The 57671-nt window shown below is 73.7% G+C and carries 38 protein-coding genes and 1 tRNA gene (1 of these 39 running past the window's edge); 22 read left to right on the top strand and 17 right to left on the bottom strand.

Annotated elements, in window-relative coordinates:
* Positions 1–1323 carry the 3' portion of a protein serine/threonine kinase AfsK gene (gene afsK, locus JT723_RS26530; RefSeq protein WP_205047324.1) on the top strand. 1056 nt of this gene lie to the left of the window's left edge, so only the last 1323 of its 2379 coding nucleotides appear in the window; its start codon lies off the left edge, out of view; the stop codon is at positions 1321–1323.
* A gap of 16 nt (positions 1324–1339) precedes the next feature.
* Here afsK and JT723_RS26525 read toward each other — a convergent pair whose 3' ends face one another.
* The 3 genes from JT723_RS26525 to afsR all read right to left on the bottom strand — a co-directional run bounded on the left by JT723_RS26525 (position 1340) and on the right by afsR (position 5612).
* The gene (locus JT723_RS26525) at positions 1340–1969 is read right to left on the bottom strand and encodes a hypothetical protein (protein WP_205047323.1); all 630 of its coding nucleotides are present in this window, start codon (positions 1967–1969) and stop codon (positions 1340–1342) included.
* A 358-nt stretch (positions 1970–2327) separates the two neighbouring features.
* Positions 2328–2495: a hypothetical protein gene (locus JT723_RS26520; RefSeq protein WP_205047322.1), complete on the bottom strand. Its 168-nt coding sequence runs from the start codon at positions 2493–2495 to the stop codon at positions 2328–2330.
* A gap of 168 nt (positions 2496–2663) precedes the next feature.
* A complete protein-coding gene (gene afsR / locus JT723_RS26515) occupies positions 2664–5612 on the bottom strand; it encodes an SARP-family global regulator AfsR (protein ID WP_205047321.1) in 2949 nt (982 codons plus the stop codon).
* A gap of 367 nt (positions 5613–5979) precedes the next feature.
* On the opposite strand from afsR, the gene JT723_RS26510 reads away from it, so the two are divergent.
* Together JT723_RS26510 and JT723_RS26505 are read left to right on the top strand one after the other, a co-directional pair.
* Positions 5980–7023 (top strand): AMP-binding protein, encoded by a 1044-nt coding sequence (locus JT723_RS26510; RefSeq protein ID WP_251512983.1) that lies wholly within the window; start codon positions 5980–5982, stop codon positions 7021–7023.
* Positions 7024–7195: 172 nt separating this feature from the next.
* Positions 7196–7741 (top strand): GNAT family N-acetyltransferase, encoded by a 546-nt coding sequence (locus JT723_RS26505; protein ID WP_205047320.1) that lies wholly within the window; start codon positions 7196–7198, stop codon positions 7739–7741.
* A 7-nt stretch (positions 7742–7748) separates the two neighbouring features.
* Here JT723_RS26505 and JT723_RS26500 read toward each other — a convergent pair whose 3' ends face one another.
* Both JT723_RS26500 and JT723_RS26495 read right to left on the bottom strand, forming a co-directional pair.
* Positions 7749–8843 carry a BUD32 family EKC/KEOPS complex subunit gene (locus tag JT723_RS26500; RefSeq protein ID WP_240166225.1) on the bottom strand — a complete coding sequence of 365 codons (1095 nt, stop codon included), beginning with the start codon at positions 8841–8843 and terminating at the stop codon, positions 7749–7751.
* A 109-nt stretch (positions 8844–8952) separates the two neighbouring features.
* Positions 8953–10500, bottom strand: coding sequence for a CehA/McbA family metallohydrolase (locus JT723_RS26495; protein ID WP_205047319.1), 1548 nt, complete (start codon positions 10498–10500; stop codon positions 8953–8955).
* Positions 10501–10859: 359 nt separating this feature from the next.
* Between JT723_RS26495 and JT723_RS26490 the strand changes: the two genes are divergently transcribed.
* The 3 genes from JT723_RS26490 (at position 10860) to JT723_RS26480 (ending at position 18104) form a co-directional block, all read left to right on the top strand.
* Positions 10860–13433 (top strand): bifunctional FO biosynthesis protein CofGH, encoded by a 2574-nt coding sequence (locus JT723_RS26490; protein ID WP_205047318.1) that lies wholly within the window; start codon positions 10860–10862, stop codon positions 13431–13433.
* A 44-nt stretch (positions 13434–13477) separates the two neighbouring features.
* The gene (locus JT723_RS26485) at positions 13478–16585 is read left to right on the top strand and encodes an ATP-binding protein (protein ID WP_205047317.1); all 3108 of its coding nucleotides are present in this window, start codon (positions 13478–13480) and stop codon (positions 16583–16585) included.
* 415 nt (positions 16586–17000) lie between these two features.
* Positions 17001–18104 carry an ADP-ribosylglycohydrolase family protein gene (locus tag JT723_RS26480; RefSeq protein WP_205047316.1) on the top strand — a complete coding sequence of 368 codons (1104 nt, stop codon included), beginning with the start codon at positions 17001–17003 and terminating at the stop codon, positions 18102–18104.
* A gap of 64 nt (positions 18105–18168) precedes the next feature.
* Here the strand turns inward: JT723_RS26480 and JT723_RS26475 are convergent, their stop codons facing one another.
* The 5 genes from JT723_RS26475 to JT723_RS26455 all read right to left on the bottom strand — a co-directional run bounded on the left by JT723_RS26475 (position 18169) and on the right by JT723_RS26455 (position 24079).
* Positions 18169–19737, bottom strand: a complete 1569-nt coding sequence (locus JT723_RS26475) for a sodium:solute symporter family protein (protein ID WP_205047315.1) — start codon at positions 19735–19737, stop codon at positions 18169–18171.
* Between the two features lie 402 nt (positions 19738–20139).
* Positions 20140–21375, bottom strand: a complete 1236-nt coding sequence (locus tag JT723_RS26470) for an aminotransferase-like domain-containing protein (protein ID WP_205047314.1) — start codon at positions 21373–21375, stop codon at positions 20140–20142.
* Between the two features lie 205 nt (positions 21376–21580).
* Positions 21581–21790 carry a DUF397 domain-containing protein gene (locus tag JT723_RS26465; protein WP_033173462.1) on the bottom strand — a complete coding sequence of 70 codons (210 nt, stop codon included), beginning with the start codon at positions 21788–21790 and terminating at the stop codon, positions 21581–21583.
* Positions 21791–21999: 209 nt separating this feature from the next.
* Positions 22000–22854, bottom strand: a complete 855-nt coding sequence (locus tag JT723_RS26460) for a helix-turn-helix domain-containing protein (RefSeq protein ID WP_205047313.1) — start codon at positions 22852–22854, stop codon at positions 22000–22002.
* Between the two features lie 523 nt (positions 22855–23377).
* Positions 23378–24079, bottom strand: a complete 702-nt coding sequence (locus JT723_RS26455; RefSeq protein ID WP_205047312.1) for a GOLPH3/VPS74 family protein — start codon at positions 24077–24079, stop codon at positions 23378–23380.
* A gap of 653 nt (positions 24080–24732) precedes the next feature.
* On the opposite strand from JT723_RS26455, the gene JT723_RS36275 reads away from it, so the two are divergent.
* Positions 24733–26649, top strand: coding sequence for a D-alanyl-D-alanine carboxypeptidase (locus JT723_RS36275; protein ID WP_205047311.1), 1917 nt, complete (start codon positions 24733–24735; stop codon positions 26647–26649).
* A 225-nt stretch (positions 26650–26874) separates the two neighbouring features.
* Here the strand turns inward: JT723_RS36275 and JT723_RS26445 are convergent, their stop codons facing one another.
* The 4 genes from JT723_RS26445 to JT723_RS26430 form a co-directional block, all read right to left on the bottom strand.
* Complete coding sequence (locus tag JT723_RS26445) at positions 26875–28041, bottom strand: winged helix DNA-binding domain-containing protein (protein ID WP_205047310.1); 1167 nt, start codon at positions 28039–28041, stop codon at positions 26875–26877.
* Positions 28042–28115: 74 nt separating this feature from the next.
* Positions 28116–30410 carry a heavy metal translocating P-type ATPase gene (locus tag JT723_RS26440; protein WP_240166223.1) on the bottom strand — a complete coding sequence of 765 codons (2295 nt, stop codon included), beginning with the start codon at positions 30408–30410 and terminating at the stop codon, positions 28116–28118.
* Positions 30411–30453: 43 nt separating this feature from the next.
* Complete coding sequence (locus JT723_RS26435) at positions 30454–30666, bottom strand: heavy-metal-associated domain-containing protein (RefSeq protein WP_205047309.1); 213 nt, start codon at positions 30664–30666, stop codon at positions 30454–30456.
* 151 nt (positions 30667–30817) lie between these two features.
* On the bottom strand, positions 30818–31252 hold the full coding sequence (locus JT723_RS26430; RefSeq protein WP_205047308.1) for a MarR family winged helix-turn-helix transcriptional regulator: 435 nt from the start codon (positions 31250–31252) through the stop codon (positions 30818–30820).
* 118 nt (positions 31253–31370) lie between these two features.
* On the opposite strand from JT723_RS26430, the gene JT723_RS26425 reads away from it, so the two are divergent.
* Together JT723_RS26425 and panD are read left to right on the top strand one after the other, a co-directional pair.
* The gene (locus tag JT723_RS26425) at positions 31371–33632 is read left to right on the top strand and encodes an FUSC family protein (protein WP_205047307.1); all 2262 of its coding nucleotides are present in this window, start codon (positions 31371–31373) and stop codon (positions 33630–33632) included.
* Between the two features lie 133 nt (positions 33633–33765).
* Positions 33766–34194 carry an aspartate 1-decarboxylase gene (gene panD, locus JT723_RS26420; RefSeq protein ID WP_205047306.1) on the top strand — a complete coding sequence of 143 codons (429 nt, stop codon included), beginning with the start codon at positions 33766–33768 and terminating at the stop codon, positions 34192–34194.
* Between the two features lie 81 nt (positions 34195–34275).
* Here panD and JT723_RS26415 read toward each other — a convergent pair whose 3' ends face one another.
* Positions 34276–34485 (bottom strand): hypothetical protein, encoded by a 210-nt coding sequence (locus JT723_RS26415; RefSeq protein ID WP_205047305.1) that lies wholly within the window; start codon positions 34483–34485, stop codon positions 34276–34278.
* Positions 34486–34737: 252 nt separating this feature from the next.
* Here JT723_RS26415 and JT723_RS26410 point away from each other — a divergent pair, with 252 nt between their 5' ends.
* Positions 34738–35547 carry a VOC family protein gene (locus tag JT723_RS26410; RefSeq protein WP_205047304.1) on the top strand — a complete coding sequence of 270 codons (810 nt, stop codon included), beginning with the start codon at positions 34738–34740 and terminating at the stop codon, positions 35545–35547.
* A gap of 42 nt (positions 35548–35589) precedes the next feature.
* On the opposite strand, the gene JT723_RS26405 is transcribed toward JT723_RS26410, so the two are convergent.
* Positions 35590–36534: a pseudouridine synthase gene (locus tag JT723_RS26405; protein ID WP_205047303.1), complete on the bottom strand. Its 945-nt coding sequence runs from the start codon at positions 36532–36534 to the stop codon at positions 35590–35592.
* A gap of 140 nt (positions 36535–36674) precedes the next feature.
* Between JT723_RS26405 and JT723_RS26400 the strand changes: the two genes are divergently transcribed.
* A complete protein-coding gene (locus tag JT723_RS26400) occupies positions 36675–36926 on the top strand; it encodes a hypothetical protein (RefSeq protein WP_205047302.1) in 252 nt (83 codons plus the stop codon).
* Positions 36927–37032: 106 nt separating this feature from the next.
* On the opposite strand, the gene JT723_RS26395 is transcribed toward JT723_RS26400, so the two are convergent.
* Positions 37033–37105: transfer RNA gene (locus tag JT723_RS26395), tRNA-Arg, on the bottom strand.
* 395 nt (positions 37106–37500) lie between these two features.
* On the opposite strand from JT723_RS26395, the gene JT723_RS26390 reads away from it, so the two are divergent.
* The 11 genes from JT723_RS26390 to JT723_RS26340 form a co-directional block, all read left to right on the top strand.
* Complete coding sequence (locus JT723_RS26390; RefSeq protein ID WP_205047301.1) at positions 37501–38106, top strand: D-sedoheptulose-7-phosphate isomerase; 606 nt, start codon at positions 37501–37503, stop codon at positions 38104–38106.
* A complete protein-coding gene (locus JT723_RS36270; protein WP_205047300.1) occupies positions 38103–39173 on the top strand; it encodes a putative sugar O-methyltransferase in 1071 nt (356 codons plus the stop codon). Before JT723_RS26390 ends, JT723_RS36270 begins: the two co-directional genes overlap by 4 nt.
* Positions 39170–41038, top strand: coding sequence for a condensation domain-containing protein (locus JT723_RS26380; RefSeq protein ID WP_205047299.1), 1869 nt, complete (start codon positions 39170–39172; stop codon positions 41036–41038). The genes JT723_RS36270 and JT723_RS26380 overlap by 4 nt, the downstream gene beginning before the upstream one ends.
* 11 nt (positions 41039–41049) lie before the next feature.
* Entirely contained in the window at positions 41050–42411 is a 1362-nt protein-coding gene (locus tag JT723_RS36265) for a glycosyltransferase family 2 protein (protein WP_205047298.1), read from the top strand.
* Entirely contained in the window at positions 42408–43220 is an 813-nt protein-coding gene (locus tag JT723_RS36260; protein WP_205047297.1) for an HAD family hydrolase, read from the top strand. Before JT723_RS36265 ends, JT723_RS36260 begins: the two co-directional genes overlap by 4 nt.
* Complete coding sequence (locus tag JT723_RS26365) at positions 43207–46368, top strand: condensation domain-containing protein (protein WP_205047296.1); 3162 nt, start codon at positions 43207–43209, stop codon at positions 46366–46368. Before JT723_RS36260 ends, JT723_RS26365 begins: the two co-directional genes overlap by 14 nt.
* Positions 46365–51986 carry a non-ribosomal peptide synthetase/MFS transporter gene (locus tag JT723_RS26360; RefSeq protein WP_205047295.1) on the top strand — a complete coding sequence of 1874 codons (5622 nt, stop codon included), beginning with the start codon at positions 46365–46367 and terminating at the stop codon, positions 51984–51986. Before JT723_RS26365 ends, JT723_RS26360 begins: the two co-directional genes overlap by 4 nt.
* A gap of 176 nt (positions 51987–52162) precedes the next feature.
* The gene (locus JT723_RS26355) at positions 52163–53764 is read left to right on the top strand and encodes a class I adenylate-forming enzyme family protein (protein WP_251512980.1); all 1602 of its coding nucleotides are present in this window, start codon (positions 52163–52165) and stop codon (positions 53762–53764) included.
* Positions 53749–56928, top strand: coding sequence for a non-ribosomal peptide synthetase (locus tag JT723_RS26350; protein WP_205047294.1), 3180 nt, complete (start codon positions 53749–53751; stop codon positions 56926–56928). The genes JT723_RS26355 and JT723_RS26350 overlap by 16 nt, the downstream gene beginning before the upstream one ends.
* The gene (locus JT723_RS36255; RefSeq protein WP_205047293.1) at positions 56925–57227 is read left to right on the top strand and encodes a phosphopantetheine-binding protein; all 303 of its coding nucleotides are present in this window, start codon (positions 56925–56927) and stop codon (positions 57225–57227) included. Before JT723_RS26350 ends, JT723_RS36255 begins: the two co-directional genes overlap by 4 nt.
* Positions 57224–57671 (top strand): alcohol dehydrogenase catalytic domain-containing protein (locus JT723_RS26340; protein WP_372441382.1); only part of this gene is annotated, 448 nt, incomplete at its 3' end. The genes JT723_RS36255 and JT723_RS26340, both read left to right, overlap by 4 nt.

Here is a 57671-nt window from a genome sequence, read left to right as displayed (position 1 = left end):
GCGGTGCAGCTCGCCGGGTCCGCACCCATCGGTCCCGGGCTGCGGGTCGCGGAGGCCGCCGAGCACAAGGCGGTGAGCGGCGCCGCACCCGGCACCGAGTGGGTGCGCCGCAAGCCGAATTCGCACCGGGCCGGCGACCCGCCGCAGGTGGCGGCGATGCCCGCGCAGGGCACGACCGCGGCGGCCCCCTCGGCGGAGTGGCGGCCGTGGCGTTTCCGGATGTCCAACGACGTGTGGGGCACCCCGGTGGTGGCCGGCGGGCTGCTCTACGTCACGTCCTTCGAGGTGCACGCGCTGGATGTGGCCAGCGGGCGGCGCGAGTTCAAGACCAGGGACGTCGCCTGGACCATGGCGGTCGACGGCGGGCGGATCCACGCCTCGGACGGGCCGAGCCTGTTCGCGCTGGACGCGGCCGACGGCAGCGACCGGTGGCGTACGCCGATCGACGGCTGGGTCTACGCGGTACGCACCGACGCCGGCACCGTCGTCACCGGCACCCGGGGCGGCGGGGTCCAGGCGTGGGACGCGGCCCGCGGGATGCTGCGCTGGGAGCGGGGCGGCGCGCAGACCGACTTCGAGTCGCCGGAGTCAGGTCCGACCGTCGTCGGCCGGGCCGTGTACTACCAGGGCGGCGGGCAGCTGCACGCGGTGGACGCGCTGACCGGCTCCGAGATGTGGTCCTACCCGGTCGGCGAGCCGGGAGCGGCAGGCGCGATGCCGACAAGACCGGTGGTCGCGGACGGCGTCGTCCACCTGACGGCCGGCACCCGGGTGCTCGCGCTCGACGCCCGCAGCGGCGCCGAGCGCTGGCATTTCGACGCGCCCGCGGTGATCTTCGCGCCGCCCGCGTACGTGTCGGCCTCCGGCGGTTCGGCCGGCGCGGTCTACGTCGCCGACCACCTCGGCACGGTCTATGCGCTCGACGCGTCCGGCGGGCGGGAGCGCTGGCGGATCGCCACCGAGCCGCGGCAGTCCGTGGAGCCCGTCGTGGTGGCGGCCGGCGCGGTGCACCTGGGCGCGGGCAGCGCGCTCTACACCCTGGACGCGGCAAACGGCACCCCGCGCTGGCGGTTCGCCGCGCAGGGCGAGATCGTCGGGTCGCCCGCGGTCGCCGACGGCCGGGTGCACTTCGGGTCCAAGGACCACTGCCTGTACACCGTGGACGCGCAGGGCGGGCAGTTGCGCTGGCGGCTGGAGACCGGCGGCGAGATCACCGGCTCGCCGGTCAGCGCGGACGGCGTCGTCTACGCCTGCTCGAAGGACCGCTGCGTATACGCGCTGGACGCCACGAAGGGGACCGGGGCCTCGTCGCGCCGGGCGTAGTCCCTGTGCGCGGGCGTCAGCCCGGGGGCCGGCCGGGCAGCGGTGGCGGGAGCGGCGGCAGCGTGAGGGTGTCGTCGTCATCCGGGCGGTGGCCCGCGTCGGGCGGTGCGAGCGGCTTCTCGCGGAGTGTCGGTTCCGGCTCGTACGTTTCCGGCTCGTACGGTTCCGGGTACGACGCCGGCCCCTCGTATGCCGCTTCGGAAGGCGGCGCCGACGGCTCGCCGTAGCGGCGCATCGCGCGGCCCGGCATCACGGCCGCGCCGAGCAGCAGCAGGGTGCCGCCGCCGACCGCCGCTGCCACGCCGACGTCGAGCCCGTCACCGCCGGCCGTGAGCGAGCCGGCGGACTGGCCCTGCCGGACCATCCACAGCACGGTGACGCCCAGCACCAGCACGCCCGCGGCGCCCACCGCGACCCGGGAGCGCAGCAGCACACCGAGCAGCGCCAGCAGGGCGGCGAAGCCCAGGGGGAGGAAGAGGGAGCCGAGCAGGGCCGCATCCGCGGGGGTGGCGCCGGCCCCCGTGAAGAGGTCGTCCACCCGGATGTCGGACCCCTGGCGCCCGCCGTACCAGATTCGGAAGGGGCTCCAGACGGCGAGCACTGCTCCGACGAGCGCGAGCAGCGGGCCGAAGATGTTGCGGAGCATCCGGCGGCACCGCCTCTTTCGCGTACTCAGCCCCCTCGGGGCCGAGGCTACGCCGGGTGCTCCGCCTTCGCCACGCGAGTGGCCGCGGGTCGTGTGGACCCGCGGCCTGCACAGCTGTGCGCACCGCCGTGCGCATGTGCGGGCACCGCAGCAGACTGACCGCAGCGTCCCCTCCCAGCTGCGGTCAGTCTGCTCCTGCCAGCCCGGGGCTGTCGTCCGCGGCCCCTGATCCGCCGACGTTTCCCCCTCCCGGGCTGCCCCCCAGGTCCCCCGTCCTCCCCCTGATCCCCCCGTGGCCCCCCGGCCCCCTGATCCCCCGTGCGGGTCCGCTCCCCGTCAGCGGACGTGGTCTGCGGTGTTACTGGCGGGTGCCCTCGGTGTAGATGTTGTTCGGCTTGACCGTGCCGGACGTGGTGGCCGTCTCGGGGGCCGTCTCGGGCGTGCCCTCGGTGTAGATGTTGTCCGGGTCCACGGTGCCGCCGTCGCTCTTCGGCGCCTTCGGGGTCTTCGCCTGGTCTGCGCTCATCGTGCTCTCCTGTGTGCTGTGAGTACGTGAAGACGTACTGTCGTGACGCCCGCCCGGCAGCGACCCCCGTACACCACCGAGCGGGCAGCTCGTGCAGTGATGGAATCGTGGCACCCCGCGATAATCAACTGATAAACGGCACCAGTTGAGCGATAAAGGGTCGATCTGCTAGACGGCGACCGTCGACCGGGGCTCGTCCTGGTCCTCGTCGCCGAGCAGCCGGCGCACGTCGGCGGCCTCGGGCGACCCCAGCGAGCTGAAGATCGCCAGCGCGTCCTGCCAGCAGGCGTGGGCGCGGATCTGCTGGCCCATTCCGTCAAGTGCGCGGCCCAGCACGGTCAGCGCGTTGGCCGTGCGCCACTCGCCGCCGATCTCCCGCATGATGACGAGCGACTGCTCGATGTGCGCGGCGGACTGCCGCCACCGCTGGGCCGCGAGGTGGAGCTGCGCGAGCCGGAAGAGCGTCATGCCCTCCCAGAACTGCTGCCGCGCGGCCCGGAAGATGCCCAGGGCCTCGATGAGGCAGTCCAGCGCCTCGTCGAAGCGGCCGGCGGCGGTCAGCGTGACGCCCATGGTGTAGAGCCCGTTGCCCAGCCGGAAGCCGGCGCCCAGCTCCCGGTGGATCGCCACGACCCGCTCCGCGGTGGCCGTCGCGGCCTCGGTGTCGCCCAGGTCCTGCTGCGCGCGGGCCAGGTTGCTCAGCGCCGAGACCTCGCCGTGCTTGTTGCCGTCCGCCCTGAAGGCGTCCAGGGCGGTGGTGTGGTAGGCGGCGCTCTCGGCGAAGCGGTGGCCGGTGTGGGCGAGCGAACCGCGCAGGTTCGGCGCGTAGCTGGACGCCACCGGGTCCTCGGCCGCAAGGCCGAGCAGCAGCGCGCGCTTGGCCTCCTCCTCCGCCGCCTCGAACCTGCCCGACAGCCGCAGCAGCTGCCCCAGCCAGACCCGGCCGCGGCCCTCGACCAGAGCGTCGCCGCAGTCCTCTGCCGCGGTCACCAGGGCACGCGCCGCCTGCTCGAACTGCCGGCTGTAGACACCGGACTCCACCAGGTCCTGGCCGGCCAGCAGCACGTCGACGGCCCGGCGCAGGAAGCTCTCGCAGCCGCCGTCCGCGGCCTGCTGCACGGTCGCCAGCAGCCCCTGGGCCTCGGAGAACAGCCACTCCAGGGAATCCTCCCTGGCGGCGAAGGACAGGCCGGGGTGGGTGGTCGGCGCGAGGTGGTCGATGACGCGGTCGCCCGGATTCTCCAGCGCGTACGCCGACACCGCGGACGCCAGCGAGAAGTCCAGCAGCCGGGACAGCGCGGCGCAGCGGTCCTCGGTGGACTCGTCGGCCTCGGCGCGCTCGCGGGCGTACAGGCGCAGCAGGTCGTGGAAGCGGTAGCGGGCAGGGGCGGCGGACTCGATGAGGCTGATGTCGACCAGGGCTTCGAGCAGCTCCTCCGTGCGGTAGCGGTCCAGGTCGAGCACCGCGGCCGCCGCGTCCAGCGAGATGTCGGGACCCTCGGGCAGCGACAGCAGCCGGAAGGCGCGGGCCTGCGCGGCCGACAGGTGGCCGTAGCCGAGCGCGAAGGTGGCCTTCACCGCGAGGTCGCCGGCCCGCAGCTCGTCGAGCCTGCGCCGGTGGTCGGCGAGCTTGTTGGCCAGGACCGACACCGTCCAGGTGCGGCGGGCGGCGAGGCGGGCGGCGGCGATACGGATGGCGAGCGGCAGGAAGCCGCAGGCGGCGACGACGTCGAGGGCGGCCTGCCGCTCGCTGTTGACCCGCTCCTCGCCGACGATGCGGGTGAACAGCAGCAGCGACTCCTCGGGCGACATCACGTCGAGGTCGACCAGGTGCGCGCCCGCCAGGTCCACCATCCGCACCCGGCTGGTCACCAGGGCCGCACAGCCGGGTGTGCCGGGCAGCAACTGGCGTATCTGGGCGGCGTCGTAGGCGTTGTCGAGCAGGGCCAGGACGCGGCGGCCGTCGAGCGTGGAGCGGTAGAGGGCGGCGCGGTCGGCCAGCGACTCGGGGATCGCCGCGTCGGGCAGGCCGAGGGCGCGCAGGAAGGAGCCCAGCACGGCCTCGGGTTCTGCCGGCCGCGGCCCCGTGCCCTGCAGGTCGACGTAAAGCTGCCCGTCGGGGAAGCACTCGCGGCCCGCGTGCGCGACCTGGACGGCCAGCGTGGTCTTGCCGACGCCGCCGATGCCCGCGACGGCGGAGACCGCCATCACGCCGCTGCCCGTTGTCGCCGCGGACAACTGCTCGCTCAGCTCGCGGACGAAGGCGGCGCGGCCGGTGAAGTCGGGCACCGTGGCCGGCAGCTGCGCGGGCCGCAGGATGTCGGGGGCGCCGGGTGCGAGGGTGCCCTGCGGCGGGGCGAGGCCGCTGTCGGCCTCCAGGATGCGCTGGTGCAGCTCGCTCAGCTCGGCCGAGGGGTCGATGCCCAGCTCGTCGGCGAGCATCCGCCGGGTGTCGGCATATACGCCGAGCGCCTCGGCCTGCCGCCCGCTGCGGTAGAGGGCGAGCATCAGCAGGGCGCGCAGCCTCTCGCGCAGCGGGTGCTCCGCGGTGATGGCGGTCAGCTCCGAGACGGCCTCGGCGTGGGCGCCGGTCTCCAGGTCGAGTTCCAGCCGCGCCTCGATCAGGCCCAGGTGCCATTCGGCCAGCCGCACCCGCTGGGTCTCGGCGAACGGTCCCGGCAGCCCGGCGAGCGGCTCGCCCTTCCACAGGTCGAGGGCGCTGACCATCAGGTCGCGGGCCTGCGCCGGGTCGCTCTGGCGCACCTTCTCGGCCTCGGCGGCCAGCTGCTCGACGCGGGTGGAGTCCAGCGCCTCGACGGGGATCTGGATCGAGTAGCCGCCCGAGTCGGTGACCAGCGTCCCCGAACCGAGCGCCTTGCGCAGCCGGAAGGCGTACGAACGCAGGGCGGCGAGTGCGGTGTTGGGCGGCGTCTCGCCCCACAGGGCGTCGAGAAGCTCGGGCGCGGTGGCCGTGCGGCCGCCGCGCAGCAGCAGTACGGCCAGCAGCGCGCGCTGCTGGGGTGCACCGGTGGCGATCGGCTGGTCGTCGCGCCAGGCACGCACCGGCCCGAGGACCGCGAACCGCAGGCCGCCGCCCGGTTCCGTCCCGCTTCCCATTCATGCCCCCTGAACCGCCGCGAGCCGTACCGGTCACGATATGGCCGGGCCGGTCCGGCTCTGCGCGCGTATATCAATCATTCATCGCCGGACGGAACAGTTGACCGCACGGCACTCGTCGACGGAGCAGCGGGTTCAGCCCCGTCCGTGTCAGTTTGCCGTGTCGGGCCGTCCCGGGTCACCCCATGCGGGTCCCCAACCGGTCCTACGGCAGAAGTTGGGCCGAATTTGATATTCCGGCTGTGCGTGCGCGGAGGTTGTGGTGTGTGGGGATGGAACGAGCCGTGGGGCTTTGCGCGTCAGGACGGGTAGCTGAGCCGCGATGTGTGCGAAGTGTGCGGATCGCGCGGGTGGCCCGCGCAGGACGGTGCTGCGGGACGCCGGCGCGCCCGACGCGCCGGGGCGGTGCGCGGGCGACGCGCTCGACGGCAGGGGCGCGCTCGACGGTACGGGTGCGCTCGACGGCACCGGTGCGCTTGACAGCACGGGTGCGCTCGACCACCTGCCGGGCGACGGGCAGTTCGCCTGGTGGGGGCGCCCGCAGCGCGAGCGTGTACGGCCGCTGCACGCAGCGCAGCCGCCGGGTACGGCATATGCGCCGCACTATGCCGAGCCGCGGGAGACCGCTGCCATGAGCGGCGGGAAACACGGCAAACCGCGCAGGACGCGGATCGGCGGCGGCGGTGGCGGCGGCGCACGGCCGGTCGCCGGCGACGGCGGCATGCTGCCGGGGCCGCTGCTGCGCCGGCGTGCGGAAAGGCGCCCCACGGCGGTGCCGGAACTGCCCTTCGAGGGCCGGGCGGGCGCCGCGGTCGGCACCGCGGGCTGCAGCTTCGCCGAACTCGACCGCCGCGCCCGGGCGATAGCCGCACGCCTCGGTACGCTGCTCAGCCCCGGCAGCCGCGTGCTGCTCGTCTACCCCGAGGGCCCCGACCTCGCCGGCGCCTTCTTCGGCTGCCTGTACGCCGGCATGGCCGCGGTGCCGCTCGTGCTGACGACGCCCGGCGGCGTCCACACCGTGCCGCGCGCCGTCCAGCGCTGCGCCCCCGACCTGGTCCTCACCGGCACCGACGGCTGGCACGCGCTCGACGTCGACCGCAACCGCACGCAGGTCGTCGAGGCGGACGGCGTACGCGTCGGCGGCGAGCCGGTGTGGCGGCTGGCCACCCAGTGGCGCCCGGTCGGCGTCCTGCGCGGCGCCCCCGCCTACCACTGCTACCACGACGACGGGCCCGCGGGCGGCCGCCTCGAAGCGGCCATGTGCCACGGCGACCTCGCCGAGGTGATGACCGAACTGGCCCAGGCCGTACGCCTCGGCACCGACGAGGAGAACGTCGGATGGATCGCGGCGGTCCACGGCCTGGAGGAGGCCGTCTGGCGCATCCTGCTGCCGGTGCGGGTGACCGGCTGAGGCTTGCGGGGCACCGGCGCCGCGGCCCTGGCGGCCGTCGCCTCCGCAATGGCCAAGCGGTTGCCGCTGCGCATTGCCGAGCCGTTTGCCGGACCGGCAAAATCCGCTGGCCGCCCCCGCGGCGGTGCTATTGACTGCGGTGCGGAATCGGCAGGCACGGCAAGGGGGCGGCATGGCAGCGCAGTTCCGTTACGCAGGACCCGGCGACGCGGAGGCGGTGGCGCGGCTGCACGCCGACAGCTGGCGGCGCCACTACCGGGGTGCGTACTCCGACGCGTATCTCGACGGCGACGTCCTCGGCGACCGGCTGAACGTGTGGTCCGGGCGCCTTGCCGTGCCCACCGGCACCCGCACGCTGCTCGCCGAGGACGGCACATATGTGCTCGGCTTCGTCCACGTCGTGCTCGACGACGACCCGAAGTGGGGCAGCCTGGTCGACAACCTGCACGTGACGGCGACCCGGCAGCGTACGGGCGTGGGCCGGGCGCTGCTCACCCGCGCCGCACAGGAGGCCGCCGCCCTTGCGCAGTCCCCTGCGCTGTATCTGTGGGTGCTCGAACAGAACACGCCCGCCCAGGCCTTCTACACCGCCATGGGCGCCGCGCACGTCGAGACGACGCTCGTCGGCCCCCCGGCCGGCGACCCCACCCGGCTGCACGGCACCCCTTCCAAGTTCCGTATGGCCTGGCCCGACGCGGCCGCGCTCAAGGGCGCCTGAGCCGCGGTCACCCGGCAGACAGCCGCTGCACCTGCTCCAGCGGGTACGGCGTCGCGCAGTCCTTCTCCAGCGTGCCGAAGAAGTCGGTCAGCACCACCGCCAGCGGGGCGTGCCGGGCGATGAAGTCCGCGGGACCGGCCGGGATGCCGGTGGGGCGGGCGCCGTCGGCGAAGGACCGCAGGAGCGCGTCCCGCTCCTGCGGGCGCGGCGCGTACAGGGCGTCGAGCAGCCGGTGCACCAGGCTGGTGACGGTGTAGCCGCGGTCGTAGACCTGGTGGCGCTCGAAGAAGCCGGCCTCGTCCGCGTCCAGTTCGAAGCGCGAGGACAGGGCGAGGCCGAAGTCGGTGACGTACAGGCGGCGGCCGTCGGTCAGGATGTTGCCGAAGTGGGCGTCGAAGTGGAGCAGCCCGCGGGAGTTCATGAAGCCGGTGGCTGCGGCCAGTTCGCGCGTTACCATGGCGAAGGCGCGCTCGGCGGTACGCCCGCCCGCCGCGATACGCGGCGGCAGCCACTCGCGCAGGCTGGTCGGGATGTACTCCAGGAAGAGGGCGAGGCTCGCCGTGCTCTGGTGGCGTTCCTCGATCCGCCGGCGCACCGCCTGGCTGCCGCCCCAGTAGGCCACCGCCCTGTCCACGTCGGCCAGTTCGTCCGGCGGTGCGACCGCGGCAGTGCCGCCGAGCACGCGCCAGTGGTGCATCAGCGGAAATCCTGCGCAATGGCCGGCGATCACCCAGTCCGTGGTCATGGCGTGCAGAGCCAGCTCGCGCCACGCCCCGAAGCCGGGACTGGCGATGCCGAAGTGGCAGTAGGCCGGCAGGGCGTACAGGTTGGCCGTGGACCGGACGTGGCCAGGGTGCGTCTCCCGCTCGCCCAGCGTCAGCAGCTTGACGAAGACCTGCCGGCCGTCCACGTCCAGCAGCGCCGTCCTGCCGCCGATCCCGGTGCCCAGCGGCGCGGCGGACTCCACCATGTCCCGCAGAGCGCTGTCGCTGCGCAAGGCCAGCGCCGTGGAGACCGCACCATGTGCGGCCAGCCGGGAAGTACGCGACATGGCGCCGGCCGCGCCCGCCCCGCCTGATGCCGCCCGGTCCGATCCCGCCATGAGGCACCGACCTCCGCTTCCGGCGCCCGCCCCAGTGCAGGCGCCCCGCGCCCGACCCTGCCATACCGGCGGCAGGGGTGGGCGCGGGACGGCGGCAGCGCTCCCGGCGCTACTTGCGGTCGAGCCAGATCGGGTTGGTGATCGCCGCGGCAGGGCCGGGGATGCCGGCCGGGGTGCCCGCGGGCGCCGGGTGGCGGACCTCCGCGCGGACGTACGCCGCCAGCGACGCGGTCGTCTGCCAGCTGACCGTGCCGGACGCGGGCAGCGCCGATGCGAAGACCTGGCCCTCGTCGGACACCAGGCGCAGCAGCGAGTCCGCGGGGACGCCGGAGACGGTCAACTCCACCGTCACCACGGCGTCGGCGGCGACCTTCAGCCGGTCGCCGATGCCCGCGTGCTCGCCGTGCGGCCCCTTCGCGGTCAGGGACAGCTGGACGGCGGCGCTCTCGGCGATCCAGGAGCGGCCCGCCCTGATCCCCTCCTGCAGCGCGTGCCGGTTCAGGCCGTCGGCCAGCACCACGGTCTGCGGCAGGCCCACGACGTCGGGGTCGCGGTGGGCGTCGGAGTTGCCCATCGCGGGCACCCAGTGGCCGTCACCGCGGCGCACCGCGCCGGTCAGCAGGTTGTCCCAGGTCAGCAGGGACGCCTCGTCGTCGGTGGTCCACGGGCCGTTCCAGACCTCGATGGCGTCGACGTTGTCGTAGCCGAACTTCCACTGGCTGGCCAGGCTCGTGCCGTACGGGTGCGCCGGCACCACGATGCCGCCCGCGCGGCGGATCTGCCGCGCGAAGGAGTCGAAGGCGTCGTCGCGCGCCCGGTAGCGCCAGTCGACGAACTCGCCGCCGTCCAGGCCGATCGCCAGGAAATGGCCGTTGCGGGTGGTGACCTCCTCACCCGTGAGGATGAGCAGGTCGTCACCCGCGAGCGGGGCGAGGAAGGGATGCGCGGAGGTGGTGTTGTGGTCGCTGGAGTTGATGAAGTCCAGCTTCGCCGTCCGCGCCAGCTCCGCCAGCTGCTCCACCGTGCGCTTGCCGTCCGAGTGCACGGTGTGCAGGTGGCAGTCGCCGCGGTACCAGCCGCGCCCGCGCCCGGCGACCTGCTCCGGCGGGTAGACCGGCTTGGGAGTGCGGCCCTGCTCGCCGAGCGTCAGGCTCACGGTCACCGAGTAGTCGAGGCCCTGCGGCGCCACCGTGTACGGCCCGAGGACGACGTACCAGGTGCCCGCCTCGACCGGCCCCGCCAGGTAGCCGGGCGTGGCCTCCTCCGCGCTGATCGCGAACTCGGTGCGCGCACCGCCCGACCAGCCGCGGAAGCCGCGCCCGCCCAGACCGGTGCCGTGCTGGTCGAAGATGCCGATGTCGCAGGCGTTGCCGAGGGTGCCGGCCGGCACGGCCGGCCGGTCGTAGGTGTACGACACCGCGATCTGCCGCACCCCGCGCGGCACCTCGACGGGCAGGTAGACGAAGTCGGCGACGCCGGTGGGGAGGTGGCCGGTGACGGTCCTCGTCAGGTCCTGACCTGACGAAGTGCCCGCCGTTCCGGCGGCGTCGGCCCCGCCGGGGGAGTCGGAGGCTGAGGCGAAGTTCACGGGGGCCAGCGTAAGCACGGTGGTTGCGCTTGCCAGCGCTGAGAGTTTGAGTACGTCGCGTCGGTCCATAGCGCGTACGGTCGTCCCACCGGGTGAAGCCCGGGTGAACGCCACCCTGTGCGACGGTGGGCCGTCGCTCGAACCCCGCCTTTCCCTGCGCCGGGGGCGCCCGTTCGCACGGGCGGTGAGCGTTTTTTGAGGGGCGCGGGGAACTGCGCGCCCAGCCTCCCCCAGCGCTTCGCCTGGGGGTGCCCTCACTCGCTTCGCTCGCCGGCCGGTGGTTCGTCTCCGGACCGAAGAGCCCCTTTGGGTCGGTGACGACCCGCGCGCCCGGTGGGGGCTTGGCGCGCAGTTCCCCGCGCCCCTATGTGCTCGGCCTCGCAGAAGAGGCAGCGCACAATGTCGCAGGGGCGACCTATGCTCGGGGGATGACCTTGGAGCCGCCTGCAGCAAACGCCATGCGCCGCGCCCTGCACCGCGCAGCGGAAGGCGTCGCCCTCGACACGGGCGAAGCCGCCGTGCTGCTGCAGGCGAGAGGCGAGGACCTGCGACGGCTGGCCGCGACAGCGGCAAGGGTGCGGGACGCGGGCCTTGAGGCGGCGGGCAGGCCCGGCGTCATCACGTACTCGCGGAAGGTCTTCATACCGCTGACGCGGCTGTGCAGGGACACCTGCCACTACTGCACCTTCGTGACCGTGCCCGGCAAGCTGCGCCGGGAGGGCCACGGTCTGTACCTGTCGCCGGACGAGGTCCTGGACATCGCCCGGCGCGGCGCCGAGATGGGCTGCAAGGAGGCGCTGTTCACGCTGGGGGACCGCCCGGAGGACCGCTGGCCCGAGGCGCGGGAGTGGCTGGACGCGCACGGCTACGACGACACGCTGGCGTATGTGCGGGCGATGTCGGTGCGGGTGCTGGAGGAGACCGGGCTGCTGCCGCACCTCAACCCCGGGGTGCTGTCGTGGACGGACCTGCAGCGGCTCAAACCGGTCGCGCCCTCGATGGGCATGATGCTGGAGACGACGGCGACCCGGCTGTGGTCCGAGCGCGGCGGCCCGCACTTCGGCTCGCCCGACAAGGAGCCGGCGGTGCGGCTGCGGGTCCTGGAGGACGCCGGCCGCTCCAACGTGCCCTTCACCACCGGCATCCTCATCGGCATCGGGGAGACGTACGAGGAGCGCGCCGAGTCGCTGTTCGCGATCCGCCGCACCGCCCGCCGCTACCACGGCGTCCAGGAAGTCATCGTGCAGAACTTCCGGGCCAAGCCGGACACCGCGATGCGCGGCATGCCGGACGCGGAGCTGGAGGAGCTGGCGGCGGCCATCGCGGTGGCCCGGGTGGTGCTCGGCCCCGCGGCCCGCATCCAGGCGCCGCCGAACCTCGTGGACGGCGAGTACACCCGCTTCATCGAGGCCGGCATCGACGACTGGGGCGGCGTCTCGCCGCTGACCCCCGACCACGTCAATCCCGAGCGTCCGTGGCCGCAGATCGAGGACCTGGCCGCGCGCACCGCGGAGACCGGCTTCACGCTGCGCGAAAGGCTCACCATCTACCCGGAGTTCGTCCGGCGCGGCGAACCCTGGCTCGATCCGCGGCTGGTCCCGCACGTCCAGGCGCTGGCCGACCCGGAGACGGGCCTCGCGCGTGAGGACGCCGTGGTCCAGGGGCGGCCCTGGCAGGAGCCGGACGAGACCTTCCCGGCGGCCGGCGGGCGCACCGACCTGCACCGCACGATCGACACCGAGGGCCGTACGGCCGACCGCAGGGACGACTTCGACGAGGTGTACGGCGACTGGGCCGAACTGCGCGAGCAGGCCGCGCCCGGCATGGTGCCGGACCGGGTGGACGCCGACGTGCGCAAGGCGCTGTCGGTCGCCGCCGACGACCCGACGAAGCTCACCGACGCCGAGGCGCTCGCGCTGCTGCACGCGGACGGCCCGGCGCTTGACGCCCTGTGCCGTATCGCGGACGACCTGCGCAGGGACGTCGTCGGCGACGACGTCACGTACATCGTCACGCGCAACATCAACTTCACCAACGTCTGCTACACCGGCTGCCGTTTCTGCGCCTTCGCGCAGCGCCGCACCGACGCGGACGCGTACACCCTCTCGCTCGACCAGGTCGCCGACCGGGTGCAGCAGGCGTGGGAGGTCGGCGCGACCGAGGTGTGCATGCAGGGCGGCATCCACCCCGACCTGCCCGGCAGCGCCTACTTCGACATCGCGCGGGCGGTCAAGGCCCGCGTCCCCGGCATGCACATGCACGCGTTCTCGCCGATGGAGGTCGTCAACGGCGCCACGCGCACCGGGATGCCGATCCGCGAGTGGCTGACCGCGGCCAAGGAGGCGGGGCTCGACTCGATCCCCGGCACGGCGGCGGAGATCCTCGACGACGAGGTGCGCTGGGTCCTGACCAAGGGCAAACTGCCCACCGCCACCTGGGTCGAGGTGGTCAGCACCGCCCACGAGCTGGGCATCCGCTCGTCGTCCACCATGATGTACGGGCATGTGGACCAGCCGCACCACTGGCTCGGCCACCTGCGGCTGCTCGCCGAGATCCAGCAGCGCACCGGCGGCTTCACCGAGTTCGTGACGCTGCCCTTCATCCACACCAACGCGCCCGTCTACCTGGCCGGCATCGCCCGTCCGGGACCGACCGCCCGCGACAACCGGGCCGTCACCGCGATGGCCCGGCTGCTGCTGCACCCGCACATCACCAACATCCAGACCAGCTGGGTGAAACTCGGCGCGGACGGCGCCGCCGAAATGCTCCGTTCGGGTGCCAACGACCTGGGCGGCACCCTGATGGAGGAGACCATCTCCCGCATGGCGGGCTCCGGTTACGGCTCCTACCGGTCGATCCGCGACCTGGTCGCCATTGCCGAGGCCGCCGGCCGCCCCGCCAGGCAGCGCACCACGCTGTACGGTGAAGTGCCCGCCGAGCGCATAGCGGCCGGCCTCGCCTCCGACGGGCACCTCCCGGAGCTGCTGCCGGTGCTGGACTGAGCTCGGCGGTGCCCGGGTGAACGGCTGACAGGAGTGGACGGGGCGTGGCCGGCGAGCGGTTGTCACTGCAGGACGTGATGCGCCGGCGCCGCGGCGGCGGCGCCTTCGTGGGCCGCCGCGACGAGATGGCGGTCTTCCTCGGCAACCTCGACACGGAACCCGGCGACGAGGCCCGCCACGTCCTCTTCCACGTCCACGGCCCCGCCGGCGTCGGCAAGTCCACCCTGCTGGCCCGGCTCGCCCAGGAGGCGCGCGCCCGCGGCGCCCTCACCGCCACCGCGGACCATGACGCCATGACCGTGCCCGCCGCCATGGCCGCGGTCGCCGCCGACCTGGCAGGACAGGACCGCCCGCTCAAGGCCTTCGACCGGCTCTACGCCGCGTACCGGCAGCGCCGTTACGAGGCCGAGGCGCTGGGCGCCGCCGGGTCGCCCTCCGCGGGCAGCGCCGTCGTCGCCCAGGCGGGCCTGGCCGGGCTCGGCCTCGTACCCGGCCTGTCGCTGGTCGCCGGCGCCGTCGACCCCGGGCGGGTCGCCGAAGGCGTCGACCGGTTACGCGCGGCCGGCAGCAGCCGCTTCCGCAACGAGCAGGACCTGCAGCTGCTCCTCGACCCGGTCGCCGTCCTCAGCCCCGTCTTCACCGCCGACCTCGCCTCGGCCGCCGCGGGCGCCCGCTGGCTCACCCTCTTCTTCGACACCTACGAGCGCACCGGCCCGGTGCTCGACGGCTGGCTGCGCGACCTGCTCCTGGACGGCCGCTACGGTGCGCTGCCCGCCAACGTCGTCGTCACCCTCGCCGGGCAGGGCGCCCTGGACCGGGCCGGCTGGGCCGGCAGCCTCGACATCGTCACCCCGCTGCCGCTCGGCCCCTTCAGCGAGGCGGAGGCCCGGGAACTGCTCGCCGCCAAAGGCGTCACCGACGAGGCCGTCGTCGCAGCCGTGCTGCGGCTCACCGACCGCCTCCCGCTGCTCGTCAGCACCCTGGCCGCGACCCGGCCCAGCGGCGCGGAAGCGGTCGGCGACCCCGCGGACACCGCCGTGGAACGCTTCCTGGCCTGGGAACGCGACCCCGCCGCCCGGGCCGCCGCCCTCGCCGCGGCCCTCCCTCCGCACCTGGACGAGGACGTCTACCGCGTCGCCGTCGGCGACGACGTGCCGGCCGCCGCCGACCGCTACGACTGGCTGCTCGGCCTGCCCTTCGTCGACTCGGCCGGCGGACACGCCCGCTACCACGACCTCGTCCGCAGCCAGATGCTCAGACTCACCCGCACCCGCTCTCCGCAACGCTGGCGCGACCGCCACGAACGCCTCGCCGCCGCGCACGCCGCCTGGCGCGAACGCGCCGCGCGCGGCAGGAGCGGCGGCGACTTGTGGGCCGACGCCACCTGGCGCGACCACCGCCGCCACGAGAGCTACCACCTGCTCTGCGCCGACCCCGGCGCCGCCCTCGCCGACACCCTGCTCCACCTCTGCCGCGCCGCCACCGCAGGCGCCGACACCGCCCGCCGCTGGACCAGCATGCTCGCCGCCGCGGCCACCGACGCGGACGCACCCGACCTCGCACACTGGTCGCGCTCCCTCGCCGCCCTCTACCGCACCCACACGCCCGGTGCCACGGTTCCCGCGGCCCGCCGGGGCGAGCCGCACCCACCGCCCGGCGGCGCCCTCGGCGGGGAGCGGGCCGTCGCGGTCGTCTCGCTGGTGCTGGACGGGGACGCACTGGACCGGGAGCAGCGGGCGGTGGCGTACGCCGTCAGGGCGTGGGCGCAGCGGCAGGCCGGCCGGCCGGAAGCCGGGCTCGCCGACTACGACCGTGCCGCCAGGCTCGGGCTCGGCACCTTCCGGCTGTACGCCGAACGGGGCGCCACGCACTGGACCCTGGGGCGCCCCGAGCAGGCCGCCGCCGACTACGCCCGGGCGCTCACCGCCGACCCCGCAGACCCGCAGGCGCAGACCGTACGAGCCCAGCGCGGCGGTGCGCTGCTCCAGGCGGGGCGGACCGCCGAGGCCATCGCGGAACTGGACGCCGCCGTCGCCGCGGACCCCGGCGGCGCCGGACCCGCCCGCGTCTTCCGCGCCATGGCGCTGCTGCAACTCGACCGCCCCGCCGACGCCCTGGCCGACGTCGAGGAGTGCATCGCAGCCGCAGCCCCCGACCCCGACACCCTCGCCCTGCGCGGCCTCGTCCGCCAGCGGCTCGGCAGCAACGAGCAGGCACTCGCCGACTTCGACACCGCCCTCGTCGGCCGCCCCGACCCCGCCGCCTGGGTGCTCACCGGGCGCGGGCTCGCCCTCGAAGCGCTCGGACGGTACGCCGACGCCGCCGAATCCTTCGCCCGCGCCGTCGACCAGGGCGGCGCCACCGACGCCGACACCCTCACCCACCGCGCCCGGCTGCTGCGCCTGGCCGGGCGCACCGGGCAGGCGGTCGCCGCCGCCGAACGCGCCTGCGTGCAGCACCCGGACAGCGCGGCCGCCGCCAGGGAGCTGGCGTACGCCCTCTCCGGCGCCGGGCGGCTGCAGGACGCCGCCGACGCCTTCGGGCGGGTGCTCACCCTCGAAGGCGGCGCCGACGACGCCCTCACCGCCCTGGCACGCATCCACGTCCTGCTCGGGCGGCCCGCCGCCGCACTCGCCGACCTCGACCGGCTCACCGGCCCCGCCCCCGCGTGGCTGCCCGGGCGGCGCGCCCAACTCCTCGTCCTCGCCGGCGACATCGCCGGCGCCACGGCCGTACTCGACGCCGACGGGGCACACACCCTCGACGACCTCCTCACGCTGGCCGTCTGCCACCGCGAGCAGCGGCGGTACGCCGAGGCCGCCGCCACGCTCGACCGCGCCGGCGCGCTCGCCCCCGGGCACGGCGCGGTCGCCCTGGAGCGGGCGCTGCTCACCGCACTCACGGACGGCCCCGACGCGGCCCGGCCGCTGTGGCTCGCGCTGCGCGCGGCCGGAGAGCCGGAGGGCGTCCTGCCCGAGGTCTTCCGCGCCGTGCTCGCCGCCGGGCTCGGGCGCTGGGACGACGCGGGCGTCCACATCGCGGCCGTCCTCGCCGGCGACGCGCCATGGCCCGCCCGAGCCGCCCTCGCCCGCACCCTCACCGCCCTCACCCCACCCACCCCCCTCCCGCCACCCCTGACCGCCCCACCCTGATTGCCCCTTGCGGTGGACGGCCGACCTCCCCGCAGTTCCCCGCGCCCCTCAAAGACGCCCACCCTCTTCCCCAGAGGGCAACCCATAGGGGCGCGGGGAACTGCGCGCTCAATCACCCACCCACCGGAAGGTGCGAGCCCGCAGCACGTGGCACCCATCTGCGCACCCCCCGCCGGGGGGAAGGCGAACGCCCACCGCAAGTGGCACCCACCCAGGGGCGCGGGGAACTGCGCGACAAGCCCCCGCGCAGCGGATGGTGCGGGCTCACAGCACGTGGCACGCAGGGGGGTCCGGGGTATCCACAGGGGGGTGGGGGGCGGAAGTGTGTGATGTGGCCCCGCCGGAGGCGGACCCTTCGGCTATCGTGCAGGCGCAGAAACGCGTTGGGATCGGGGGCTGATCGAAGGGGACCGCTTTGACCGCTGTCTGGGGTCGCGCGCAGCAGCAAGACTTCCGCAGCCGCGTCCGTGGCTGTCTGCTGGGCGGGGCGATCGGTGACGCGCTGGGCGCGGGGATCGAGTTCGAGTCCCTCGACGCCATCCACGGCAACCACGGACCCGACGGTGTCACCGACTACGTCACCGCCTACGGGCGGCGCGGCGCGGTCACCGACGACACGCAGATGACGCTGTTCACCGTCGAGGGCCTGATACGCGCCCAGGTGCGCCGGGACACCGGCGCCTGGCACCCGCCGACCGACATCCACCGCGCGTACCGCCGCTGGGCGGCGACGCAGAGCGAGTGGGGGCCGGACGAGCGGCGCAAGGACGCGGGCTGGCTGGCCCGCGAGGAGTGGCTCTACGCGCGCAGGGCGCCGGGCAACGCCTGCCTGAGCGGCCTGGCGGACGACCGCATGGGCACCCTGGAGGAGCCGAAGAACCCCGGCTCCAAAGGGTGCGGCACGGTGATGCGCTCGGCGCCGTTCGGGCTGCTGGTCGGGTGGGAGCCGCAGCTGGTCTTCCAGCTCGCGGTGGAGTGCGCGGCGCAGACGCACGGCCATCCCACGGGGCAGCTCGCGGCAGGCGCCTTCGCGGTGATCATCCACGGGCTGGCCCGCGGTGAGGCGCTGGACGGTTCCGTGCAGCATGCCCTGGCGCTGCTGGGTGCCCGCCCGGGCCACCAGGAGACGACGGACGCGCTGCAGAGCGCGCTGGGCGCCGTACGGCAGGGGATGCCGTCGCCGCAGCGGGTCGAGGCGCTGGGGGAGGGCTGGACCGCGGAGGAGTCGCTGGCGATCGGCGTGTACTGCGCGCTGGTCGCCGAGGACGTACGGCACGGGCTGCTGCTCGCGGTGAACCACTCGGGCGACAGCGACTCGACCGGGTCGATCTGCGGGAATCTGCTGGGCGTCCAGCACGGGGAGACGGCCCTGCCGCCGGCGTGGATCGCGGAGTTGGAGGGCCGGGCGACGATTCTGCAGCTCGCGGACGACTTCGCGATGGAGATGACGCAGGCGCCCGCGCTGCACGGCCCCTCGGGTGCCAGCCCGGCCTGGCTGGACCGCTACCCGGCCGCGTAGCTCCTCCGCCTGGCTTCCACCGGCGGGGTGGCCCCGAAGCCCCAGGACCACCCCGCCGGGCGGCCTATTCCTTGCTCGCCGCAGGGCGAAGCGCGTCGTCGCCGGCCGGCGTGGGCTCGGGAAGGGCCGCGGCGCCGCCGCCGTCGGTGTTGATCTTCGCGAGCAGCGCGTCCCGCTCCGGCGTGTCCTCGGGCTTGATCCAGCCGACGACGATGTACAGCACCAGGGAGACCGCGAGCGGCAGCGAGATCTGGTATTCGAGGTTGACGCCGCCGGAGACCGCGTCGTTGATGGGGTAGTTGAGCAGGTAGAAGGCGAACAGGCCGAGCGCCCAGCTGGTGAGTGCCGCGGTGGGGCCGGAGCGGCGGAAGCGGGGGAGCAGGCCGAGCATGAAGGGGATCGCGATGGGTCCCATGAGGCCGGCGACCCACTTGATGACGACGGTGATGATGTCCTTGAACGTCGGGGAGTTGACCTGCGTGGCGACGGCCATGGACAGGCCGAGGAAGGTCAGCGTGGTGATCCGGGCGGCCACCAGGCCGATGCGGGCGCTCCATTCGCGGGCCTGCCGGGAGAAGGCGGGCGCGATGTCGCGGGTGACGACCGCGGAGATGGCGTTGGCGTCGGAGGAGCACATGGCCATGGTGTGGGAGAAGAAGCCGACCACGACCAGGCCGAGCAGGCCGTGCGGCAGCAGCTGTTCCGTGAGCAGCGCGTAGGAGTCGGAGCCGTCGGGCTTCTTGGCGTGGACCAGGAGCGGGGAGATCCACATCGGGAAGAAGAGGATGACCGGCCAGACGAACCACAGGGCGGAGGAGAGCATGGCGCCGCGGGTGGCTTCCTTGGCGGAGCCGGTGGCCATGTAGCGCTGGGCCTGGTTCCACATGCCGCCGTTGTACTCGAAGGTCTTGATGAAGAGGTAGGCAAGCAGGAAGACCGTGGTGTAGGGGCCTGCGGTGGGGTGGCCGTGGTGGCGCAGCGCGGGCTCGTCCCACACGTTCCAGATGCCGCTGACGCCGCCGACCTTGTTCAGGGCCGCGACCAGCATGGCCAGGCCCGCCACCAGCTGGATGACGAACTGGCCCAGTTCGGTGAGCGCGTCGGCCCACAGCCCGCCGACGGTGCAGTAGACCGCGGTGATCGCGCCGGTGATGACGATGCCCTGGGTGATGGTCACACCGGTGAAGACCGACAGCAGGGTGGCGATCGCCGCCCACTTGGCGCCGACGTCGACGATCTTGAGCAGGACGCCCGACCAGGCGAGTGCCTGCTGTGTGGCCAGGTTGTAGCGGTTCTTGAGGTATTCCAGCGGTGAGGAGACGTGCAGCCTGGACCGCACCCGGTTCAGCCGGGGTGCGAAGAGTTTGGCGCCGATGGCGACCCCGATGGCGATGGGCAGCGCCCAGGTGACGTACGACGTGATGCCGTACTGGTAGGAGATGCCCGCGTAACCGGTGAACATGACCGCGCTGTAGCCCGACATGTGGTGCGAGATGCCGGACAGCCACCACGGCATCTTGCCGCCCGCGGTGAAGTAGTCGCTGACGTCGTCGACGCGTTTGTGCGACCACACACCGATCGCGATCATGACGCCGAAGTAGGCGATGAGCACGGTCCAGTCGAGACTGTTCATTGTCCCCTCCAGGGGGTCCGCCTTGTGAACGGGAACGCACTTCGCCGTTGCGCTCGTCCGGGCGGGTCGCCCCCGTGCGGGAGTGGGGACTTCCGGGATTGAACCCCTGGCGCGGAGGGCGGGTCAAGGGCATCTGCGTTCAAGAGTCTGAATCCAGGTCAGAAAGCCGAACGATTTTACTCGCTCTTTACTTCCCTTGGCATTGTGATGACCACGACGGCGAACCCACGATGAGCGGGCACTTCGCTGGGCGCGGAAACGGGCACGACGGAGCGGCCGTACGGGAGCGGGTCCCGTACGGCACGGAGAGGAGGGTGTGGTGGTCGGCGCGTGCGCCGGTTAGTGAGCAGTCACTTCATGTTCGGTGAGTGATCAGTCACTTCGTGTGAGTGAGCAATCACTTCACCGTGCCCCGCCGAAGGCCGCCGCGAGCCGGCGCAACCCCTCGGCGATCTCCTCGGGTGTATGCGTGGTGAAGGACATCCGCAGGGCCGCGCGGTCCGGATCGGCCGCGTAGAAGGGGGCGCCCGGCACATAGGCGACGTCGTGTGCGACCGCGGTGGGCAGCAGTGCGGTGGCGTCCCGGTCCTCGGGCAGCCGCACCCACACGAACATCCCGCCGTCGGGGCGGTTCCAGGTGCTGCCGGCCGGCAGGGCCGCGGGCAGCCCCGCGAGCAGCGCGTCCCGGCGCGAGCGGTAGGCCGTACGCACCCGGTCCAGATGCGCGTCCAGGTCGTTGTCCGCGAGGTAGCGGGCGGCAGCCGCCTGGTCCACCGTCGAGGTGTGCAGGTCCGCCGCCTGCTTGGCGATCACGCAGGCCCGCAGCAGCCCCGCGGGCGCCCGCAGCCAGCCCAGCCGCATCCCCGGCGCCATCATCTTGGAGAAGCTGCCCAGCAGCACCGTGCGGTCCGCGGCGGCCGCGTAGGAGCTGATCCAGGGTAGGTGCCCGCCCTCGAAGCGCAGCTCCCCGTACGGGTCGTCCTCGGCGATCCACAGCCCGTGCCGCCCGGCCACCTCGGCGACCGCGCGGCGGCGCCGCTCGGGCAGGGTGCGGCCGGTCGGGTTCTGGAAGTCGGGGATCAGGTAGAGGAGTTTGGGCCGTTCGCGGCGCACCAGCTCCTCCAGGGCGTCCGGCAGCACCCCGTCCTCGTCGGTCGGCACCGGCACCACCCGGGCGCCCGCGAAGCCGAAGCACTGCAGCGCCGCCAGATACGTCGGGTTCTCCACCAGGACCACGTCGCCCGGCTCCAGCAGCACCGTCGCCAGCAGTGCCAGCCCCTGCTGCGAACCGCCGGTCACCAGCAGGTCGCCCGCCCCGGTGGCGAGCCCCCGCCGGGTCAGCCGGCCGGCCACCGCGGCCCGCAGCGCCGGGTCGCCGTCGGTCGTGGAGTACTGCAGGGCCGTACGCGGCTGCTCGGCCAGTACGCGGGCGTACGCCGCCCTGATGCCCTGCGCGTCGAACAGCTCGGGCGCGGGCAGCCCGCCCGCGAAGGAGATCACCTCGGGCCGCGCGGTCAGCGCCAGGATCTCGCGTACGGGCGACGCGCCGACATCGCGTGCGCGCGCGGCAAGTGCGGGCGGTGCTGCGGGAGCGGGAGCGGGAGCGGCTTCGGTGGCGTCTCCGACGGTCGTCGTCATGTGCGGCAGCCTACGAAGAATCGATGTATTGTCCAGACACTTTCCGGCATGTGGTCACCGCCGCCGGCTCCGGCCCGCGCAACGGCCGGTGCTCGACCCCGGAAACGCAGCGAGCCCCCTCGGCCAGGACGGCGGCCGGTCGAGAGGGCTGTTGCGGTGGTGCGGCGCTGCGTCAGGAACCCGCACGATCAGCGGGTCCGTCGGGTCAGCGCAGGTCGAACGTCCCGTGGTCCACGTCGGAGACGAAGGCCGACCACGCTTCGGGGGAAAAGGTGAGCACCGGACCCTGCGGGTCCTTGGAGTCGCGGACCACCACGGCCGCGACAGCGGGGGACTTCACTTCTACACAGGCACCGTTTCCGGTGGACCGCGAGGACTTCCGCCACGCGGGGGTGCTGCCCAGCTTGATTGCCATCTCTGCTCCGGTCTGTGCTGGTGACGGCGGCGGGGTGTACTCCGCAGTGCATCGAGCCGTGGGGATGAGGTGTACACCACTACCTGACTGCGCCCGACGCTACTCGCCAACATCACCGACAGGGTGGGATCTTCACCCGACCAGGGGGCAGTTTCCTTGCAACTCTTGTCAGTTGGCCCGGTAGTGCAGTACTTTGCGCGCCTTCACCCTCACGCGTACCGCTGCGCCGCCTCACCGATGAACTGCCGGGTGGCCTCCGCGCTGAGCGCCTGCGCCCGCAGGTGCTCGTACATCACGCTGTACGCCTGCACGTCGGTGTCCTTCTCCAGGTACAGGTCGCTGTTCACGCCCTCCAGATAGACCACCGTCGCGTCGGTGGCGTCGGTGAACTCCAGCACCGCGAACTGCCCGCTCAGCCCCGGGTGCGCACCCGCCTCGAACGGCAGCACCTGCACCGTCACATGCGGCAGGTGGCTCAACTCCACCAGGTGCATGAGCTGTTCGTGCATGATCTGCGAGTCGCCGACCTTGCGGCACAATGCCGCCTCGTCCACCACCGCCCACATCCGCAGCGGCCCGTCAGGGTCGGTGATCCGCTCCTGGCGGCGCATCCGCACGCTGACCCGCTTGTCGACCTGCTCGGCCGTCGCCTCCGGAAGGTTGCCCGCGATCATCGCCGCCGCATAGCCGGGGGTCTGCAACAGGCCGGGCACCACCTGGGGTTCGAAGACGCGCAGGCTCGCCGCCTCGGTCTCAAGGCCGATGTAGACGCTGTAGGGGATGTCGCCGAAGGCGTGCCACCAGCCCTGCTGGCGGGACTCCTTGGCCATCTGCATCAGCGACTCGACGATGCGGACGTCCTCGACGCCGTACACCCCGCACAGGTCGCGGACGTCGCGCTGGCTGATGCTGCGGCGGCCGTTCTCCAGACGGCTGATCTTGGACTGGGAGACCAGGAGCCGGGCCGCGACCTCCTCGGCCGTCATCCCCTTCTCCTCACGGAGCTTGCGCAGCTCCGAACCCAGACGGCGGCGCCTGACGGTGGGGTTGACGTTGGCGACCACAGGAACTGCACCTCCACGCTGATCCGTACTGATGGTCAGCAGCCTGCCACTAGCGGTCATCACCGCGCTGGCGAATGGTCGTAACAAGCTTGCCCGGTCCGCACGCCGGGGCGCGCGGACGCCCGTGGCGCGCCCCGTGCCGGGCCGGAAAAACGTGCCGCGCGGGGCGATGGGTCCGGACGTTGCCGTCCGGCGCCCGCCGCCCCGCGCGGCACAGCGGCTCCCGGAGGGGATCTCGCTGCGGACGGACCCGAGTCCGCGGTGCCCCGTCCCTGCCGACGGGCACCGCCGCCCGTCCTGCGTCGTTACGGGTTGCGGTGGTGCACTGCGCATTGCGCAGCCTGTGGAGCCGTGCTCATTGCCGAGTGCTGGGTTGCGCGCCGTTTCGTGCTCGCGTGATGCCGCGTACTGCCGTGTGCCGGCACGCCCGGCGCTCTTGGCGCGCCGCCGGTGTGCCAGGTGCTCGATGTGCGGTGTGCTCGCTGTGCATGGTGCTGCTCACAGTGCTGCCGGGCGCCGAGGATCAGCGCGCACCGGCCCTTGCCATGGTGCCGTGCCCCACCGCGCGCTGTGCCTGGGCCGGTGGGCGCTTGGGCTGCGCGGCCACGCCGTTCTGCACGTCCATCACGGCGTGCGCGACGAGTCCGCCCATGGGGTCGTACCTGATCAGGTCACGCAGGCGCGATCGTGACGACCGGCCCTCGTTGCCCGGGTACAGATGCTTGCCGAGGCCCACGGAATGGGCGAGCGCGGCGAGCGCCGCGGTCCGCGGGTCCGGCGGGACGCCGGTGCGGATCGCACTGTCCAGCCGGGCTCTGATCTCCCGGCTGACCGCGCTGTCGGTCGCCTGATACCGAGTGGTCGGCAGTACCCCGCACATCTGACCCGGCACGGCATGCACCATGCCGCACCGCTCCAGGTGCGCGAGATACGTCTGGCGCAGCCCCAGCCGGGGCCCGCCGATCCAGTGGACCGCCCGCACCGGGCTGCCGCGACGTCGCAGCAGTTCCAGAGCGGAGTCCAGTGTCGGATCTCCGGTCGGCCGTGGGTGCACCACGGCGATACGATCCCCGTCAGGGGCTATCCGTCCGGCCAGAGCCAGCTCGACGAGCTGTGCTCCGGCGAGGCCGAGGTCGAGCGACTGCGGCTGCGCCGTGGTCCCGGTGGTCGGGTCCAGGGCGAGCAGCAACAGCTCTTCCGGAATTGTTCTGCGGCTCTTGCCCATCCATGCCTCCCCGCGTGGATGAATGACAGGGTGACGCCTCTCACACCGGCCTGTCGAGAGCGCCTTTGCCATATCGGCGGGAACCGGCTGGTATGTCGTTCTCGTCTACGGGGGCGGTGGTGGTGTCGCAGACGGCCTGCGGGCCCGTCGCGGGACTATTGCCAGTGTGGGTCAGGACGGGTAGGGGCGCCATCGGGCGCCCCGCACGACGTGTGGAGGAGGTCTGCGTGGCGGGCGAGTCCCCCGGCAGGGAACAGCAGCACGGAACGTCGGGGGAGGTGGCCGCGTCCAAGGTCGCGGACCCGAGACTGGTGGTGTTCCGGGCGCCTGTTGAGGTGCGCGAGGCGGCTGTGGTGGACGCCGCGCCGGTGCGGACCGACGACGCACCCGCCGACGCCGTCCAGCCGGCCGACCCGGAATCGGCGGATCTGTCTGCCGCGGAAGCCCGTTCGCAGTCCACCGCGACCTCCACGGATAGTACCGGTGCGAATGCGCCTGGTGATGACATGGTCGTGGACATGACGGACGACACGGCTACGCCACCCGCCCCGCAGGGCCTGCGCGAACCGGCCGCGGAGCCCCGGAAAACGGAACCAAATCGTGATCCGGCCGCTGGGGCTGAGGGGGCGGGAGGGGCTGCTGATGCAGCTGAGGTGAGTGAACTTTCAACCCGGGAAGCGGAGGTCGAGGCGGAAGCCGAGACGGACTCCGCGCCCCGGAGCGCGCCCGAGCACACCCCCGACGGCGCCCCCGAGGACGCGCCCGCCCCCACCCCGGTGGCGGAAGAGGGCGCCCGGACGGCGGGCGACCGGGAGGGTGAGCTTTCCGGGACGGCCTCCGGGCCGGCTCAGGCGCCGGCCTCCGACGCGGAAGGGGACGCCCCCGAGGACGACGCCGTGCCCGAGGACGTACCGGAGGACGCCCCCGCAGAAGCGGAATCCGCGGGAGACGCCGCGGAGGACTCCGTGGCCGAGCCCGCGGCGGAGCCCGCAGCCGACCCCGAGGACACCGGAGTGCACCGGGCCGCGGTGCGCAAATCCCTGCTGCGGCCGCTGGTGTCCGATCTCCCGGCCGAACGGCCCGTCGGACGCACCGGGCGCCCCGCGGCCGGCGCCACGCCCGCCTGGGCCGCCTCCGCGCCCTCCACACCCCCCGCGCCCCCGGCCGCCGTGCCGCTGCCGCCCGCCGCCGTACCCGGCGAGGACGACAAGGACGCCAGCGGACCCGAGGGCACCCGGGTCATGCCCGTACCCCAGCTGCTGCCCCCCGGCTCAGGCCACACCGGGTCCACCCCGCTCAAACTGCTGGCCCACCTCACCAACACCCCGCCGCCCCGGCAGACCGTGCTGCGCAGCGTCGTGCGCCGGTTCAAGATCTGGACCCCGCTCGTCGTGCTGCTCGCGGTGGTCTTCGTCGTCGTGCAGTCCGTACGGCCGATCCCCGCGGCCAGCCTCCAGCAGGCCGGCGCGACCTCGTACGCCTTCGCCGGCGCCCCGCTCCCCGCGTCCATGCCGTGGCCGAACGAGGGGCAGTCCGTCGCCGAGGTCGAGGGCATCGGCTCCCTCGGCGTCCACGGCGCCCAGACCCCCGTGCCCATCGCCAGCCTCACCAAGGTGATGACCGCCTACGTGATCCTGCGCGACCACCCGCTCACCGGAAAGCAGGACGGCCCGCTCATCACCGTCGACCAGCAGGCCGCCGACGAGTCCGCGTCCGCCGACGAGTCCACGGCGCACGTCATCGCGGGCAAGAAGTACACCGAACGCCAGATGCTGCAGCTGCTCCTGATCCCCTCGGGCAACAACATCGCCCGGCTGCTGGCCCGCTGGGACGCCGGCACCCAGGAGGCCTTCGTCGCCAAGATGAGGTCCGCCGCCGCAGGGCTCGGCATGACCCAGACCACGTACACCGGAGCCAGCGGCTTCGAGGAGACCACCGTCAGCACCGCCGTCGACCAGCTCAAGCTGGCCCGCGAGGTCATGAAGAACCAGGCCTTCCGCTCCGTCGTCTCCCTCGCCTGGGTCGTCGTGCCCGACGTCGGCAAGATCTACAACAACAACAACGACCTGGTGAACCCCGGCGTCATCGGCATCAAGACCGGCTCCAGCACCCCCGCGGGCGGCGCCCTGATGTGGGCGGCCAACAAGAAGGCCGGCGGCAAGGAGCAGCTGATCCTCGGCGTCGTCCTCCAGCAGCACGGCGGCACCACCGTCAACGACAGCCTCAACGCCGCACTGGCGCGCAGCCAGCAGCTCATCGAGTCCGTCCAGGGCGGACTGACGTCCGCGACGATCGTGAAGAAGGGCCAGGTCGTCGGGGAGGTCAGCGACGGGCTCGGCGGATCCACGCCGGTCGTGGCGGCCGCCGACCTCACCGCGGCCGGGTGGGGCGGACTGCGGTCCACCCTCACCCTCACGCCTCCACCTGGCGGTCTGCCGCACAGCGCGAAGGCGGGTGCCGTGGTCGGCACGCTCACCGTCGGCTCGGGTGACGCCCGGGCGTCCGTCCCCGCCATCCTCCAATCCGACCTGAAGTCCCCGTCCTTCACCTCCAAGCTGACCCACTTCTGACCCTGCGGGCGGCTACGGGCGCAGGGCAGGTGATCGCCCCCTGCGGTGGCGTCGCCTTCCCTCCGCCGGCGGTGGCTGGGCGCGCGGTTCCCCGCGCCCCTGAGAAACGCTCACCCTCTTGCGCACAGGGCAAGCCAAAAGGGGCGCGGGGAACTGCGCGACCAGCCACGACGGCACCGAAAGGTGCCAGCTCACCGCAAGGGGCACCCACCTGAGCACGCGCCGTCAGGCGGAGAGCGCGCGTTCGAGGGGGGTGCGGAAGCGGGGGGTCAGACGGGCGGCGCCCAGGACGGACGCGAGCTCGGCCGCGGCAGCCGCGACCTGCGGGTCGGCCGCGGGATGGGAAGGGCTGAGGCGCCGCCAGGCAATCGTGCCGTCGGGCCGCTGCGCCCAGCCGCCGACGACCTGCCCGCCCCACCAGATGGTGGGCCCGATGTTCCCCGTCCGGTCGAAGAGCTGCTCATGGTCCGGCGGCAGGAACCAGCCGCGTTCCCGCCACCCCATGGCGGCGGGGTCGAGCGCGGGCAGCAGCCGTACCGCAGGGGGCTCGGCCGCCTCGGCCGTCTCCGCGTCGCCGGGGAGTACGTACCCGGTGGTGCCGTCGTCCAGGACGACCGCCTCGGCCCCGGCGGCGGCGAGCGCCTTGCGGGTCTCCCCGAGCGTCCACCCCGTCCACCACTTGAGGTCGGCCTCGGTGCCGGGTCCGTACGCCCCCAGCCAGGCCTCGGCGAGCGCGGCCCTGGCGGGTTCCGCGGGCACCTCGGGCAGCGGCTCGGCAAGGGCCCAGCGGAACTGCCCGCTGGTCCACGAACCCGCGGGCGTACACCGCTCGATGCGGCCCTCCGCGGCCATGGTGCGGATGATGCGGCTCGCCACGTTCTGCGTCGCCTCGTACGGCTTGCCGCGGGCGACGACGACCTGCTCGCGCAACCGCGGTACGAGCTTGGACAGTTGCGCGCCGCTGCTCTCGGGGTGCGCGGCGAGCGCCGCGGCCACCTCGGCCTCGACCTCGTCGAGCCACGCGGCGTCCCAGCCGCCGCCTTCGGCGAGGAAGGCCAGCAGGTCCTTGCGCAGCTTGACCGCGACGCGGCGCCCGGCGGCCGCGTACACCTCGGGCGCGAAGCCGCGCCGGACCACGAACATGGTCCGGCGCATCGCCAGCATCCGGGTGAGCCGCGCGGGCCTTGCGTACAGCTCCTGCTCGACAGCTCTGACCGCGTCGCCGGGGCCGGCGAGCCGCGCGGCGATCGCCAGGTAGACCGTGGCCGGATCCGTCGCATGGACGGCCACCAGCCGGTCCACCACGTCGGCGACGCCGCCTGCACGCGCCATGAGCCGGTCGGCGGCCCGTGCCCGCCGCGCCTGGTCGGAGAACCGCCGCACCTGTGCCATGCCCCCATCCTGGCAGTGCAGATGCGGCGGCTCCGCCTTACCGAGCTTTATGGCCTGAGGCGCTTGGCTGCGCCTTACCGCGCCAATGGCGAGAAGCGGCGCAGCCGCAGGCTGTTGCCGACGACGAAGACCGAGGAGAAGGCCATCGCCGCACCGGCGATCATCGGGTTCAGCAGTCCGGCGGCGGCCAGCGGCAGGGCGGCGACGTTGTAGGCGAAGGCCCAGAACAGATTCGCCTTGATCGTCGTCAGCGTCCGCCGCGCCAGCCGGATCGCGTCCGCCGCGACCCGCAGGTCCCCCCGTACGAGCGTGAGGTCGCCCGCCTCGATCGCCGCGTCCGTGCCCGTGCCCATGGCCAGGCCGAGGTCGGCCTGGGCGAGTGCGGCCGCGTCGTTGACGCCGTCGCCGACCATGGCGACCGTGCGGCCCTCGGACTGGAGCCGCCGGACGACGGCGACCTTGTCCTCGGGAAGGACCTCGGCGTGCACGTCCTCCGCCGCGATACCCACCTCCGCGGCCACCGCTGCGGCCACGGCCGCGTTGTCGCCGGTGAGCAGCACGGGCCGCAGGCCCAGTTCGCGCAGCCGCCGCACGGCCTCCGCGCTGTCGGGCTTGACGGCGTCGGCGACGACCATGACGGCCCTGGCCCGCCCGTCCCATCCGACGGCCACCGCCGTGCCGCCCGCGGCCTCCGCGGCGGCCTTGGCACGTACCAGCTCCGGCGGCAGCGGCTGCGACCGCTCCCGCAGCAGCTGCTCACGCCCGACGAGCACGGTGTGCCCGTCCACGACGCCCTCGACGCCCAGGCCCGGCAGGTTGCGGAAGTCGCGGGCCGCCGGCAGGTCGCCCACCCGGTGGGCGGCGCCCTCGGCGACGGCGCGCGCGACGGGGTGCTCGGAGGCGTGCTCCAACGCGCCCGCAAGGCGCAGTGCTTCCTCCTCCGGCACGCCGTCGGCGAGCAGCACACCGGTCAGCGCCATCGACCCGGTGGTGACCGTACCGGTCTTGTCGAGCACGACGGTGTCGACGGCCCGGGTCGACTCCAGGACCTCGGGTCCCTTGATCAGGATGCCGAGTTGCGCGCCGCGCCCGGTGCCGACCATCAGCGCGGTCGGCGTGGCAAGGCCGAGCGCGCAGGGGCAGGCGATGATCAGTACGGCGACGGCCGCGGTGAACGCCGCCTGCGCGCCCTCGCCCAGGCCCAGCCACACCGCCAGGGTGCCCAGCGCCAGCACGATGACCGCGGGCACGAAGACCGCGGAGATCCGGTCGGCGAGCCGCTGCGCCGCCGCCTTGCCGTTCTGCGCGTCGGCCACCAGCCGCGCCATCCGGGCCAGTTGGGTGTCGGCGCCGATCCTGGTCGCCTCGACCACCAGGCGCCCGCCCGCGTTCACGGTCGCGCCGGTGACCCGGTCGCCCGGGCCGACCTCGACCGGTACGGACTCGCCGGTGAGCATGGACGCGTCCACGGCCGACGTGCCGTCCGTCACCAGGCCGTCGGTGGCGATCTTCTCGCCCGGCCGTACGACGAAGCGGTCGCCGACGGCCAGCTGTCCGATCGGGATGCGCACCTCGCCGCCCGCACGCAGCACCGCCACGTCCTTGGCGCCGAGTTCGAGCAGCGCCCGCAGCGCCGCCCCGGCCCGGCGCTTGGCGCGCGCCTCGAAGTAGCGGCCCGCCAGCAGGAAGGCGGTGACGCCCGCCGCGGCCTCCAGATAGATCTCGCTGCCGCTCTGCGAACGCGACACGGTCAGCCGGAAGGAGTCCGTCATGCCGGTCATTCCCGCGTCGCCGAAGAAAAGCGCCCACAAGGACCAGCCGAAGGCGGCCAGCGTGCCGACGGACACCAGGGTGTCCATGGTCGCGGCGCCGTGCCGCAGGTTCGTCCAGGCAGCGCGGTGGAAGGGCCACCCGGCGTAGACGACGACCGGCGCCGCAAGGGTGAGCGACAGCCACTGCCAGTTGTCGAACTGCAGGGCGGGCACCATCGCGAGCAGGATCACCGGCACGGACAGCACGACCGCGGTCGTCAACCGCTGCCTGAGCGTCGTCAGTTCCCCGTCGGGCGCCTGGCCCGCGGGTGCCTGCACTGGCGCTTCCGCGGCGGGCGGCGGGGGGAGGGCGGCGGTGTAGCCGGTGGCCTCGACCGTCGCGATCAGGTCGCCGACCGCGACGCCGCCGCCGTAGCCGACCTTCGCCTTCTCGGTCGCGTAGTTGACGGTGGCGGTGACGCCGTCCATGCGGTTGAGCTTCTTCTCGATCCTGGCGGCGCAGGATGCGCATGTCATGCCGCCGATCTCCAGTTCGACCCACTCGCCGGCCTGCTGCTGCCCGCTGCCGTCCCTGTGCCGTACGTCCATGCCGCTCATCGCCCGTCCGCTCCCCTCGCCGCTCCCCCCTCGCCGTGTGTGGTCAGGCCCGCCCGACCAGCTCGTAGCCCGCCTCGTCGACCGCCGCGCGCACCGTCTCGTCGTCCACCGGCTGGTCGGAGCCGATGGTCAGCAGACCGGTCGAGGCGACCGCCGTGACGGACGTGACGCCGGGGATCGCGGTGACCTCGCGGGTGACCGCGGACTCGCAGTGGCCGCAGCTCATTCCGGACACCGAGTAGACGACATCGCTCATGGTCCTGCTCCTCGTGGCGTGGTCGGGGACGGCTGGTTCCGTACCCTCTGCACCCCAGCATATACCCCCTAGGGGTATTTCGGCGATCACCCCCCGGGGGTATGCCGTCCCGGCGTGCCGCGACGGGGCTCCGGACTGTCGGATCTCCTTGTCAGTCGTCCGCCGCCAGCCGGTCGAGCAGTGCCGCGGCCAGGCGCAGCACCTCGCGCTCGGTGTCGTTCAGTTCGGTGTCCATCCGCTCGCGCAGCCATGCGTCGCCGTGGCGTACGTCACGGGCCATCGCGGCGAAGCCGCGCTCGGTCAGCTCGACCACGTACTGCCGCCGGTCCGCGGCGTCCCTGTTCCTGACGACCATCCCGTCCGCGGCCAGCGCGGCCAGCGTCCTGGTCAGCGACTGCGGCTGCACATGCAGCGCCGCGGCCATGGCGCCCGGGGTCGCGGGACCCGCGCGGTACAGGTGCGCGAGCACCCCGAGGCGCCCGCTGGGCAGGCCGTCGTGCGGCCGCTCCGCGCGCATCCGGCGGCTGAGCCGGTTCACCGCGCGGCGCAGCACCGCTTCGGGGTCCTGGGGTGGAGGAGGAAACATGGCGGCCATTTTCGTAAGCTCGGCGTACTATCTTCGGCGGACGGGAATGCTTCTACGGATAGGTGCGGGCGAATCGGGTCGGCGTGGTCGTACGCCAGGCGTAGGGGATGGTGAGGGGATGGGACAGCCCGTACTGGACCGGCTGCGCCTGCTCGACCCCGGGCGGGTACGGCTGTGGACCGCGCTGCGCACGGTCCTGGCGGCGCTCGCCGCCCTCCTCGCCACCGCGGCACTGTGCTCGGCCGCGGACCTGCCCGGCGGGATCGTCGTCATCGCGACCGTCGTCGCCGTCATGATGTCCCGCACTCTGCACGAAACCAGCCTCGCGCATCGGCTCTCCGCTCTGCTGTACGTCCCCGCGATCGGCCTGCTCGCCGGGTACGTGGGCCGCTTCATGCTCCACCACACCTGGTGGGGCGCGGCCATGTACGTCGCCGCGGTCGGCGCCTCACGCTATCTGCTGCGCTTCGGCGGCACCGTCCGCCGCCTCGGCCGGCTCGCCCTGACCCCCCTCATCGCCGTCATGGTCGTCCCCATCCCGCCCAGCGCCGCCGAGGCCGCGGGGCCGGTGTGGGGTGCCGTGGCCGCGGCAGTCGCCGTCTGCTGCGTCCTCCTCTCCCAGACCGCCCTCCCCACCCGCCCCACGCGCGAGGCTGCCGCAGCAGCCCGCGACCTGATCCGCGCGGCCCACCACGCCCGCACCACGCCTCCGGGCAAGCCCATCGGCTCCCGCCGGGGGATCGCTTTTCCCCCGGGTACGCGGGGGCTCGCACTGCTCCCGGGGGCGCGCAGGGGGCGGGGCGGCCTTCTGCCGGGTGCGTCTGGTGGTGGCGGGGACTTCGCGCCGGGTACCGCGGGGGGTCCTGACGCCGGCCTCCCGGGTGCGCCTGGTGCCGTCCCCGCGCCCCTCCTCCGCCCGGGTACGGCTGGGGCGCGGCGTGCGCTTCACCGGGCCGCGCTCACCGTCGAGGACCGGCTGGATGCCGCTCTTCTTCCCCCGGCGGCCCCTCTCGCGGCCCTGTCCGCGGCGGTCCTCCGTGCGGAGGTTCTGGCGTCGGCATCACCGGACCTGCCCGAGCAGGCCCCGCCGAGTCCGGGTCCGGGCAGTGCGGCTCCTGGGCTGGCGGCCGGGCAGGTGCCCTCGGCCGCGGAAGGCGGCGGCTCCGGCACCGTCAAGGCGCGGGTACGTACGGACGCGGGCGGCGGCGCGTCCGGGAGTGCAGTCGAGCAGCCCGCGGCGCACGCGGGCGGGGGCGCGGCCGCCACGGCCGTCGAGCAGGCTCCGGCGGATGCGGGCGGCGGCGCGTCCGGGAGCCCAATTGCCGGGGCGCCGGCGGGCGGGGGCGGGGATGCGCTCGGCCCCGCCCTGGGGGAGGTCGAGGCCGCCGCGGCTGTCGTGCGGCGGATCCCGGCGCGGGCGCGGCCCGCAGCGGAGCCGCCGAGGGCCGCGGCCCGCAAGGGCGGTGTGCAGCCGCACACCCGCCTCAGCGCGCAGCTGACCGCCGCCATGGCCCTGGCGTTCGCCGTCGGCCACCTGCTCTTCCCGCACCGCTGGACGTGGACCGTGATCACGGCCTTCGTCGTGTGCAGCGCCGCCCGCGCCCGCGGCGACGTCGTCCACCGCAGCGGCCTGCGAGTGGCCGGGGCCTTCACCGGCGCGGTGACCGGCACCCTGGTCGCCCACGTGGTGGCGGGCACGGCGCCCGCCGCCGTCGCCGTGATCTTCTGCTACCTCTTCCTCGGGCTGTGGCTGCGCGACGTGAGCTACGCGCTGTGGGCCTTCTGCGTGACGAGCCTGCTGGCAGTGCTCTATTCGCTGAACGGCGAGCACGGCACCGCCGCCCTGCTCCTGCAACGCCCCGAGGGCATCCTCGCGGGCTCCGCGTGCGGCATCCTGGCCGCGTACTTCGTCCTGCCGCTGCGTACGGAGACCGTGATGCGGGGCAGGGCGGCCCGCGCCCTGCAGGTCCTGCAGGACCTGCTCACGGCCGCGCGCGAGCCGCACCCGGAAACGGCCGCCCTGCGCAGGCTGGCCCGTTCGCTGGACCGCGCCTCGCGCGACCTCGGCGACGCGGCGGCCTCGGCGCGGGCGCACCGCACCCTCTTCGGGCGGGGCGCACCGCACGCCGCGGACTGGGTGGACACCCTGGCGGTGTGCGTGGGGGAGGCGCGGGCGCTGGCCGCAACACCCCCGCGGGACCTGGCCGCGGCCCGCCCGCACCTGGTGCTGGCGGCCCGCAACCTCGGCCAGGTGCGGCGCCGCCTGGGCCGCCGCCCGGATGCCGAGCCGCCCCGGCCGCCCGCCCCGGCGTCCCCCGCGCACCTGCACCGCCTGAACACCGCCCTGTCCGACCTCTACGGTCAGCTCCCGGCGGGCTGACCGCCCGGGTGAGAGATTGGGCACTTCCGCCAGCCACCCCCCGGCGGACGGGGGAGCGGGGGCTCTACCCTGGTCGGGTCGGCGCGTACCCCGTGCGGGGACGCGACCTGTTCAGGTACCGGGAGGCGGCACCGTGCTGCGCACCATGTTCAAGTCCAAGATCCACCGGGCCACCGTGACCCAGGCTGATCTGCACTACGTCGGGTCCGTGACGATCGACGCCGATCTGATGGACGCCGCCGACCTGCTGCCGGGCGAGCTGGTCCACATCGTCGACATCACCAACGGCGCCCGCCTGGAGACGTACGTCATCGAGGGCGAGCGCGGCTCCGGCGTCATCGGCATCAACGGCGCCGCCGCCCACCTCGTGCACCCGGGCGACCTGGTGATCCTCATCAGTTACGCCCAGGTCGACGACGCCGAGGCCCGCGCCCTGCGCCCGGCGGTCGTCCATGTCGACGCGGCGAACCGGATCACCGCTCTGGGCGACGACACCGCGGAACCGGCCCCCGGCACCGACGCCGTACGCCCCCCGCACGCGGCCGTCCGCGCAGGCGCCTGAACCCCCGCCCCACAACGGCACACGTGACGTGACGTCCCGTCACATCGAACGCACCCTCAGAAAGGGCCTGGCCGCCAGGCCCTACGCCGCCGTCACCACCGCGGCGCCCGAGACCGGCCCGGAGACCTGGCGTATGCCGACACCGGAACCGGCGCCGCGTGCGGCAGCGGTCCAGCGGGCGCGCAACCGCGCCAACTCCGCCAGCTCTTCTGCCGTCCACGGCCGGTCGCCGTGCTCCTGCACGTATGCGCGCAGAGCGGCGTTCGCCTGATCGAGACTTCCCCCGTACATGTGAACCACCCTAGACGGGGCCACTGACAATCATCGAATCCATTGACCACCGCGCGTACCCGGCCCGCCACGGTCAGCCAGCCCGCCACGGCCGGGCCGCCACCCCCTCTGACCAGCCCAACGCGCTCCCGCCGAGCGTGGGAACCCCGGTTGTCAGCGGCTGGTGCCATGCTGAGTGTGAGAGAGGACACACCGTCCAAAACCGGCAGATCGAACGCCTCACCGATCACTCGGCCCACGGAGGTCACCAGCATGCTCAGCAATGACTACGTGCCCGGCGCACCCAACTGGGTGGACCTGGGAAGCCGCGACGTCACGGCGGCGGCCGCCTTCTACGGCGACCTGTTCGGCTGGCAATTCCATTCGGCGGGGCCGGAGATGGGGGACTACGGGATGTTCCAGCTCGACGGCGACACCGTCGCCGCGCTCGGCCCGCTCCAGGACGCGCACGCCCAGCCCGCCTGGACCGTCTACTTCCACACGCCCGACGCCGACGCGACGACCAAGGCCGTCGAGCAGGCCGGCGGCAGCGTCCGCTTCCCGCCGATGGCTGTCGCCGACCAGGGCCGGCTGGCCGGCTACACGGACCCGGGCGGCTCGGAGTTCGCCGTCTGGGAGCCGGGCACGAACCCGGGGCTCGACCGGGTCGGCGACGGCGCCTTGTGCTGGACGGAGCTGTACACGACGGACGCGGCCAAGGCCAAGCAGTTCTACGGCGCCGTCTTCGACTGGGACTTCGAGGACATGCCGCTGCCCGGCGACGCGGGCCCCTACGTCGTCGCATCGCGCTCCGGCGGCGGCCAGCAGGGCTCGCACGCAGGCATCATGCAACTCGGCACGGACATGCTGCCCGAGGGCACCAGCTACTGGCAGCCGTACTTCTCGGTGGCGGACGTCGACGGCACGGTCGCCAAGGCCGCCGGGCGCGGCGGCGCCGTCCTCATGCCCGGCACCGACATGGCGGGCGTGGGCCGGCTGGCACTGCTCAGGGACCCCGAGGGCGCCTTCTTCGCGCTGCTGCATGCGGCCGACCCCGCGGACCCGGTGTCGCCGCGCCCCTGACGGCGGCGCCCGCCCCAGTGCCGCCGCGGCCCTGACGGCGGGTCACCCCTGCTCGTCCGGCCACTCCGCCAGTCGCAGCCGGCTCTCGAAGCGCACCGCCCGCCCGGTCAGCGGGTCGGTGAACTCCAGTGCCCTGGCCAGCAGTTGCAGCGGCCGCGACCAGTCGTCCGCGTCGGCCTGCGGCAACTGCCGCGGGTAGAGCGGGTCGTGCAGCAGCGGCAGCCCCAGGCCGCTCATGTGCAGCCGCAGCTGATGGGTGCGGCCGGTCGCGGGCAGCAGGAGGTAGCGGCCGAGGCCGTCGCGGCGGCCGAGCAGTTCGACGCGGCTCTCGGCGTTCGGCGGCCCGTCCGCCCGCTCCTCCGCCGCCATGCGCCCGCGCTCCTTGACGATCCGGCTGCGTACGGTCAGCGGCAGCGCCACCGCCGGGTCGTGACGGGCCACGCCCTCGTACTCCTTGCGCACCTTCCGGTCCCGGAAGAGCGTCTGGTAGGCGCCGCGGTCCTCGGGCCGTACGACGAAGAGCACCAGTCCCGCCGTCAGCCGGTCCAGCCGGTGGGCCGGGGTCAGCAGCGGCAGGCCCAGGCCGTGCCGCAGCCGGCTCAGCGCGGTCTGCGCGACGTGCTGTCCGCGCGGGGTCGTCGCCAGGAAGTGCGGCTTGTCGGCGACCACGATCCGCTCGTCGCGGTGGACGACGCCGACCTCGGACGGCACCTCCGCCTCGGGCGCGCGGTCCCGGTGGAACCACACCCACCCGCCCGGCTCGTACGGTGTCGCCGCCCCGACCGGCCCGTCCAGGGTCACGAACCGCCCCTCGGCGAGCATCGCCTCCACCCGCTCCCCGCCGACCACGGACCCGTACCGCCCCAGCAGGAACTCCCGCACGGTCCCCCACCGCCCGCCCCCGTCCCCGGGCAGGCGCACCCGCACCGCATCCACCCCGCCCACCTGCGCCAACGGCGAAACGGGAGCCCGCCGCCTCCGCCCCACGCCCCGCCTCCCTTCCCTGCCCGCGCGCCCCCGGCCCCGCGACCGGGTCGCCGCCCTGTTCACTCAGCGTATGCCCAGGCCCCCACCACCCTCGGCGCCATCACGGCACCAGGCCGGAGCCGCGGAGCCAGGCTTCGCCCATGCCGCCCCAGCCCCAGTCCCCAGGCACCTGCGACGAGCAGCTGGCGGTCGTCGACGGCCGGATTGCCCGGCCCTTCCCCGACGAGCACGGCCGGCCCGGAGCGAGCAGCCGGTGGAGCGGGCACGGCTTCCACCTGGCTGTACTCCGTGAGAACCAGGACGTCTGGGAGGACCGGAGCACCGAGGCCGTCGTGTGGCCGCCGGCATGCAGATGTGGCGGCTGCCTGACGGGCGGCGATGGGTCGGTCTGACCGTCGGCCAGGCCGACCCGGAATGGCAGTTCCAGCTGCTGGCGGCAGTCGGCGAAAACTCAGCGCTCCGCGGGGGTCCCGGCGAACTCCGCGCTGCGGACAGGTGTGCCCCAGGCAGGATTCGAACCTGCGACACCGGCTTTAGGAGAGCCGTGCTCTATCCCCTGAGCTACTGGGGCCGGGGGGCGGTGAGCCAGGCTCCCGACGGTGAACAGGGTAGCGGATCCGGCGTGCGGGAGTGGTCCGCGGGTGGGCCGGGGCGTCGCGGAGGCGATGGCTGGATACGAACCCGCGGGTTCGTGTCACCCGGCCCGGGATGATCGCGGTGCTCGCGCGGGCCGTACGGGCTGACCTGCGGGGACGGGGTCCGGGGCGGGTGAAATGGCCTCCGGGGGCCGGAAACTCCTGCCCCTGAAGATGGTTGACGTTGCGCCATATCCCCTGACAGGATCCCGATTCTTCGGTGAGTGAGGATCTGCGATGGGGGATGCGGATGCTGAGTGGGAGCGCTCCCACAAGTGGGGCGGAGCCGATATCCGGATCGGGGTCCGGAGCCGGGTCGGGGTCCGGGGCGGTGGCGGCTGAGGCCGCGGCCGTCGTCAAGAGCTACGTCGACGACCTGACCCTGGCCCTCGCCCAGATGGAGGCCGGCTCGACGGCCGCCGTCCTGGAAACGCTGGTCGTCGCGATACGCGAGGGGCGCCGCGTCCTGGTGGCGGGCAACGGCGGCAGCAGCACCGCCGCCATCCACATCGCCGCCGACCTCATGGCCGCCGCCGCGGCACTCGGCGGCGCACGCGACACCGCGCCGCAGGCCGTGGCCCTGACCGAGAACATCGCCCGCGTCACGGCGATAGCCAACGACTACTCCTACGACGAGATCTTCTCGCGGCAGCTGCCGGGCTGGGCGAGGCCGGGCGACGTCCTGCTGCTGCTCAGCGTCAGCGCCCGCTCGGCGAACCTGGTGCGCGCCGCCGAGGTCGGCCGCGACCTCGGCATGACCGTGCTGGCCGCGATCGGCAACCCCGGTGAACTGGCGCCGCTGGCGCACCGGCACGTCGTCTTCGGGCAGGCGGACTACGGCCTGACCGAGGACCTGCACGTGGCGCTCGGCCACATGGCCGTCCGTGTCCTGGGCGGCGGCGACGCCTGCCGCTACCGAGCCGCTGTCGACGGGTGAGCGCAGTGAACCACTACACGTCCAGGATCTTCCTGACCGTCCGCTACCTTGTGGGCCTTTTCGGGCTGACGCTGACGCGGACCTCCACCGAGCTGAGCAGCTTCCGCATCCACGCCGGCCACGGGCGGCACGACGACTCCAGGCCGCTCCCCGCGGAACTGGCCGCCGTCCTCGACGACCGCAACCCCGACCTCCAGGCGCTGCGCGCCAGGTACCGCGGCATGGACTCACCCTTCAAGCCAGGCAGTTTCTGGCGCCGCAGCCGGCGCCTGCGCGACCTGAACCTCAAGTACTTCCGCGGCGACAACGCGTACGTCTGGCAGCTGCGCCAGCTCGGCGACAACGCCCGGCTGAAGTTCTTCCTCCTCGCCCAGTACATCAGCGCCCTGGACACCCACAAGCTCCTGGAGCGGACGCACGAGGACGGCGCATTCGGCTGCTGGACCTTCGACTTCCAGGAGATGCCGACGGCGAGCAGGGACCTGCTCGACTCCGTCAACGAGATCTACTTCCTCGACCGGCACTGGGGGCTGCTGTCCAGGACGGACGTCACCGTGGTCGACGTCGGCGCCGGATACGGGCGCCTCGCCCACCGCATGGTGGAGTGCGTGCCGGGCCTGTCGCGCTACCTGTGCGTCGACGCCATCCCGGAGTCGACGTTTCTGAGTGATCACTACCTTCGCTTCCGCAAGGCCGACCACAAGGCGACCGTCCTGCCGCTGGACGAGATGGAGGCGGGCCTGGCCGCCGGGCGGCCCGACCTGGCCGTCAACATCCACAGCTTCTCCGAGATGCCGCTGTCCGCGATCGAAGCGTGGATCGGGCTGCTGGCGCGCAACGACGTGCCCGCCCTGATGATCGTGCCCAACGAGGGCGACAAGCTGCTGAGCCTGGAGAACGACTACCTGCGGCTGGACTTCGGGCCGGTCCTCGAACGGCATGGCTACGTCCTGGCCGCCCGCGAGCAGACCGTCGCCGACCCGGACGTACGCGACCTGGTCGGCGTCGGCGACTGGTTCATGCTCTTCACCCGTGACGGTGCGGAACCGACGTCTGGTGCGTCATGACGAGCCGCGCACCGGACGTATCGACCGCGACAGCGCCCGGGGCCGCCGACTCCCGTGAGCTGGTGGCGCTGGACTTCGCCGGCCTGGACGGCGGCAGCGCGGAACTGACCTGGGGCCAGCGCTTCGTCTGGGACATCCTGGAGTCGCTCGCACCCGACAACCACTTCATCAGCCTTCGGCTGCGGGTGCGCCTGCCGCCCGACGCCACCAGTGAGCGGGTGCTGGGCGCACTGCGCACCCTGGTCCAGCGGCACGAGGTGCTGCGCACCCGCTTTCCCAAGGGCCAGGACGGCGAGCCCGGGCAGCTGTGCGACGGGTCCGGCGCACTGCCGGTGGAGGTCGTGCGGACGGTTCCCGGGCGGGTACGCCGGGTCGCCGAGCAGGAGGAGCAGCGGCTGTGGCACAAGCCGTTCGCGCACGGTAGTGAGTGGCCACTAAGGACGAGTGTCGTCGTCGCCGAAGGGCGCCCGCGGCAGGTCGTATTCGTGCTCTCGCATCTGGCGGTCGACGCGTGGGGATGCACTGTGCTCCGCGGCGAATTCCTGGAACTGCTGCGCAATACGCGGGCGCAGCCGGCGCTCGCGGGATGGCAGTCGCGCGCCCGCGCCGGGTTCGAGCAGTCGGCGCCCGCGCGTAAGGCCAACGACGCCTCGCTCGCGTACTGGCGCCGGATGCTGGAGACGGCGCCGCAGACCGCCTTCCCCAACCTGCCGGAGGCGGGGGAGACCCCGCTCTTCCCGGGCGTCGGGCTCACATCGGCCGCGCTGGCCGCCGCCGCACGGGCGGTGGCGGGTCGGCTGCGGGTCAGCCCGGCCGCCGCGGTGCTCGGCGCACTCGCGACGGTCATCGGGATCAGGAGCGGCACGGACGCCGTGCCGCTGGTGCTGGCCGCGGGAAATCGTTTCACCCCGGTGGACTCCGCCTCCGTGGGCACCTTCTACCAAGGCGCCCCGGCACTGGTCCGGCTGGACGCCGGCTCTCTCGCCCGGACCGTCAAAGCCGCGCACCAGGCGTCGGCGCTGGCGTATCTGCGCGGGCAGAGCGACCCGCGGGACGTGGCGCGGCTGATGGCGGAGACGGCGACCGCACGGGGCGTCAGCCTCGGCATGCTCAGCACCGTCAACGTGGCGCCCGAGCCGGGCGCCGCCGGGCCGGCGCCCGCTCTCGGCGCCGCCGGACTGCGCGAGCTGACCGCGCAGACCGACGTCACCGACCTCGAAGGCCGCGACAAGGAGCAGCTGAAGCTGTACTTCCACGTCAAGGCGCTGCGTTCGCGGGCGGTCATCGAGCTGTTCAGCGACAGCCGGCTGCTGGACGCGGCGAGCGCCCGCAAGGTGCTGGCCGGGCTGGAAATCGTACTGATCGAGCTGTTCGAGACGGGTGACCTCACGCGCGAACGGGTCGCCGAGTTGGTCGGCGTCAGTGAACTGGCTGTACCCGAGCCCAAGGTAGTGATCGATCACTGCCGAATCGACCTGGCCGCGGTCCGCGCGCTGCTCGCCGCCCTGCCGGGCACCATCGCCTCAGATGTATTCGTCGAGCGCGCAGACGGCGGCACCGCCGACACCGCCGACACCGCCGACAACGGCGCCGCGAGCGAGGACCGGCTCATCGCCTACCTCGTCACCGCCGCGCCGACCACACCCGAGCAACTGCACACCGCCCTGCTGGACCGGCTCGACGGAAACCTGACCATGACGCCGCACCGGTACGTGCTCTGCCGCGACGCCCCGGCCCGCCCGGGCAGCCGCGCCGACTGGCAGCGGCAGCCGGTCATCCTGCAAGGCAGCGGACGACCGGGTGGCGGGGCCGCCGCCCGGCCTGCCGCCCCGACGCCATCCACCGACGCTCGCCTGGGGGCCTAGCCGTGCTGTCCGTGATCATCCCGACCTACAACCAGGCCGACTGCCTGCAGTTGACCCTCGACTCGCTGACCCGGCAGAGCGCCGGGCGGGGTAGCTTCGAGGTGGTCGTGGTCGACGACGCCTCCGTGCAGGACGTCCACGCCGTGGTGCGCCGCCACGAGGCGGACCTGGACCTGCGCTACGTACGCCACGACGTCAACCGCGGCCGGTCGGCCGCCCGCAACTCCGGCGCCGCCGCCGCGAAGGGCGACCGCCTGCTGCTGATGGACGCCGACTCCATCGCCGCCCCCGACCTGGTCGGACACCACCTGCGGGCGCCCGGCGACACCGGCCCCGACGTGGTCTACGGGCGGCGGATCGAGCCGAGCTGGGGCACCTTCGCCGAACTGCGCCGCAATGGCGCGGTCCTGGACGAGCTCGCCCTCCTCCCGATGGAGGGCGACCACCGCGACCTGCCGCAGAGCGCCCCGGGCGACCCCGGCGAGCCCGCCGCCTCCGCCGGCCCCGGCGCCTTCGACGTCTACCGCCGGACCGGCTGGATGTTCGGCTTCACCCACAACCTCTCCCTGCCGCGCGAGCTGTACATGCAGGTCGGCGGCTTCGACGAGGCCTTCGTGCAGTGGGGTTACGAGGACACCGACTTCACCTACCGCATCTACCGGCACAACGGCCGCGACAGCAGCTGTTTCCGCTACGACCCGGCGGCCCTGTGTTACCACGCCCCGCACTTCCGGGACTGGACGACGGAATGGGAGAAGACCAAGCCGGTCCTGCCCTTCCTGGTCGACAAATACCGGCACTACGACATCGAGTTCTTCACCCACCCCTCCGACAACCACCGCCGGGTCGCCAGGACGCTGCCCTTCTACGAGGACTGCCGCGAATTCCTCCGCGACCACCCGGGCCGGGTCCCCGCCGACCGCGTGCGCAAGGCCGCGGATCTGCCGGACAACGCCAGCAGCCTGTGGATCGGCTTCGACCTCGCTGCGGCGGCCCTGGCAGGGCAGACCACCACCGTCGACCACGGAGCCGAGTTCGGCCCCGGCAACCCGCACCTCTTCGGCGTCCGCACGCCGTATGCGGACGGCTCCTTCGACTGCGCCGTCCACCTCGACCTGTGGCGGATGCTCACCCCGATCGACCTGTCCGCCCTGATCATGGACAGCCTGCGGGTCGCGGACTCGGCGCTGCTGGTGATGTCCAAGCACGTGCGCAGAGACCCCGCGGACGGCATCGGCATGATCGACGACCTCGGCTACTTCCTGTCGCTCGTCACGCCCCGCTACGAGGCCGCGGTGACGTACGACGACGAGGAGCTGGCCGTCGTACGGCTGGCCCGCCGTGGGGCGGACGCCGCCGGGGCCGTACGGTGAACGCCCCCGTAGCGGGCGTCGCCTTCGACCTCGACGGCACCCTGGTCGACCTCGAAGCCCTCCACCACGAGGCCTGGCTGGCCGCAGCCCGGCAGGCGGGCGTCCACCTCACCCGCGACCAGGCGCTCCAGCGGCTGCCGCACTTCGTCGGCGGCCCCGACCCCCAGGTGGCGGCCGAGATCGCCGCACTGGCGCCCGCAGCGGGTCCTGCGGTGCCGCCCGCGCAGACGCTCGCCGCCAAGCAGCGGTGCTTCGACGACCTGGCCGCCTCGGTCGAGGAGATCGCCCCGCGAGCCGGGGTCGGCGCGGTCCTCGACCGGCTGCGCGCCCTGGAGGTGCCCATCGCCGTGGGGACGGCGACCGAGCGGGGCGTCGCCCTTGCCGTCCTGCGCCGGGCGGGCCTGCTCGCGCTCTTCGGCGAGGCCAGGGTGGTGGCCGCGCGGGACGTGCCGCGGCTCAAGCCCGCGCCCGACGTCTACCTGGCCACCGCACAGCTGCTCGGGGTGCCGCCGCAACGGCAGCTGGTCTTCGAGGACTCGGTCACCGGCGCGCTGGCCGCCCGTGACGCGGGCAGCCGGGTCGTCGCCGTGCCCACGGTCCACGACCCGGACTACCTGCGGCGGTTCGAGGCGGCCGGCGCGGTGGCCGTCGTCCAGGACTGGCGGGCGCCCGGTCTGCTCCCGCTGCTCGACCGCCTGACGGCCGCGCCCGACGAGCCGCCGGCCGGCCGCGCGACCGGCCCGCAAGGGCGCGACGACCATCCGCACGGCGCAGAGGAGACCCCGGGAGCGGCGTATGTCCGAGCGTGACCGCGGCCCGCTGACGGCCGCGCAAAGGCGCCTGTGGTTCCTCAGCCGGCTCGACCCGGACGACCCCGCGTACAACATCTCCGCCTGCGTGCTGCTGCGCGGCGACCTCGACACCGCGCGCCTGGTGCGCGCCTTCGACAGCGTCGTCGCCGTCCACGAGTGCCTGCGCACGCGGTTCGTGGAGGAGGACGGCGAACCGCTGCAGGAGGTGCTCGCCCCGCGGGCGCTACCCGTGCACCATGCCGACGTCGCGGACCTGGCCGAGGCGCGGCGGGCCGTCGAGGAACTGGTCGCCAGGCCCTTCGACCTGGCGCAGGGCCATCTGATCAGGATCGGGCTGCTGCGGCTGAGCGCAACCGAGCACGTATTGTGCGCGGTCACGCACCACAGCGTCGGCGACGGCTGGTCGCTGAACCTGCTCTACCGGCAGGCCGCCGACGCCTACCGCGGCATCGCCCCCACCCCGCCCGGCATGCGCTACCTGGACCACGCCCGCGCCCACCAGGGCGACGACGAGGCGTCGACCGCGTACTGGAGGGCGGTCCTCGACCGGCCGCCGGTGCTGGAACTGCCGCTGGACAGGCCGCGCCCCGCCCGGCGCACTTCCGCCGGCATATGCGCAGAGCGGAGTTTCGACGACGAGACGTGGGAAATGGTGCAGCGCGTCGCACGCGAGCTGCGCTGCACCCCGTTCATGGTGCTGATGACCGCCTACCAGCTGACGCTGTCCCAGATCAGCGGACAGCAGGACCTGTGCGTGGCGACCGCGGTGGCGGGCCGGGACGACGTGGCGGCCGAGTCGGTGTTCGGCTACTTCGTCAGGATGCTGGTGCTGCGCGCCGACCTGTCCGGCGACATCACGGTGGGCGACCTGGTGCGGCGCACGCGGACCGCCTGCCTGGGCGCTTTCGCCCACCAGGAGGTGCCTTTCGAGCAGCTGGTCGCCGACCTGGGACTGGCCCGCGACCCGAGCCACAACCCCTTCTTCCAGGCGACGATGACCCTGCACTCCACGATGGACGTCTCTGCGACCGGCTTCGACGGCGCCGACGGCTTCGAAGGAGTGACAGCGGAGGGCTTCGGCGACGGCTCCCGGCGCACCCTCACCGACGTGGCGATGGACGTGTTCGTCACCCCGACGGCGATCAACGCCCGAGCGGGGCAGGCCAGGATGGACATCCTGCTGACCGCAGCCGCCGACCTCTTCGACGCCGCCACCGTCGAAGCGGCGGCCGACCGCTTCACCGCGGTGCTGCGCGTGGTCCTGGCCGACCTGGACGCCCCCGTACGGCAGTTGCCGCTCGTCGACGAGGCCGCCGCGGCCGAACTGCTCCGCATGGGCACCGGCCCCGCTGTCCCCGGCGGGCCGCCGCTGACCGATGCCGTCGAGCGGGCGGTCGCCGCCGCGCCTGAGGCGGTCGCCTTGCACAGCGGCACCGAGCAGGTCAGCTACCGGCAGTTGTGGGAGCGCTCCCGCGAACTGGCCGATGCATTGCAGGCCGCAGGCGTACGTCCCGGCCACCTGGTCGGCGTCGCCATGCCGCGCGGCCCCGAACAGATCGCCGCCCTCCTCGCGGCCTGGCGCAGCGGCGCGGGATACGTACCGCTCGACACCGCCCTGCCGGCGCCCCGCCGCGACCTGCTGGTCGAGCAGTCCGGGGTCGCAGCGGTCGTCACCCCCGACGGGATCACGCCGGGCGCGCACACGCCCGTACAGGCGCCGGGAGCCGCGTACGTGCTGTTCACGTCCGGTTCGACGGGCACCCCGAAGCCGGTTCTGGTCGGGCAGGCGGCACTGCGGGACCGCGTCGCCTGGATGGCGCAGGCGTACGGGACCGGCCCGGCCGACCTCGTGGTGCAGTTCGCCGCCCTGGGCTTCGACACCCACGCCGAGGAGATCTGGCCCACCCTGGCGTCCGGCGGCACCCTGGTGCTGCTGCCCGGCGGTACGCGGTCGCTGCCCGAGGTGCTGGCGGCGGAGCCGGCGATCACCGTGCTCGACCTGCCCACGGCCTACTGGCAGGCGCTGCTCGACCTCGACCCCGTGTGGCCGGCCGCACTGCGGCTGGTGATTCTCGGCGGCGAACAGGTCGACGCGGCCGCGGTCACCCGCTGGCGCGCACTGCACGGCGACCGGATCAGGCTCACCAACACCTACGGGCCGACCGAGGCCGGTGTCATCGCCACCGCCGTGGACCTGACGGACGGGGGACAGGACGGCCGCAGGCCGCCGATCGGCCGCCCGATCGGCGGGGTCCGCGCCTACCTGCTCGACCCGGCAGGACGGCTGGTCCCGCGCGGCTCGGCCGGTGAACTCTGCCTGGCCGGCGCCGGTCTCGCCGACGGCTACCCGGGCCGGCCCGACCTGACCGCCGAGCGCTTCCCGCCCGACCCGTACGGCGAGGGCCGGATGTACCGCACGGGCGACCGGGCGCGCTGGCGCCGGGACGCGCCCCTGCTGGAATTCCTCGGCCGCCTGGACCGACAGCTCAAGGTCCGCGGGGTCCGGATCGAACCCGGCGAGGTAGAGGCCGCCCTGACCACCCACCCGAGCGTCGGCCAGGCCGTGGTCACCGCGGCCGACCAGACCCTGGTCGCCTACGTGACCGGCACCGCCACAGCCGACGCCGTACGCGCCCACGCCGCGGAAGTGCTGCCCGCACTGCTGGTGCCCGGCGTCGTCATGGTGCTGCCCGCGCTCCCGCTCACCGCCAACGGCAAGGTCGATCTGGCCGCCCTCCCCGCTCCCGCGGCCGGCGACGACGTGCGGGCCGCTTTCCAGGCCCCGCGCACCGACGCCGAGCACCTGGTCGCCGCGATCTTCGGCGAGCTGCTTGGCCTCGACCAGGTGGGCGCCCGCGACGACTTCTTCGTGCTCGGCGGCCACTCACTGCTCGCCGTGCGGGCGATCGGCCGGCTGCGCGCGGCGGTCGGCCTGGACCTGCCGGTCCGCGCGATGTTCGAGCAGCCCACCGTCGAGGGCTTCGCACGGGCCGTGGAAGACGCGCTGGCCGCAGAGATCGAGAACCTGACCGACGACGAAGCGGCGGCGGAACTGGCCGTCCGAACGGGTGGGGTGGCGGCGGATTCATTCGCCACGACGAATGAGCCCGTGGCAGAGCCGGTCACCCGGGCGGTGGCGCGATGACCACCACGCCCGGAGAGCTGTCCGCCGCCAAACGGTCCCTGTTGGCCGCCCGGCTGCGCCAGGCCGCGGCTTCCCCCGCCGCCCCCGCTGCCCCCGCCGAGGTGATCCCGGCGCGCCCGCCCGGCACCGCCGTACCGCTGTCCCCGGCGCAGGAGCGGCTGTGGTTCATGGAGCAGTACGCGCCCGGCACCGCCGCGTACACCGTGCCCGTCGTGCTGCGGCTGCGCGGCGGCATCGACGCGGGTGCGCTCGGTGCCGCGCTCGACGCGGTCGCGGCGCGCCACGAGAGCCTGCGGATGCGTTTCGCCGCCACCGACGACGGGCGCCCGGAGCTGCACATAGCCGAGGCCGTGGCGATCGCGCCGGACACCGCCGACGCGGAAGGCGCCGACCCGGCGGCACGGGAGACGTGGGTACGTGCCGCGGTTGCCGCGCGCCTTGCCGAGCCGTTCGACCTGGCGCGCGGCCCGCTGCTGCGCGCGGCCCTCTTCACCCTGGAACCCGGCGACCAGGTACTCGTGCTGACGGTGCACCACATCGTCTGTGACGGCTGGTCGGCGGAACTGCTCGTCGGCGAACTGCTCGACCAGCTCACCTCCGGCGCCACGACCGCCCCGCCGCTGCGCATGCAGTACGGCGACTACGCCCTGTGGCAGCGCGACCGGCTGCGGCAGCGGCTCGCCGACGGCGCCCAGGAGCGCGACGTCGCCTACTGGCGCGACCGCCTCGCCGGGCTGCCCCCGCTCGACCTGCCCACCGACCTGCCGCGCCCCGCACGGCCCACCTTCCGCGGCGCGCCGGTCGGCGTCCGCCTCGACGAGGCGGCGACCGCGGCCCTGCGGCGGACGGCACTCGGCCAGGGCGCGACCCTCTACATGGCGGTGCTCGCCGCCTATGCGGCGGTGCTCTCCCGCTACGCCCGGCAGGACGACTTCGCGGTCGGCTCACCGCAGGCGGGGCGTACGCACCCGGAGCTGGAGCCGCTGATCGGCATGTTCGTCAGCATGCTCGTCACCCGCGTGGACACGGCGGGCGACCCGACCTTCACCGAGCTGGTCACCCGCGTACGGGACACGGTGCTGGACGGTTACGCGCACCAGGAGCTGCCGTTCGAGCAGCTGGTCACCGAACTGGACGTGGAACGCGACACCGCCAGGTCGGCGATCTTCCAGGCGGCCTTGTCCATGCGCACCCCGAGGGCGGCCGCACGCCCGGCCTCCGACGCCCGCCCCGACGCCGACCGCCCCGCCGCTCACCCGATCGAAGTCGAGCCGTTCGTGGTCGACGTCGTCGCGACCCGCTTCGACCTGGAGCTGGACCTGGTCGCCGGGGACACGCTGTCCGGCGCGCTCATCTACAGCCGCGACCTCTTCGACGGCGAGACGGTGCAGCGTATCGCCGAGACGTTCGGGCGTTTCGCGGGCGAGGCCGCACACGACCCGGACCGGCCGCTGAGCGCACTGTTCGCCGCCGCGGGCGGCGCGGCACCCGCCGCGTGGAACGACACCGGCGCGGACTTCCCCGACGACGCCACCCTGCACGGCCTGGTGCTGGCCAGAGCCGCGGCCGCGCCCGCCGCGCCCGCCGTCGTCTTCGAGGGCGCCGTCCTGACATACGGCCAACTGGCTGAGCGCGCCCACCGCGTCGCCGCCCGGCTGCGCCTTGCGGGCGCGCAGACCGGCCGGATCGTCGCCGTGTGCGCGCACCGCGGCCCGGACCTGGTCGCCGCCCTGCTCGGCGTGCTCATCTCGGGCGCCGCCTACCTGCCGCTCGACCCGGACCACCCGGTGGACCGGCTCGGCTTCATGCTCGCCGACGCCGAACCCGTCGCCGTACTGACCGCGGGAACGGCCCGCGACGCCCTGCCGCCGACCGCGTGCCCGGTGCTCGACCTGGGCGAAGCCCAAGACCTCGACCCCGACCTCGACGGCGCCGGCACTTCCCGGACCGCGGGACCCGCGGCCGGCCCCGGCGACCCCGCCTACGTCATCTACACCTCGGGCTCCACCGGCCGTCCCAAGGGCGTCGTCAACGGCCACCGCGGTGTCGTCAACCGGCTGCACTGGATGCAACGCCGCTTCCGCCTGACCGCCGCCGACACCGTCCTGCAGAAGACCCCCGCCGGATTCGACGTGTCGGTCTGGGAGTTCTTCTGGCCGCTGCTCACCGGCGCCAGGCTGGTGCTGGCCCGGCCCGACGGGCACAAGGACGCGGGCTACCTGCGCGACCTGATCGCCGCCGAGGGCGTCACCACGGCGCACTTCGTGCCGTCGATGCTCGCGGTCTTCCTGGCCGAGGACGGCGGTGAGAGGTGCGGCACCCTGCGCCGGGTCATATGCAGCGGCGAGGAGCTGCCCGTCGACCTGGCGCTGCGCACCCTGGCGGCGCTGCCCGACGCGGAGGTGCACAACCTCTACGGCCCCACCGAGGCCGCCATCGACGTGACCGCCCACCAGTGCACCGTGGAGGGCCTGACAGGCCGCGCCAGGGTGCCCATCGGCGCCCCCATCGACAACATGCGCGTCCACGTCCTGGACGAGCAGGCACGGCCGCTGCCGGTGGGTGTGCCGGGCGAGCTGTACCTGTCCGGCGTGGGCCTGGCCCACGGCTATCTGCGGCGGCCCGAGCTGACGGCGGAGAAGTTCGTGCCGGGACCCGGCGGGCAGCGCAGCTACCGCACCGGGGACCTGGCCAGATGGCTCCCTGACGGGACGCTGGAGTTCCTCGGGCGCATTGACAGCCAGGTCAAGCTGCGCGGCCTGCGCATCGAACTCGGCGAGATCGAGGCGGCCCTGCGCGAGCAGCCGGGGGTGCGCGACGCGGCCGTCACCGTACGGGAGGACACACCGGGCGACCGGCGGCTCGCCGCGTACCTGGTGGCCGAGCCGGGGGACCCGGCTGCCCCGCCGGACCCGCTGCCGGACACCACCGCGCTGCGTAGCGCTCTCAAGCGGCGGCTCCCCGACTACATGGTGCCCGCCACCTTCGACGTGCTGCCCGCCCTCCCCCTGAGCCCCAACGGCAAGCTCGACCGCCGCAGGCTGCCCGCGCCCGTACGGGTCCGCGACATCGCCGCCACATATGCCGAGCCGAACACCGCGACCGAGATCCTCATCGCCGAGCTGTGGGCCGAACTGCTTGGGGTGCCCAGGATCGGCCTGGACGACGACTTCTTCGACCTCGGCGGGCACTCCCTGCTGGCCGTGCAGGTCGTCGCCGCACTGCGCCGGGCGGTCGGCGCCGGTGTCACGGTCATGGACCTCTTCGCCCAGCGCACCGTCCGCGACCTCGCAGGACTCGTCGACGTACCCCTCGACCGGCGCGGCCCCCGCGATCTCGTGCACCGGCTGACCCGCCCCATGCCGGCCGCTCAGCGCGTCCGCACCCTGGTCTGCGCGCCCTACGGCGGCGGCAGCGCCGTCGTCTACCAGCCGCTTGCCGACGCCATGCCCGCCGGGCACGCGCTGTACTCCATCGCCATCCCCGGCCATGACGTCGGCCTTGACGAGGCGTCACTGCCCCTGGAGGACCTGGCTGAGCGCTGCTGCACCGAGATCCTCGCCAAGGTCGAAGGGCCGCTCGCGCTGTACGGCCACTGCGGTGTCGGCTCGGCGCTCATCATCGAGATCGCCCGCCGCCTGGAGAGCGCAGGCCGGGACGTGGACGCCGTCTACATCGGCGCCATCTTCCCCTTCGCCCGGCCCCGCAACCGCCTCTGGTCGGCCCTGTCACGCGCTGCCCGTATGGAGTCGCTGCGCTCCGACACCCTCTACACCAACTGGCTCACCGGCCTCGGCGTCGACATGAACGACCTCGAACCCGACCAGGCCCGCCACCTGATCCGCACCATGCGCCAGGACTCCGACAATGCCGAGGAGTACTACACCGAGCTGATGCACTCCGGCACGCAGCGGCTGCGCGCACCGATCATCAGCGTGGTCGGCGACCGGGACCCTGCCACCGAATTCCACGCGGAGCGCTTCACCGAGTGGCATTTCCTCACCGATCGCACGGCCTTGGTGGTCCTCGACGAGGCCGGGCACTTCTACCTCAAGTGGCGGGCCGCTGAACTGGCCGACATCGTCACCGGCGTCCACCCAGCCGTGGCCGAGGAGCGCACCGAGCCGCTGACGCGGCCCGCCCGCGGCGAACGCGCCACCTGGTGGCTGCACGGCACCTCGCGCTCGGCCCGCCCCGTCGCACCCACCGGGCCGCAGCCCAGCATGGGACGCTTCCTGGTCGTCGCCTTCGCCCAACTCGTGTCGCTGCTCGGCTCGACCCTCACCGACGTGGCCCTGCCGCTGTGGGTGCTCGACAAGACCGGGTCCGTTCTGAACTTCGCCCTGCTCGCGGTCGCGGGGCTCGTCCCCAGCCTGCTGGCGATGCCGCTGGCCGGCGCCATCGTGGACCGGCACAGCAGACGGCGCGTCATGCTGTGCGGCGACATCGGGGCGGGCGGCACCCAACTGCTGCTCGGCATACTGCTGTGGACCGGCTCGCTGCAGACGTGGCATATATACCCGTTGCTCGCCATGCTCTCGGTGGCGCTGACCTTCCAGCGGCTCGCCTACAGCTCGGCAATACCGCAGCTCGTCCCCAAGCAGTACCTGGGCCACGCCAACGGCGTCGTGCAGATGGTCGGCGGCGGCGCCACCGCCTTGATGCCGCTGCTGTCGGTGGCGCTGCTCGCGGTCATCGGGCTCGGCGGCATCCTCGTCATCGACGTAGCCAGTTACGCCGTCGCCGTGGCGATCGTGCTGCTCGTCCCCTTCCCCCGGATGCTGGCCTGGCGGCGCAAGGAGCCGCTGGGCAAGGAGATACGCGAAGGCATCCGCTTCTCCTGGGGCCACCGCGGCTTCCGCTCCATGCTGCTCTTCTTCATGGTCCTCAACGTCTTCCTGTCGCCGCTGTTCTTGATGGTGACTCCGCTGGTGCTGGCCTTCGCCGACCTGCACCAGGTCGCCGAGGTGTCGGTCGCCGGCGGGGTGGGGGCGCTGCTCGGCGGCCTGGCCATGACCGTGTGGGGCGGGCCGCGGCACCGGCGGCTGCACACGGTGCTGTGCTGCGCGCTGCTGCTGGCAGCCTTCTGCGTGGTGGTCAGCCTGCGCCCCGCGGTATGGGTGATCGCGGCCGGCTCCTTCGGCATGTCGCTGGCACTGGTGCTGCTCAACGGCGTCTATACGACGATCGTGCAGGTCAAGGTGCCGCAGCGATTCCACGGCCGGGTCTTCGCCGTCAACACCGTGATCGCCTGGTCCACCCTGCCCATCGGCTGGGCCGTCCTGGGACCGACCGGCTCGCACCTGCTGCAGCCGCTCATGGACCCGGGCGGCGCCCTGTCCGGCACCTTCGGCCGCGTCCTGGGCACCGGACCCGGCCGCGGCATCGCCCTGCTCTATCTGCTGCTCGCCGTCGCCATCGCCGCCGTGGCCCTCACCGCGATGCGGCTGCCGCGGACGGCCCGCTTCGACGACGAGGTCCCGGACGCCCGTCCCGACGACGAGGTGGGGGCGGAGACCGTACGGGCGCGCGTCGAGTCGACGCAGGAGGCAGCCGAGGCGAGGGAGGCGGCCGAGGGGGCCGCACCGGGTGCGCCGGTCGGACAGGGGGCGCGATGACCAACGGGGAAGGCGGAGCGATGGGCATACCGGCGGATCGTGCGACCGGTACACCGGCGGGTGGTGCGACGAACGTACGAGCCGCTGGTACGGCGCGAGCATCGGCCGGTGCCGGTGCCGGTGCCGGTGCCGGTGCCGGTGCCGGTGCCGGTGGCCGCAGCCGCCCCGGCGGCGGGGTGAGCGTACGCCGTTTGCCGCCGGTCGCGCTGACCGTGCCGCGGCTGCTCGCCGCCCGGGCGGCGGCGGAGCCCGAGCACGTCGCGGTCCAGCAGGGCGGCGCCACGCTCGACCTGGCCCGGTGGCAGGCCAGGACGCAGGCTGTCGCGGCAGGGCTTCGGGCGGCCGGAGTACGGGTCGGCGACCGCGTCGGGCTGCTGTACGGCGCCCGGGACTGGATCGGCTACGTCTGCGCGTATATGGGCGTGCTCGCCGCAGGGGCCGTCGCCGTACCCATGTCGACCAGGGCCGCACCCGACGAGGTCGCGTACATGCTGGAGCACAGCGGCGCCACAGCCCTGCTGCACGGACAGGACGCGGCCCGCTTCGACGCGCGGGTCCGGCTGCGCTGGGGCCCCGACGAGGTCGCGGAACTGCCCGACGCGGCACCAGGAGACGGCCCGCGGCCCGGCGACCCGGCGCAGATCCTCTACACCTCCGGCACCACCGGCCGGCCCAAGGGCGTCATCGCCGCGCACGCCAACCTCACCCACGGCGCCCGCCTCGACCCGCCGCTGCGCACCCTGGCCCACTCCCGGCAGTTCCTGCACGCCTTCCCGATCGGCACCAACGCGGGGCAGACCATGCTGTTCAACGCCCTCACCGCGCACGCCGGGATGCTGGTGACCGCGCGGTTCGGCCCCGAGCACTTCGCCCGGCTGATCGAGCAGCAGCAGGTGGGCAGCGTCTTCGTCGTACCGGCGATGGCGATCGAACTGCTGGCGTCAGGGGCGCTGGAGCGGCATGACACGTCCGGTGTGGTGCTGTTCGGCTCGACGGCCGCCGCCCTGCCGCCGGCGGTCGCCTCAGGGCTCGCTGCGGCGCTGCCAGGCGCCACGATCGTCAACTACTACACCTCGACCGAGGCCGCGCCGACCCAGACCAGCATGATCTTCAGCCAGGAGCGCCCCGCCGCCATCGGCCTCGCCGTCGCAGGGGGCGCGCTGCGGGTGTGTGACGAGGCCGGGCAGCCCTGCCCCGCGGGGGTGACCGGCGAGGTGTGGATGCGCAGCGCGGGTGCCCCCCGCGCCTACCTCAACGACGCCGCCGCCACCTCGCAGGTCTTCAGAGCCGGCTGGACCCGGATGGGCGACATCGGCTACCTGGACGCCGACGGCTACCTCTTCCTGGTCGACCGGGAGAGCGACGTCATCAAGAGCGGCGCGGACAAGGTCTCCACCATCGCCGTCGAGGCGGCCCTGCACGAGCACCCCGACATCGTCGAGGCGTCCGTCTTCGGCCTGCCCGACCCCGTACTCGGCCTTGCGCCTGCCGCAGCCCTCGTCACCACCCGCGACCTGCGGCTCGCCGACGTGCGCCGCTTCCTCGCCACCCGGCTGGCCGGCCATGAGCAGCCCAGCAGGATCGTCCGCGTCGCCGAACTGCCCCGCAATGCGGGCGGAAAGGTCGTCAAGAGCCGGCTGCGTGCGCTTTTCGACCGGGCCGCCACCGCTGCCCATGCCGACCCGGAGGCCGGACCCGCGGCGTCGAATTCCTCAGCAATACCAAGCGCATCGGAAACGTCAGGACAGGAGGCGGCGAAACCATGGCCGAAGCAGTGACCGGCATCCCGATGACCCCCGCCCAGCAGGGGCTGTGGTTCGCCGAGCGGGCCATCGGGGCCGCGGCGGCGTATCTGGTGCCCGCGGTGGTGACCGCGCCCGGCGGAGCGGATTCCGCGGCGATCGACGCGGCATGGGCCGCGCTGGCCGAGCGGCACCCGCTGCTCGCCGCGACCGTCGCCGAGGCGGCCGGCGAACCGCTGCTCTTCCCCGGCGTGCCCGCCCCGGTCGCGCACCGCGACGTCAGCGCCGCCGAACTGCGCTCAGTCCTGGCCGCGGAAGTCGCCACCGGCTTCGACTTCGCCGACTCCGCGGACCGGGCCGGGCCGTTCGCACGCTGCCTGGTGCTGCGGGTCGACGACGGCCGCACCGTCGTGTCGGTCGTCGCGCACCACCTGGTCCTCGACGGGCTCGGCCGCGACATGCTCGTCGCCGACCTGGGCGCGGCGGTCGCCGGTACGCCCCTCGGCCCCGGATCCCTCGACCGCTTCGCCGGCTTCGCACAGGCGCAGGCCGAACGCGTCGCAGACGCCCTGCCCGCGGCCCGCGACTTCTGGGCGGCACGTCCCGCCCCGCCCGCCGAGGTCGTGCTCCCCGGGCTCGCGGCGACCCCGAGCGCAGCCGAGGACGCCACCCACCTCGACCTCGCCTGGGACGGCGAACTGGACGCCGCCCTGACCGCGGGCGCCGCGGCGCTCGGGGCGACCCGATTCGAGGTGCTGCTCGCGGGCATCCACGGCCTGCTCGCCCGGTACGGCAACACCGCAGGCTCGGTGGCCGTGGACGTCTCCACGCGGCGCCCGGAAATGGCGGGCGAGATGGGCATGTGGGTCAACGAACTGCCCGTCACCCTCACCGCCGACCTGGAACGCCCCTTCGGCCGGCTGGTGCGCGAGGTGAGGGCCGAGGCCCGCGAGGTCTACGGCCACCGTGAGGTGCCCTTCGGCCGCGCGGTCGCAGGGCTGCCGCCGCGCCTGGCCATGGCGCCGGTCTCGACCAGCTACATACGGCTCCGCCCCGACTCGCCCGGCCAGGACGCGTCCCCCGTCGAGCGGCTGTTCGCCACGGCGACAGTCCGCGCCGCCATGCACCTGCACTTCATCGACACCCCCGACGGGCTCACCGGGCGCATCCACGTACCGACGCGGCTGCTGCCGGCCGCCGACGCCGAGCGGATCATCGGACATCTGCGCGCCCTGCTCACCGCCGGACTGGCCGAGCCCGACCGGCCGCTCGGCGACCTGGACCTGCTGCTGCCCGCCGAGCGGGCACTGCTGGAGCGGGTCAACGACACCGCAAGGCCGCGCCCCGCCACCACCGTCCTCGACCTGGTCAGGTCCGCAGCCGACGCCACCCCCGACGCGGTCGCGGTGTCGGGCGACGGCGGCACCTGGACGTACCGCGAACTCGTCGGCGCCGCCCACCGGATCGGCAACGGGCTGCGGCGGCGCGGGGTCGGCTCCGGCGACGTCGTCGGGCTGTGCGCCCACCGGCACGTCGAACTCGTCGCCGGCCTGCTCGGCATCCTCGCCGCCGGCGCCGCCTACCTGCCGCTCGACCCGGCCTCGCCCGCGTCCCGGCTCGGCTATATCACGACCGATGCCGGGGCCAAGCTGGTGCTCGGCGATACGGAGGCGATGGCGGCGCTCGGGGCGGGCGCCCGATCGGAGGCATCAGGCGCGGCCGGCTCCGAGCCGGGTGCGGCCGCTGCGGGTGCCTACGAGTCGGCTGCCTCCGACCTGCCCGCCCTGGACCTGCTGGCGCTCGACGGGCTCACCGCCTTCGCCGCCGAGCCCGAGACGCCGCCCACCGCGACCGAGCCCGACGGGCTCGCGTACGTCATCTACACCTCGGGCTCGACCGGCCGCCCCAAGGGAGTCGAGGTCGGGCACGCGGCACTGGCCAACGTCGTCGCGGCCATCGGCGAGCTGATCGGCTCCGCGCCGGGCGACCGCTGGCTCAACCTCACCACCCTGTCCTTCGACATCAGCGGCCTGGAGATCTTCGCCCCGCTCACCACCGGGGGCCGCGTCGTGGTCGCCGCCGACGCGGCCGTACGCGAGGGCGCCGCGCTGGCCCGCCTCGTCGCCGACGCCGGCATCACCCACGTCCAGGCCACGCCGTCCAGCTGGCAGCTGCTGCTCGACGCCGGCTGGACCGGCGCCCGTATCACCGCCCTGTGCGGCGGCGAGGCGCTCCCGCTCCCGCTGGCGAGGCGGCTGCGCCCGCTCGTCGACCGCATGGTCAACGTCTACGGGCCGACCGAAACCACCATCTGGTCCACCGCCTCCGACATCCCCGCCGACCCCGAACGGGTGACCATCGGCGGGCCGCTCGCCAACACCACGCTGCAGGTCCTGGACACCCGGCTGCGTCCCGTTCCGGTCGGAGTGCCGGGGGAACTGTGCATCGGCGGCGCCGGGCTGGCCCGCGGCTACCGGGGGCGGCCGGACCTCACCGCCGAGCGCTTCGTGACCGACCCGGCCGGCCTGCGCTGCTACCGCACGGGCGACCTTGTCCGGCTCGGCTCCGACGGCCGCTTCGACTTCCTGGGCAGGGCCGACGACCAGGTCAAGCTGCGCGGCCACCGCATCGAGCCCGGCGAGATCGAGCGCACGCTGCTCAATGCGCCCGGCGTCGCCCAGGCGGCGGTGGCGGTACGCGACGGGGAGCTGGCCGCGTATCTGGTGGGGGAGGGCGGGACCGCGGCGGGCGGCGGGCTGGCGCCGGTACGCGGCTACGCCGCCGAGCATCTGCCGCGGTACATGATCCCGCGCGACTTCCGCTGGCTGGCGGAGCTGCCCCGCACGTTCAACGGCAAGCTCGACCGCGCCGCCCTTCCCGCGCCGCTCGACCTCCCCGACCCGTCCGCCCCTTCCGGCGCCGAGGGGGCGGGCTCCGACGCGGACCTGACCGCGGACCTGACGGCGGACCTGACCGCGGTTGTGACCGCCATCTGGGCGGAGGTGCTGCGGGTGGACGACTTCGCGCCCGGCGTGACGCTCTTCGACCTGGGCGGCCACTCGCTGACGATCATGCAGATCATCGCCCGCATCCGGGAGCGGCTGGGCGTCGAGGTGCCCTTCGACGCCTTCTTCGACACCCCGACCATCGACGGGGTGGTCAGCGCCGTCGACGAACTGCGACAGGAGGAGCCCGAGTGACCGCCGCAGAACTGTACTCGCACCCAGACCCCCACCCTCCCCTCCACCGCGAGCTGGCCGACCTGGTCGTCGAGGCCAGCGACGGCCAGATCAGCGCGGCGGAGGCGCTACAGGACGAGCCCGAGCCGCTGGGGCTGCTCGGCCTGACGTCGCTGGGGTTCGTACGGCTGATCCAGGCCGTCGAGAGCCGCTACGGCGTCGTCGTGGAGATGGACGACGACCTGTCCGCCCTCGACACCGTGCCCGCACTGGCCGACTACCTGCGCGAGCGCGGTGCCGGCGGAAGGAGACTGCCGTGAAGGAGATCCTTGACGCCATCACCTCCGGCTGCGCAAGTACCGAGGATTTCGCCGCCCTGCAGCTGCCGGAGAGCTACCGGGCCGCCACGCTGCACAAGAGCGAAGCCGACATGTTCGAGGGCATGGCGTCGGTGGACAAGGACCCGCGCAAGTCGATCCACCTGGACGAGGTGCCGGTGCCCGAGCTGGGTCCCGGCGAGGCGCTGATCGCGGTGATGGCGTCGTCGGTGAACTACAACACCGTGTGGTCCTCGATCTTCGAGCCGGTGCCGACCTTCGCCTTCCTGGAGCGGTACGGCCGCCGCTCACCGCTGGGCCGGCGGCACGACCTGCCGTACCACGTGATCGGCTCGGACCTGTCGGGCGTCGTGCTCCGTACCGGCCCCGGCGTCAACGCCTGGCAGCCGGGAAAGGAAGTGGTCGCTCACTGCCTGTCGGTGGAGC

The sequence above is a fragment of the Actinacidiphila bryophytorum genome, assembly GCF_016916835.1.
Taxonomy (GTDB): domain Bacteria; phylum Actinomycetota; class Actinomycetes; order Streptomycetales; family Streptomycetaceae; genus Actinacidiphila; species Actinacidiphila bryophytorum.
The sequence above is the reverse complement of the archived record's forward strand: the minus strand, read 5'-3'. Positions and strand labels throughout refer to the sequence as shown.

Coding starts and splice junctions, on each gene's coding strand:
- JT723_RS26495 (WP_205047319.1), bottom strand. CDS start 10,500: ATGGACCGACGCGACGTACTCAAACTCTCAGCGCTGGCAAGCGCAACC.
- JT723_RS26505 (WP_205047320.1), top strand. CDS start 7,196: ATGGCAGCGCAGTTCCGTTACGCAGGACCCGGCGACGCGGAGGCGGTG.
- JT723_RS26410 (WP_205047304.1), top strand. CDS start 34,738: ATGCTCAGCAATGACTACGTGCCCGGCGCACCCAACTGGGTGGACCTG.
- JT723_RS26425 (WP_205047307.1), top strand. CDS start 31,371: ATGGGACAGCCCGTACTGGACCGGCTGCGCCTGCTCGACCCCGGGCGG.
- JT723_RS26455 (WP_205047312.1), bottom strand. CDS start 24,079: ATGGGCAAGAGCCGCAGAACAATTCCGGAAGAGCTGTTGCTGCTCGCC.
- JT723_RS26415 (WP_205047305.1), bottom strand. CDS start 34,485: ATGTACGGGGGAAGTCTCGATCAGGCGAACGCCGCTCTGCGCGCATAC.
- JT723_RS26445 (WP_205047310.1), bottom strand. CDS start 28,041: ATGGCACAGGTGCGGCGGTTCTCCGACCAGGCGCGGCGGGCACGGGCC.
- JT723_RS26475 (WP_205047315.1), bottom strand. CDS start 19,737: ATGAACAGTCTCGACTGGACCGTGCTCATCGCCTACTTCGGCGTCATG.
- JT723_RS26365 (WP_205047296.1), top strand. CDS start 43,207: ATGTCCGAGCGTGACCGCGGCCCGCTGACGGCCGCGCAAAGGCGCCTG.
- JT723_RS26440 (WP_240166223.1), bottom strand. CDS start 30,410: ATGAGCGGCATGGACGTACGGCACAGGGACGGCAGCGGGCAGCAGCAG.
- JT723_RS26435 (WP_205047309.1), bottom strand. CDS start 30,666: ATGAGCGATGTCGTCTACTCGGTGTCCGGAATGAGCTGCGGCCACTGC.
- JT723_RS26470 (WP_205047314.1), bottom strand. CDS start 21,375: ATGACGACGACCGTCGGAGACGCCACCGAAGCCGCTCCCGCTCCCGCT.
- afsR (WP_205047321.1), bottom strand. CDS start 5,612: ATGGGAAGCGGGACGGAACCGGGCGGCGGCCTGCGGTTCGCGGTCCTC.
- JT723_RS26500 (WP_240166225.1), bottom strand. CDS start 8,843: ATGGCGGGATCGGACCGGGCGGCATCAGGCGGGGCGGGCGCGGCCGGC.
- JT723_RS26465 (WP_033173462.1), bottom strand. CDS start 21,790: ATGGCAATCAAGCTGGGCAGCACCCCCGCGTGGCGGAAGTCCTCGCGG.
- JT723_RS26520 (WP_205047322.1), bottom strand. CDS start 2,495: ATGAGCGCAGACCAGGCGAAGACCCCGAAGGCGCCGAAGAGCGACGGC.
- JT723_RS26490 (WP_205047318.1), top strand. CDS start 10,860: ATGACCTTGGAGCCGCCTGCAGCAAACGCCATGCGCCGCGCCCTGCAC.
- JT723_RS26430 (WP_205047308.1), bottom strand. CDS start 31,252: ATGTTTCCTCCTCCACCCCAGGACCCCGAAGCGGTGCTGCGCCGCGCG.
- JT723_RS26525 (WP_205047323.1), bottom strand. CDS start 1,969: ATGCTCCGCAACATCTTCGGCCCGCTGCTCGCGCTCGTCGGAGCAGTG.
- JT723_RS26350 (WP_205047294.1), top strand. CDS start 53,749: ATGGCCGAAGCAGTGACCGGCATCCCGATGACCCCCGCCCAGCAGGGG.
- JT723_RS26400 (WP_205047302.1), top strand. CDS start 36,675: ATGCCGCCCCAGCCCCAGTCCCCAGGCACCTGCGACGAGCAGCTGGCG.
- JT723_RS26380 (WP_205047299.1), top strand. CDS start 39,170: ATGACGAGCCGCGCACCGGACGTATCGACCGCGACAGCGCCCGGGGCC.
- JT723_RS26360 (WP_205047295.1), top strand. CDS start 46,365: ATGACCACCACGCCCGGAGAGCTGTCCGCCGCCAAACGGTCCCTGTTG.